42 protein-coding genes and 1 riboswitch (1 of these 43 only partly in view) are annotated in these 57,671 nt (G+C 50.5%); of the genes, 24 read left to right on the top strand and 18 right to left on the bottom strand.

All coding sequences use genetic code 11. The features are described 5' to 3' along the window. Window positions 1-168: 168 nt before the first annotated feature. On the bottom strand, window positions 169-678 hold the full coding sequence (locus SH451x_RS05555) for a pyridoxamine 5'-phosphate oxidase family protein (protein ID WP_479361453.1): 510 nt from the start codon (window positions 676-678) through the stop codon (window positions 169-171). Between the two features lie 335 nt (window positions 679-1,013). On the opposite strand from SH451x_RS05555, the gene SH451x_RS05550 reads away from it, so the two are divergent. Continuing rightward, entirely contained in the window at window positions 1,014-2,015 is a 1,002-nt protein-coding gene (locus SH451x_RS05550) for a calcium/sodium antiporter (RefSeq protein ID WP_479361452.1), read from the top strand. A gap of 165 nt (window positions 2,016-2,180) precedes the next feature. Here the strand turns inward: SH451x_RS05550 and SH451x_RS05545 are convergent, their stop codons facing one another. From SH451x_RS05545 to SH451x_RS05530, 4 genes are all read right to left on the bottom strand, one after another. Beyond that, window positions 2,181-2,345 carry a hypothetical protein gene (locus SH451x_RS05545; RefSeq protein WP_479361451.1) on the bottom strand — a complete coding sequence of 55 codons (165 nt, stop codon included), beginning with the start codon at window positions 2,343-2,345 and terminating at the stop codon, window positions 2,181-2,183. Between the two features lie 239 nt (window positions 2,346-2,584). Then, on the bottom strand, window positions 2,585-3,253 hold the full coding sequence (locus tag SH451x_RS05540; protein ID WP_479361450.1) for a potassium channel family protein: 669 nt from the start codon (window positions 3,251-3,253) through the stop codon (window positions 2,585-2,587). Window positions 3,254-3,258: 5 nt separating this feature from the next. Then, entirely contained in the window at window positions 3,259-4,638 is a 1,380-nt protein-coding gene (locus tag SH451x_RS05535) for a TrkH family potassium uptake protein (RefSeq protein WP_479361449.1), read from the bottom strand. Window positions 4,639-4,934: 296 nt separating this feature from the next. Next, a complete protein-coding gene (locus SH451x_RS05530; protein WP_479361448.1) occupies window positions 4,935-5,315 on the bottom strand; it encodes a DUF2237 family protein in 381 nt (126 codons plus the stop codon). Window positions 5,316-5,599: 284 nt separating this feature from the next. Between SH451x_RS05530 and pepF the strand changes: the two genes are divergently transcribed. From pepF to SH451x_RS05460, 14 genes are all read left to right on the top strand, one after another. Then, window positions 5,600-7,396, top strand: a complete 1,797-nt coding sequence (gene pepF, locus SH451x_RS05525) for an oligoendopeptidase F (protein ID WP_479361447.1) — start codon at window positions 5,600-5,602, stop codon at window positions 7,394-7,396. Between the two features lie 15 nt (window positions 7,397-7,411). Continuing rightward, window positions 7,412-8,263 carry an RDD family protein gene (locus SH451x_RS05520; protein WP_479361446.1) on the top strand — a complete coding sequence of 284 codons (852 nt, stop codon included), beginning with the start codon at window positions 7,412-7,414 and terminating at the stop codon, window positions 8,261-8,263. Window positions 8,264-8,311: 48 nt separating this feature from the next. Further along, window positions 8,312-9,307: a stage II sporulation protein M gene (locus SH451x_RS05515; RefSeq protein ID WP_479361445.1), complete on the top strand. Its 996-nt coding sequence runs from the start codon at window positions 8,312-8,314 to the stop codon at window positions 9,305-9,307. Further along, window positions 9,297-10,220, top strand: a complete 924-nt coding sequence (locus SH451x_RS05510) for a hypothetical protein (RefSeq protein ID WP_479361444.1) — start codon at window positions 9,297-9,299, stop codon at window positions 10,218-10,220. The genes SH451x_RS05515 and SH451x_RS05510 overlap by 11 nt, the downstream gene beginning before the upstream one ends. 154 nt (window positions 10,221-10,374) lie before the next feature. Next, window positions 10,375-12,888, top strand: coding sequence for a DUF4129 domain-containing protein (locus SH451x_RS05505; protein WP_479361443.1), 2,514 nt, complete (start codon window positions 10,375-10,377; stop codon window positions 12,886-12,888). A gap of 6 nt (window positions 12,889-12,894) precedes the next feature. After that, the gene (locus SH451x_RS05500) at window positions 12,895-14,019 is read left to right on the top strand and encodes an AAA family ATPase (protein ID WP_479361442.1); all 1,125 of its coding nucleotides are present in this window, start codon (window positions 12,895-12,897) and stop codon (window positions 14,017-14,019) included. Between the two features lie 36 nt (window positions 14,020-14,055). Continuing rightward, the gene (locus tag SH451x_RS05495; protein ID WP_479361441.1) at window positions 14,056-15,456 is read left to right on the top strand and encodes a DUF58 domain-containing protein; all 1,401 of its coding nucleotides are present in this window, start codon (window positions 14,056-14,058) and stop codon (window positions 15,454-15,456) included. A 585-nt stretch (window positions 15,457-16,041) separates the two neighbouring features. Beyond that, the gene (locus tag SH451x_RS05490) at window positions 16,042-17,055 is read left to right on the top strand and encodes a glutamine synthetase beta-grasp domain-containing protein (RefSeq protein ID WP_479361440.1); all 1,014 of its coding nucleotides are present in this window, start codon (window positions 16,042-16,044) and stop codon (window positions 17,053-17,055) included. A 109-nt stretch (window positions 17,056-17,164) separates the two neighbouring features. Next, a complete protein-coding gene (locus SH451x_RS05485) occupies window positions 17,165-18,205 on the top strand; it encodes an LOG family protein (RefSeq protein ID WP_479361439.1) in 1,041 nt (346 codons plus the stop codon). Between the two features lie 315 nt (window positions 18,206-18,520). After that, window positions 18,521-22,444 (top strand): PQQ-dependent sugar dehydrogenase, encoded by a 3,924-nt coding sequence (locus tag SH451x_RS05480; protein WP_479361438.1) that lies wholly within the window; start codon window positions 18,521-18,523, stop codon window positions 22,442-22,444. Between the two features lie 109 nt (window positions 22,445-22,553). Then, on the top strand, window positions 22,554-24,116 hold the full coding sequence (locus tag SH451x_RS05475; protein WP_479361437.1) for an HD-GYP domain-containing protein: 1,563 nt from the start codon (window positions 22,554-22,556) through the stop codon (window positions 24,114-24,116). Between the two features lie 215 nt (window positions 24,117-24,331). After that, complete coding sequence (gene cysD, locus SH451x_RS05470) at window positions 24,332-25,243, top strand: sulfate adenylyltransferase subunit CysD (RefSeq protein ID WP_479361436.1); 912 nt, start codon at window positions 24,332-24,334, stop codon at window positions 25,241-25,243. Window positions 25,244-25,333: 90 nt separating this feature from the next. Beyond that, window positions 25,334-27,280 carry a sulfate adenylyltransferase subunit CysN gene (gene cysN / locus SH451x_RS05465; protein WP_479361435.1) on the top strand — a complete coding sequence of 649 codons (1,947 nt, stop codon included), beginning with the start codon at window positions 25,334-25,336 and terminating at the stop codon, window positions 27,278-27,280. 79 nt (window positions 27,281-27,359) lie between these two features. After that, window positions 27,360-29,180 carry an ABC transporter ATP-binding protein gene (locus SH451x_RS05460; RefSeq protein WP_479361434.1) on the top strand — a complete coding sequence of 607 codons (1,821 nt, stop codon included), beginning with the start codon at window positions 27,360-27,362 and terminating at the stop codon, window positions 29,178-29,180. 49 nt (window positions 29,181-29,229) lie between these two features. Here the strand turns inward: SH451x_RS05460 and SH451x_RS05455 are convergent, their stop codons facing one another. Continuing rightward, window positions 29,230-30,162 (bottom strand): hypothetical protein, encoded by a 933-nt coding sequence (locus SH451x_RS05455; protein WP_479361433.1) that lies wholly within the window; start codon window positions 30,160-30,162, stop codon window positions 29,230-29,232. Between the two features lie 263 nt (window positions 30,163-30,425). On the opposite strand from SH451x_RS05455, the gene SH451x_RS05450 reads away from it, so the two are divergent. Then, on the top strand, window positions 30,426-31,766 hold the full coding sequence (locus SH451x_RS05450) for a glycosyltransferase family 4 protein (protein ID WP_479361432.1): 1,341 nt from the start codon (window positions 30,426-30,428) through the stop codon (window positions 31,764-31,766). Between the two features lie 25 nt (window positions 31,767-31,791). On the opposite strand, the gene SH451x_RS05445 is transcribed toward SH451x_RS05450, so the two are convergent. Then, entirely contained in the window at window positions 31,792-33,834 is a 2,043-nt protein-coding gene (locus SH451x_RS05445) for an SHD1 domain-containing protein (protein WP_479361431.1), read from the bottom strand. A gap of 279 nt (window positions 33,835-34,113) precedes the next feature. Between SH451x_RS05445 and SH451x_RS05440 the strand changes: the two genes are divergently transcribed. The 4 genes from SH451x_RS05440 (at window position 34,114) to SH451x_RS05425 (ending at window position 39,607) form a co-directional block, all read left to right on the top strand. Further along, entirely contained in the window at window positions 34,114-35,028 is a 915-nt protein-coding gene (locus tag SH451x_RS05440; protein WP_479361430.1) for a hypothetical protein, read from the top strand. A gap of 355 nt (window positions 35,029-35,383) precedes the next feature. Further along, window positions 35,384-36,121 carry a class I SAM-dependent methyltransferase gene (locus SH451x_RS05435; protein ID WP_479361429.1) on the top strand — a complete coding sequence of 246 codons (738 nt, stop codon included), beginning with the start codon at window positions 35,384-35,386 and terminating at the stop codon, window positions 36,119-36,121. 280 nt (window positions 36,122-36,401) lie between these two features. Further along, complete coding sequence (locus SH451x_RS05430; RefSeq protein WP_479361428.1) at window positions 36,402-37,397, top strand: class I SAM-dependent methyltransferase; 996 nt, start codon at window positions 36,402-36,404, stop codon at window positions 37,395-37,397. Then, window positions 37,394-39,607: a glycosyltransferase gene (locus SH451x_RS05425; RefSeq protein WP_479361427.1), complete on the top strand. Its 2,214-nt coding sequence runs from the start codon at window positions 37,394-37,396 to the stop codon at window positions 39,605-39,607. Before SH451x_RS05430 ends, SH451x_RS05425 begins: the two co-directional genes overlap by 4 nt. Before the next feature lie 134 nt (window positions 39,608-39,741). Here the strand turns inward: SH451x_RS05425 and SH451x_RS05420 are convergent, their stop codons facing one another. The 4 genes from SH451x_RS05420 to SH451x_RS05405 all read right to left on the bottom strand — a co-directional run bounded on the left by SH451x_RS05420 (window position 39,742) and on the right by SH451x_RS05405 (window position 43,221). Continuing rightward, a complete protein-coding gene (locus SH451x_RS05420) occupies window positions 39,742-39,966 on the bottom strand; it encodes a DUF1289 domain-containing protein (protein ID WP_479361426.1) in 225 nt (74 codons plus the stop codon). Continuing rightward, window positions 39,966-40,793 carry a DUF4465 domain-containing protein gene (locus SH451x_RS05415; protein WP_479361425.1) on the bottom strand — a complete coding sequence of 276 codons (828 nt, stop codon included), beginning with the start codon at window positions 40,791-40,793 and terminating at the stop codon, window positions 39,966-39,968. Before SH451x_RS05415 ends, SH451x_RS05420 begins: the two co-directional genes overlap by 1 nt. A 168-nt stretch (window positions 40,794-40,961) precedes the next feature. Next, window positions 40,962-41,177, bottom strand: a riboswitch (cobalamin riboswitch). Between the two features lie 86 nt (window positions 41,178-41,263). Further along, complete coding sequence (locus SH451x_RS05410) at window positions 41,264-42,607, bottom strand: vacuolar protein sorting-associated family 26 protein (protein ID WP_479361424.1); 1,344 nt, start codon at window positions 42,605-42,607, stop codon at window positions 41,264-41,266. Beyond that, window positions 42,589-43,221, bottom strand: coding sequence for a hypothetical protein (locus SH451x_RS05405; protein WP_479361423.1), 633 nt, complete (start codon window positions 43,219-43,221; stop codon window positions 42,589-42,591). The genes SH451x_RS05410 and SH451x_RS05405 overlap by 19 nt, the downstream gene beginning before the upstream one ends. Before the next feature lie 311 nt (window positions 43,222-43,532). On the opposite strand from SH451x_RS05405, the gene SH451x_RS05400 reads away from it, so the two are divergent. Both SH451x_RS05400 and pyk read left to right on the top strand, forming a co-directional pair. Continuing rightward, window positions 43,533-44,036, top strand: coding sequence for a hypothetical protein (locus tag SH451x_RS05400; RefSeq protein WP_479361422.1), 504 nt, complete (start codon window positions 43,533-43,535; stop codon window positions 44,034-44,036). Window positions 44,037-44,304: 268 nt separating this feature from the next. Beyond that, on the top strand, window positions 44,305-45,771 hold the full coding sequence (pyk, locus tag SH451x_RS05395) for a pyruvate kinase (protein ID WP_479361421.1): 1,467 nt from the start codon (window positions 44,305-44,307) through the stop codon (window positions 45,769-45,771). Between the two features lie 259 nt (window positions 45,772-46,030). On the opposite strand, the gene SH451x_RS05390 is transcribed toward pyk, so the two are convergent. Beyond that, window positions 46,031-46,936 (bottom strand): methyltransferase domain-containing protein, encoded by a 906-nt coding sequence (locus SH451x_RS05390; RefSeq protein ID WP_479361420.1) that lies wholly within the window; start codon window positions 46,934-46,936, stop codon window positions 46,031-46,033. A 365-nt stretch (window positions 46,937-47,301) separates the two neighbouring features. On the opposite strand from SH451x_RS05390, the gene SH451x_RS05385 reads away from it, so the two are divergent. Together SH451x_RS05385 and SH451x_RS05380 are read left to right on the top strand one after the other, a co-directional pair. Beyond that, entirely contained in the window at window positions 47,302-48,753 is a 1,452-nt protein-coding gene (locus tag SH451x_RS05385; RefSeq protein WP_479361419.1) for a tRNA modification GTPase, read from the top strand. A gap of 297 nt (window positions 48,754-49,050) precedes the next feature. Next, window positions 49,051-50,130 (top strand): BON domain-containing protein, encoded by a 1,080-nt coding sequence (locus tag SH451x_RS05380; RefSeq protein WP_479361418.1) that lies wholly within the window; start codon window positions 49,051-49,053, stop codon window positions 50,128-50,130. A 140-nt stretch (window positions 50,131-50,270) separates the two neighbouring features. On the opposite strand, the gene SH451x_RS05375 is transcribed toward SH451x_RS05380, so the two are convergent. The 6 genes from SH451x_RS05375 to SH451x_RS05350 all read right to left on the bottom strand — a co-directional run. After that, window positions 50,271-52,649, bottom strand: a complete 2,379-nt coding sequence (locus tag SH451x_RS05375) for an HD family phosphohydrolase (protein WP_479361417.1) — start codon at window positions 52,647-52,649, stop codon at window positions 50,271-50,273. Between the two features lie 29 nt (window positions 52,650-52,678). Continuing rightward, window positions 52,679-53,668 carry a PhoH family protein gene (locus tag SH451x_RS05370; protein WP_479361416.1) on the bottom strand — a complete coding sequence of 330 codons (990 nt, stop codon included), beginning with the start codon at window positions 53,666-53,668 and terminating at the stop codon, window positions 52,679-52,681. Between the two features lie 165 nt (window positions 53,669-53,833). After that, window positions 53,834-54,757: a phosphatidate cytidylyltransferase gene (locus SH451x_RS05365; RefSeq protein ID WP_479361415.1), complete on the bottom strand. Its 924-nt coding sequence runs from the start codon at window positions 54,755-54,757 to the stop codon at window positions 53,834-53,836. A 32-nt stretch (window positions 54,758-54,789) separates the two neighbouring features. Further along, window positions 54,790-55,512 (bottom strand): undecaprenyl pyrophosphate synthase, encoded by a 723-nt coding sequence (gene uppS / locus SH451x_RS05360; protein WP_479361414.1) that lies wholly within the window; start codon window positions 55,510-55,512, stop codon window positions 54,790-54,792. Between the two features lie 15 nt (window positions 55,513-55,527). Next, window positions 55,528-56,859 carry an adenylosuccinate synthase gene (locus SH451x_RS05355; protein ID WP_479361413.1) on the bottom strand — a complete coding sequence of 444 codons (1,332 nt, stop codon included), beginning with the start codon at window positions 56,857-56,859 and terminating at the stop codon, window positions 55,528-55,530. Window positions 56,860-57,086: 227 nt separating this feature from the next. Then, window positions 57,087-57,671, bottom strand: partial view of a DUF2135 domain-containing protein gene (locus tag SH451x_RS05350; protein WP_479361412.1) — the 3' end only. The gene runs 3,609 nt beyond the window's last position; 585 of the gene's 4,194 nt are visible here — the last part of the coding sequence; its start codon lies beyond the right edge, outside the window; it ends in the stop codon at window positions 57,087-57,089.

The raw sequence follows: 57,671 nt of genomic DNA, 5'->3' as shown, positions 1-57,671 counted from the left end.
TTGAAGACGCACGCATGAAAATAATTTACCAACCTTTTAGGCCGAATGCACTACCGTCTGCGTTCCGGCATCCCGGCTCGTTGAAGACAACGCCTTCAAACTAGAGCCCGTAATCGAATGAACGAGGACGGTAGGAGTATCTACCGAAGAGTTATCACGGGGCGAAAATTAGTCGAGATCGACCTTTGCATGGCTTGCATCGGAGACGTCGGGGCGTCGACCACTCCAATAAGCTTTCCCGAATTCAATCATCATCCCCAACCCCTTTGTGCCGCTGTTATCCCAAAACTCGCCTTCGGCACTTTCAAAACGCAGCAGTACGATGTCCGGATCGTCTTTGCCTTTCGGAAACCAGACTTTCCAGTTCTCCTGCCACAGTTCGTCGATTAATTTCCGATCTTCGCTTACTCCCATTCGTCCGGTCAGCGAGGCATACTTCGACTTGCTTTGCATAGTCACACAGACCGATGGATGCTCGACCAGTTCATCAATCTTTCCAGACGTCCGGCCTGTGACAAACCACAAATCCGTACCTTCGTTTGAGGCAATCTGCATTGGTCGAGCCCGCAATTGGTCGTCTGGTGTTTGAGTGACCAGCATGGCGGTCGAGAAATCGTCAATAATATCGTTCAGCGTGATCGCGTTCTCACGCTCTTCAGTTTTTGCGTTGTGACTCATATTTCGTACATTCCTAAGTGGTTGTCCGGTTGGGAAACGCCCGCGTAATTCGATCGTTTTGCAATTCAGTGCTACCGTTTGGGCGAGTTTGGCAGTCAGCTTGTGCGGAGCAGGCCAAGCACAAGCATCGCTTTCGGGAGTTATTGAGCAATCAAAGTGCCAAGTTGGACTTATTGCTGACGTTCGATACTTAACAAGTCGAGCAAATGCGTGATCACATAGAAAAGCTGTTATTTGGACCTAGTCTCGTTCAACCGCACTCAATCCACTAACATGGCAATTAAGTTTGCTCGCGCTAGAATCACCTTTTTCTTGGCTTCGTTGAATACGCTCCCATGCAAATTGCGTTTGAAATCCTTTTAGGCCTATTTTTACTGATTTTGGGAGCCGAGTGGTTAGTTCGCGGTTCATCCCAACTAGCGTTTGCACTCGGAGTACCTGCATTAATTGTGGGGCTGACCGTTGTTGCCTTTGGAACAAGCGCACCAGAATTAGCAGTCAGCATAAAAGCGGCATATGCCGGCGAGGCCAGCGTTGGGCTTGGTAACGTATTCGGCAGCAATATTGCCAACTTCCTGCTGGTCCTTGGCTTGTCAGCCACTGTCGCTCCGCTAGCGGTCTCACCTCAATTGTTAAGAATCGATATGCCGATTCTGATCGCTGTCTCAGGACTGTCGTGGTTGCTGGCGTTTGATCGCGCGTACCAACGATATGATGGAATCGTTTTAGTACTGCTATTGGCCGGTTACATCTGCCTTCAATTGTATATCGCTCGCAAGCAAATTCGAAACGGTGAACCCGACACGACGAATCTGTCTGGCGACAACGAACTTCCGACGCTGCAGATCGCTGTTGATGAGCCTCAAAAATCGAACATTCCGTTAGCGATCGTCGGCTGTATCGCTGGTCTAGCGATGCTGGTGTTCGGCTCCGATTGGCTCGTCAGCGGTGCAGTCTCTCTCGCTACGAACCTAGGCGTGTCGCCAGCGATCATCGGACTGACGGTCGTCGCCGTTGGAACTTCCATGCCCGAGATTGTGACGAGCTGTGTAGCGGCATATCGAGGCGAAAGGGAGTTAGCAATCGGTAACGTCGTCGGTAGCAATCTGTTCAATCTGCTAGCCGTACTTGGCATTTCATGTACCGTTGCACCGCAAGTCATCCCTGTCGCCGACCAATTCTTGAAGCTAGATATCCCTTTGATGTTAGTCGTGACAGCCGTTTGCTACCCGATCTTTCTGACGGGCAGACTGGTATCACGTCTCGAGGGCATCGTGATGTTAATCGTCTACGCAATTTACGTCACCTACGGAATTGTCACCAGCAACGTCAACTGACCGCGCTAGTTATCAGTGACATACTCGTTCGTAGTACCGCCTTCAGGCGGACTCAAGCGCAACAACGAACGGTTGATGCCGCCACTACCAGCACTGTTGTGGCACAACTGCGTCTATCTGTGATACGGAGCATGAGCTCAGCGGCTGCCTCAATGAGAAAGTCACTCACTCGGCTTCAACGCTCACGTGTTCTTCCAGCCCATCACTTTGTTCAAGAAGCGGGAGGGGAAACTCCCATTCAACGGCTCGGACTTCCTCTTTACTGAAACGCGGCAACTTCGTTTGCTCTGAGTTATTACACCACGCTTGGCCAGTGTTTATGTTCAGCATGTAATACAACTGCTCACCGTTGAAATATCTGTAGCTTTACATGGACTGCTTTTGACTTCGACTGACTCTCGCGTATTTCTTCGCCTTAATCGCGTTGCATTAGAACAACTGGTCGTCGAATTGCGCGACCAAGTTTTTGTTCGAGTATCTGTAGAGATAGCACTGCAGCAACACTCTCGCAAACTTAAAGACTAATGATGCGAGTGCGGCTCTTTCTGGCCAAGAGAAATATCGTCCCCTTATGCAAGAACTTCGCGGAACTTCTTGAGGTCTTTGTCTTTTCCAACGACCAGCAGCATTTGATCTTCAGCAAAGCGAAATTCACCGTCGGGAAACATGACCAGCTTGCCAGTCATGATGTCCTTCACACCGACGACCCACAAGCCGAATCGGCGGCGGAGATCAGACTCCATCAGCAATTTGCCCATCAAACTCTCGGGCATTGCTATTTCAACGAAGCTGTAGTCAGAATCGATCGGTAAGAAATCGATGATACTCGGCCACGTCAATCTATCCGCAAGCTGTTGAGCGATTTCGATTTCCGGAAAGACCACGCGTTCGACGCCGAGGCTCTTGAGCAACTTACCATGCTCGCGCGACACACCTTTCACGATAATTCGTTTCGCCCCTAGCTCTTTTGCGTGTAAGGTTGCCAGCAGCGAGCGAGTGATGTCTTCGCCCATCGAAATCAGCACCGATTCCGCCCGATCTAGAAACAAGGAAGCCAGCGTGTCGCGATCAGTAGCGTCGCCAATGACCGCTTCAAAAAGAAACTCTTGGCACGCTTCAACCTTAGCCGTTTCAAAATCGATGCCCGTGACGCGCAGACCGTTTTCCTTCAATTTTTTGGCAAGCGCTGCTCCGAAGGTTCCCAATCCGATCACAACAAAACGTCTATTTTCAGCCATAATCTTTAACCTGTAATGGGTTCCTCGGCGGCATACTGAATGCCCGGTTTCGTATTTGAACGGGCTAATGCCGAAAAGAACGAGATAGGTCCTAGCCTACCGACGAACATTAAAATAACGATCACAAACTTACTTGCGCCAGAGAGTTCACTTGTTTGATTGATGCTCAGGCCTACCGTGCACAGCGACGATGCAACCTCGAAAACAATTTGCAAAAACTGAAACCGCTGCGTCTCTTTGGTATGTCCAATTTGCTCCAAAGATAAAAGCGTAACGCTTGCAATCACTCCCAAGCTGATGAAGATCATCGTCGTCGCGGTAGCTCGATCAATGGCCAACTGAGGAATTGTACGCCGAAAGATAGTTACATTCGCGCGGCCACGGAAGCGGCTGTAAGCGTGGATCAGCAACATCATAAACGTTGTCACCTTCATACCGCCGGCCGTAGAACATGGCGCGCCGCCTATCAACATGAGGATCATCATAACAATCAACGTTGCGTTTCCAAGCAACGTTAAATCGACTGAATTAAAACCGGCTGTACGACAAGTAATACTCTGGAAGCCTGCCATCATGAAACGGCTAAACATCGAGTGTTGCTGGAAGGACGGGTTGCCAAGCTCGAGCAAGAATATGGCCGCGGCCCCAAACACGAGCAGTCCAGCGGTCGTGAGCAATACCATTTTCGAATGTAAGTGCAGGTCATCCCATGTGATACGCCCTGAACGACGAAAGCTCGCTCCGACATCAAACAGGACCGGATAACCAATACCACCGATGATGATCAAACAACTTATGGGTACCATAACAAATGGATCGTCGCGAAATGGAATTAGCGATTCATCCTGAAGCGCAAAACCGGCGTTGCAGAAGGACGAGACCGAAAGGAACATCGCGTTCCACAGAGCTTTGCCTATCGGAAATTCGAAAAGAAAACGTATCGCCAGAATCACAAATCCCGTCGCTTCCGAAATGGCGGTTAAGTAAAGGACTCGCTTCAGAACGATCTTCAGATCCGTTTTCGAATTTCCCGCAATGGTCGAAGTAATAACCAAATGATGCCGCAAGCCGCCTCGATTACCACTGGCTAACAGCACGAATGTTGTCAGCGTCATGATGCCCAAGCCGCCGATCTGAATCAGCATGAGCATGATGAGCTGCCCGAGAAAACTGAAGTCATGCGCCAGCGAACGCACCGACAAACCAGTAACACACACGGCACTGGTCGACATAAAGATCGAATCGAGAAGAGTTAGCCGAGCATCTGGCTTGGAGCTCGCCATGGGCGTGCACAGCAATGCCGCGCCGATCACGATCATGAGTGCGAACCCGATGCTCGTTACGCGAGCAGGATATCGATTGAGTGAACCTGCGAGCTTTAACATGGCTACGGCGTTCGCCGTTCCGCAAGATTAAGGACTAGTGCACCGTTCTGGAAGTTCCGAACGTTGACCAAATGGCGATACGTTATAATCTGACGACGCGAACTTAGAAAGCATACCCTCAACGCCAATAGCTCCCCACGCCAACGTAATTTGACTTTGATTTGCGGCAATCATGCCTCACAGAACGACTAACTGCCACATTAGCGCGACAGGATTGGTGTGAGTTTTCTAAAAAAACGGAGTTCGAACCAACTCTCGCTAAAATTAATGAGGGTAACTTTTCCTCTTGCGGATCCTTAGCTCGAAATATCTTCCGAGGCGTGGCTTTTGAGGTCGTCAAGTTCGACAAATTCAAGGGCGGATATATGAGTTGCCCGAAGTTTCACTTTCGGTGCACAGCCCGCCTCAAACGCTTCCTTCCAGCGTAACACACAGAGGCACCAACAATCGCCGTCGTTCAACCCGGGAAACATATACGCCGGTGCTGGAGTGCTAAGGTCGTTTCCGCGAGCCTTCGAGAACTTCAAAAATTCATCGGTCATCACGGCGCAAACCAGATGCATCCCGATATCTTCCGCTCCCGTATTGCAGTAACCGTCACGGTAAAAACCAGTTATGGGGTCGGTGCAGCACGATTCAAGAGGGGTGCCCAGAACGTTACTCGCGCGTCGTGTCATAGTTAACTTGCCTTGGGAAAACTAAAAGAATAAGGAAGGCCGAAAAAGCCTTGCTGCACCGCAATCGAACATATTCCAGTGCATCGCTTGTAACACAGCAGCAGATTTCAAACCGCTCAATCAGCCAAACGTAAGTGACGCAATCGTTTTTCGAGGAGGTTGAGACAAGACCAAAGACTACTTGGAACAGATAAACTGTCTGCTTACGCACATTGAGGTAATTCTCGGTATAACATATACCTACGGACTTTGAAAGTGTTTCGAGCATCGGCAATTAAGGAAGTATGAGCAAGCTATTGGAACGCGCGGACGTTAATCCGCAAGACACTTGGGATTTGGCAAGTCTCTACTCGAGCGATCAGGCTTGGGAGGATGACCTGAATATCTACGCTGGCAAAATTGCTGGATACGAGAATTTCAAATCGACGATCGGCTCGTCAGCTCAATCGATTTTGGACTGCTTCGTATTCGATACCGAAATGGATCGATTAGCGGAAAAGCTTGGCATTTACGCCTTTCTGAAAACGACGGAAGACCAAAGCAACAGTCATTACCAAGGGTTCCAGGCTCGTTTTCAATCTTTGGCAAGCAAATGCTCGCAGGCAGCCAGCTACATTCGCCCCGCACTGTTGGCCATTGACGAAGAGAAAATGCAAGCGTTCGTTCAAGATCCAATTCTTGCGGACTACCGCTTGATTTTGGAACGGATTGCTCGCTACCGAAAGCATACGCTGTCTTCGCGCGAAGAGCAGTTGCTGGCAATGCAAAGCGAGATGGCTCACACGGCGAGCCAGACATTCCGACAACTGAACGACGCAGACCTAAAGTTTGGCAGTGTCAAAAATGAAAAGGGCGAAGAGGTTGAACTGACCAATGCAAGCTTCACTTCGTTCTTGCTCTCGCCATCGCGCGAAGTGCGCCAGAGTGCATTCGTGCAGTACTATCGCGAGTTTGCAGATCACGAAAATACGTTAGCGGCAACTCTTGCCGGTAGCGTGCATACGGACGTTTACTACGCCAAAGCACGCAACTATAACTCGGCTCTCGAAAGCGCACTTTTTCCCGACAACGTACCGACCAGCGTATACGACAATTTGATTGCCGCTGTTCGAAAGCATCTGCCGGCCGTTCACCGGTATTTTGACCTTCGACGTCGCAAGATGAAACTGGATGACATTCATCATTACGACACATACGTTCCAATTCTATCGAATCATCAAGCAACGCACACTTGGGATGAAGCGGTCAGCGTGGTGATTGATTCCTTGCAACCGCTAGGAAGTGAGTATACAAACACCTTGAAATCGGGTTTAAACGGTCGCTGGTGTGATCGCTATCCCAACAAAGGTAAACAAAGCGGCGCTTTCAGTTGCGGTAGCTTTGAAGGCGATCCCTACATTTTGATGAACTACAAACCGACTGTCTTGAACGACGTATTTACGTTGACTCATGAAGCGGGACATTCAATGCACAGTCACTATTCGGCAGCAAACCAGCCGTACCAGTACTATAACTACACGATCTTCGTCGCTGAAGTTGCAAGTACTTTCAACGAGCAACTGCTTGCCGTCGAATTGATGAAGCGAGCCAAGAGCGACGAAGAACTTGCGTCGCTGATCAATCACGAAGTCGACAGCATTCGGGCGACGATCATTCGCCAGACGATGTTTGCAGAATTCGAGAAGAAGATTCACGCGATGGCCGAAGCTGGCGAACCACTTACGGTCGCGACTTTCAAAGCAACTTACCGTGAATTGCTCGACGCCTATTTTGGCCCCGATTTCGTGGTCGATTCCCAGTTGGAGTTAGAGTGTTTCCGCATTCCGCATTTCTATAGGGCGTTTTATGTCTATAAATATGCGACGGGATTATCAGCTGCCATCGCGTTATCGCGGCGCGTGCTTGAAGGTGGCAAATCAGAACTGGACGAATATCTTCGCTTCCTCAAATCGGGTTGCTCCAAAGATCCGCTCGACTTGCTGCGAGCTGCTGGCGTCGACATGACGACTCCTGAGCCAGTCGATGTTGCGCTAAAACACTTCGATTCGTTAGTCCAAAAGCTTGATGAACTGATAGCATAAGCTCTTTTTCGTACTATGGCTCAGAATCGCAAAGCGAACGAACTCGATTTAACGACGACGGTTACGACGCCCGAACATGTACAATTTGAGTACAAGCTGGCTGGTTTCACTCGTCGTTTTCCGGCGTTTCTGATTGACGTAGTTCTGCGAGTTGTGTTCTTTGTGGCGATGATTGTCGCGTTTGCCTGTTCGGGCATCAGCGCGTATCTGCCGTTCAGCGAGGTGATGTTCACCGTGCTGGCGATACTGAGCATGTTTGCGCTCTCATGGTTGTACGGTATTTTCTTTGAAATTATGTGGAACGGCCGTACTCCAGGTAAGCGGCTGGTTGGCATCCGCGCTGTGATGGCTGATGGACGACCTCTGACAACTGTCGCGGTGATTGTTCGCAACTTCCTCAGGATAGCGGATGTGTTACCAATTATGATGTTGCCCGTCAGCGACAGTGATATTGAAGCGATTCCCATCCCGTTGTTTCTTTTCTCTGCGATATGCATGACTCTAAACTCTCGCTTCCAACGTCTGGGCGACATAGCAGCCAACACGATCGTCATCGTCGAAGAACCCGAGTATGCTCATCGCCATCAAGAGATACGCGATCAACGCATTGAGTCGATTGCGTTGCAACTTCCACCAGATTTTGTACTCAAAGCGTCCTTGGTACAGTCGATCTCATTGTATATTGAACGCCGCGGTTTCTTGACTCCCAGCCATCGTGAAGAATTATGCTCGATCATTACTTCCCCGTTGCGTGAACGATACGAACTTCCGAAAGATGTTAACAACGATTCGATAGTTTGTGCATTGCATTACCGAGAGTTCTACTTGAGAGACGACCAGCATTTCGACTTGGAAACCGTCGCATAACTTGAGCAACTCTGACTATCAAGAATTTAGCAAAGCGAAAAAGAACTAATGAGAATCGGCGATTACCTCAAGAAGCGACGTGAGAATTGGCTTCGCCTGGAAACTCTTCTTGAAAAATCCAAGTCCAAGTCCAGCAACAATCGGCTTACGGCGCCCGAAGCGGCTCAGTTTTCGCAAGATTATCGCAGTGCCTGCAGTGACCTGGCGATGGTAGACGAACACAGGCTTCCTTCGACCACGGCCCGCTATCTGCACAATCTGGTGGGCCGATGTCACAACCAGTTCTATGGTACGGGTAAATTCACAACCAATCGCTTTTTCCACAACATCTTCACCTATGCGCCGCAGCGAATTTTGAATGACGTCTGCGTACAAATTTCAAGCTTCCTGTTTTTCGGCCTGTTCATCATTTCGGCATTAGCGGCATCCTCGGAAGAGATGTTCCCAAAATTTGCAAACTCCGTCTTGGGTGAAGATCAAATTCAACAGCTCGAAATAAGCTTCAGCGATGAACTCAAGGGCAATCAAGGAACTTACTTGATGATGTCGGCGTTCTACATACAACACAACACGTCGATTGGCCTGCGCTGCTTTGGTGAAGGGATCCTGATCCTACCGTGCTTGGTCGACTTGGTTTACAATGCGGTCGTACTTGGAGCATCCTTTGGTTACATGGCCCGCGAAGATTCTCTGGGAGGTGAAAACTTTTTTGAATTCACGTTGGCCCACGGTCCTTTTGAATTGACCGCCATCGTTCTGTCGGCCGCAGCGGGACTTCGGATCGGCGTAGGATTTTTCGTAACAAACGGCTTAAAACGTTTCCATTCGATCCAGAAAGCGGCCCACATGGCGGTCCCAATCATCTTGTCGGCTGTCGTGCTGTTCATGCTCGCCGCGTTCACCGAGGGCTGCATCTCTCCCACGTCGCTGCCGTACACCTTCAAAGCATTCTGGGCCGTAATGAGTTCTACGTTGATGATGGTCTATTTTGTTGTACTAGGAACTCTCAATCCGTTGATGGAAGAGGTTCCCGATGCAGCTTGATAATACGCTGGTAGTAGTACGCTCGCGTGGCCTGTTGGAACTTGTCGATCTGGCAATCGTGGTCCTGCGGAATGATTTTATACGGCTGATTTATTGGTCGTTGATCGGTTGGTTGCCGTGGATCGTCCTCGACCTGGCGGTGCTATTTCCGATGGCCTCCATGACGGTGGCCGACAGCAATTCATTTTTCCTCGCTGATGAATCAAGCCTACACACTCGTTTTATCTTCCATCTGTCGGCGCTTGTGGTGTTACAGGCTCCCGCAGCCTCAATGCCGCTTTGCTACTACATTGGGCAACGAATGTTTCGGACCGAACCGTCCGTTCGGGAAGTGCTGCAGAGCTGCCTGCGAGGCCTACCCACGAAGATTTGGGTATTAGGTTTTACAAGAATGGCTTTGGTAGCTCCTGTCATTACATTTCTAGTCGGCATCCAGTACGACTATTATCCATTTTGGGAAGTATTCGTTTTGGGCTTTTCTGTGTTAGGTTTCGCTTTGTTCCTCCGAGCGATTCGACCGTTCGCCACCGAGGTGCTCGCGCTGGAACGTTCTGCACTCCAAGGTTCCGGCGCAGAGAAAACGCTGGGGAATCTACTAAAACATCGAATGCGGGTTCTGCATCGTCCGCTGACAGCCGAAAATATTGGGCGTTTCTGCGCAATCGCAATTATTGCCTTTCTCGGTTTCGCCGTTCTCACGTTGTCGGAAATCTGGGTTTTTCAGCTAGTGATGCTCGGAAGGGCTTGGAACTGGTATTTTAGCTTTATTGCGGTCCCGTTCAATTTGTTTATCGTCAGCACCTATGTGGCTGTATTTCGCTTTCTCAGCTACATCGATTCGCGCATCCTGCTCGAAGGCTGGGAAGTTCGATTGCGTTTTATGAGCGAAGCGGTACGACTTCACGACACTTGATCAACGATACAATAAACCATAAGAGTTCCGCTCTCTGACTGCTCGTGCGCATGGCCCGTAGCACTGTGAGCGGGAGGCGTGTCGCTGGACACTAACTGCAAAGAATATTCAACCTGGCTTCTTATTATTAGACCTAGCAAAAGTTTCACGTAGCTTGTTTCAACCAATTGCTTACCTTCGAAAACTCAAGAGTACCGCATATAGTGTGGCCGGTAAGGGCGAAGCTATTAAGCTGGCGAAGCAATCTTGCTATCTGGCAATGTGCATTTTCTTGATGCTGACATTTTGTATAAGTGCATCCGCGGCTGACGCACCGACATTGTCAGGCGGTACTTCGTCGGAATGGTGGGATGCGAACGCGCAAGAACTGAATTTTCCGCCGGCAAATCGACTGCCAAACAACGAGCAGTTTCTAGATGATCGTCATCGACTCCCCAACGATCCACCACCCCCGCCGGTGCCTAGCAACTGGAGTTTCTGGGATCAGGTTGGTCGTTTTCTTTTCAGCGCACAATTTTGGATTTCAATGCTATTCATCGGAATGATCATTGCGATCCTCGCCATCGTGATCTACCAAGCAAAGAAAGTTTATCGCGTCCGCTCTCATCAATCAGACGACCAAACCCACCGTTTGAAAATCGAATCAGCAAAGATCTTAGACTTACCGTTCGAGGTCGAATCGACAAAAACCGGATTGCTGGAGACAGCAAAGCAGTTGGCTGCCAAGGGTGACTTCCGTGCTGCAATTATCTATCTTTTCAGCCACACGTTAGTCGAGTTGGATCAAAGAAAACTATTGTTGATTCGACGTGGCAAAACGAATCGCATGTACTTGCGAGAATTACGTAAGCACACGCAAATCGCTTCAAGGTATAGTCGTGTAATGGAAGCGTTTGAGCGTGCTTTCTTCGGTAAACACCAGGTTACCCGCGAGGAGTTTGCAGACGCGCTGCAGGCCAGTGACGAAGCGACTCAGCTCGCTTCCCAAGTTCAAATATCGAACTTGCCAGCTGGCGATGATCAACCGGGAACTAGTACGCCTGCGATTCGTGCCACTTTAAGCGTGCTGATCGTTTGTGTGCTGCAGTGCTTTAGCGGTTGCGGATCCAATCTTCCGAAGGAAATTTATGGCCCCAGCAACCGGTCGTCCGCTGACAGCATTGCGTCATTTTCCGCCTTCCGATCAATGATTAACAGTTCCGATCGACGAACGACAGAAACTCGCGTCCTTTCGCAACGTTTAGATAAAGTAGAAGGGATCGTCTGGACGCCAACGGATATGGTAGTTCCTAACGCAGAGTCGTGCTCGTGGATACAAAACTGGCTTGAACAGGGCTCCGACCGCGTATTTGTTTTCGTCGGTCGTGATTATTCGCCCAGCCCCGAGTACTGGCAAGACGCCGCTGACGCAGCCGATGACATCGATCGGCTAGCTTTCAAAAACATGGCCGCCGTCAAACAAGTTGATCACGACCAGCTATTTATGACTTCGTCATCGTTGGACGACCGGTTTGCAAGATGGTTTGTCGAACGGGCAAGAATTGCTCCTTTCGAATCGGTCTTGCTGAAAAGTGGCAGCGAGAGCTTTCCCATTCCAGCCGCTCCGCTTCGCATGTCGGTACGCACGGAATTGGTTCCAATCACGGACTTCTCACATCCTGAGCTGCGAGCAAAGTTTGATGCCGAAATACAAGAACATATTGATGCAGATGTCAACCTGATCGTCGATGTAGAAGGGCCGGAAGAGGAATACTACTATGACTACGATGAAGATTACTATGATGATCCCGCTATCGAATATGAGTCAACTTATATCGAGGAGATGGATGCCGCGGAAGTCGATGAAGATTCGTTTCATTCTTTAGATGATTTGGTCGAAGCCGAGCGAGACCGACGCGAATACGAGGACGATTCTTTCTCCTCCGCGAAGGACTCATCAACGCAGAAAGCTTCGGAGGCGGCGGCAGAGGATAAATCAGTTATTGATTCAAAAGTGCAGCTGGGTATTGACGCTATCGCACAACTGAAGACGACGCCGCTGTTGGTAGATGATCGTGGGCGCGCGATTGTATTTGAAGTCACCAATCCTGATGCGTGGACGAATGGTCGGGTGGTTGTTGTCACAAATGCATCTTTGTTTTGTAACTATGCATTGGCTGATCCCGCCCGGCGCGCAGCGACGCAGGCCATAATCGAAAAGTTTCCACCTAAAGCGCGCGTTGCTTTTATGCTCACTCCGATTCCTCTCGTGCGTAACACACCGGCTCCCTCAGACTTGCCTTTCGGTCTGAAACTCTTTGTAACCTACCCGCTTAATCTTATTCTGATGCATCTGATTTTTGCTGGTCTAGTCACACTGATTGCGATGTGGCCGATCTTTGGGCGAGTCCAGTCGTTGCAGAAAGCAAATGATCGCGATTTCGGAAAACATGTCGAAGCACTCGGGTTTCTGCTACGGCAAACGCGCGACTTTGGCTACGCTCGACATCTGATTCGTCGATACTTTGTTGAACAGCGAAAAGAGCTACAATCGGAATGGGCAAAAGCCGCCGAAGTTCGCCCCCCTGCGCCCCCATCTCCGCAACCAAATCGTGACACGCCGACTGTGATTGCGGAAACGGGACAACGACAACCAAATAATACGAATAATCCTCCTGAAAATAAGTAGAACCGCATGGATCAAGACGACCTCGAAAACACAGTCGACAAAGCGAACCAACCTACTCCCACTCAACCTGTGTCTGGAGGAATCCCACCGACGGTTTCGGCGATTCCGCCGGCAATGGGAATCTCTGCTGGAGAATCTTTGTCGCAATCTGTGGATACGGCAACAACGAACGAACCCAATATCGCTTGCCGCAATTTGTTTGATACGATCAAGAAAGAGCTGCATCGGTTGTACGTCGGACAAGACGAACTTATTTTGACGACGCTAGTGGCATTGTTTTCTGGCGGACACGTGCTGCTTGAGAGCGTCCCTGGGTTAGGCAAAACGTTGTTCGTCCGAACGTTGGGCAAGATACTCGGTTGCCAATTCGGCCGCATTCAGTTTACAGCTGACTTGATGCCCTCCGATATCACTGGCGCGCCGATTCTGGATATGAAGACCCAAGAGTTTCGCTTCCGACCTGGCCCGGTCTTCACACAGTTCTTGCTGGCCGATGAAATCAACCGATCGCCGGCCAAAACGCATGCGGCATTACTTGAGATTATGCAGGAGTTCCGCGTTACGATTGACGGCACGAGCCACAAAGTTCCGCGACCATTCCTAGTTATGGCCACGCAAAACCCTATTGAGAGTGACGGTACCTACAATCTTCCGGAAGCGCAACTGGATCGCTTCATGTTCAAAACGATTGTCGACTACCCGACTGAAGAGGAAGAAGCGAAAATCCTAGACCTCCACAGTCGGCAAATTGATATTACGCGTGTATTGAACGAAGCGATCAAGCAAGTCACCAATCCCGAGCAGATATTGCAGGTGATGAAGCAGAACTCGAAAGTCCGAATTGAACCGTCGCTTCTGAAGTATATCAACGAGATCGTCCGCTTGACGCGCACTTGGCCCACGTTCCACATCGGTGCGTCTCCTCGAGCAGGTATCGCGTTGATGCAAGGAGCCAGAACTTTGGCTGCATTTCACGGTCGCGACTACGCAGTACCGGATGACGTCATTGAGATTGCACTGCCAGCTCTGCGTCATCGTGTTGTACTGACGGCAGAAGCCGAAGTTGAAGGGCAACGTGTTGACGCTGAACTTCAGAAGCTTGTTCGTTCTGTTGTGGTGCCGCGTCTATAAAAGGATCGTGCAAGCGCGCAGTCGCTTGCGAATGTTATGAACAACTCGATCCTCTGGAACTGGCTCCCTTGGCTACTAATGCTTGGGGTCGTCGCTTACCTCCTGACGATGGCAGCGATGCGCAAGGTCTATCCCAGCTATCAGGTACTGTGGCTGGTCGGCATCTCCGTTGCGGCGTCTTGCTTTGGAGCGTTTTCCCGAACGCTGTTGCCGTTCATGATTGCGATCGATGTCTGTCTTTTGCTCATCTTACTCGTCGATCAACTTTCGCTTCTTCGGCGTGTCACGTTGAAAGCGCATCGCACCATGCAACAGACGGCGTCGCTGGGCAAACCTCACTCGCTGAAATTGACAATCGACAATTTTTCAAACCATGCTTGGTTCGTCGATATCCGCGATGACGTCGTCAATGAACTGAGAGCAGTTCCGGATCTTCACAAGATGGTTTTGCCGGCCGGTCGCGCCGTGGAGGTCGAATTTCTGCTGCGTCCACTTCGCAGGGGAGTCTATCTTTTTTCGTCCATCTATGTACGACGTTACTCTTTTGCACGTTTTTGGACTGTCTACCATACCATCGCTGCTCCAGGGCAGTTAAATGTTTACCCAGACATGCAGCAGCTTGCTGAGTACGCCATATTGGCTAGAACGAATCGCTTGAGTTTAATCGGCGTTCGACGAACACGACGGGTCGGACAAGATAATAACTTCGAACGACTAAGGGACTACAACGAAGACGACAATTACAAGCATATTGACTGGAGAAGCACGGCTCGGCGAAACAAGCTGACAGTCAAACAGTTTCAATCGGATCAGAGCCAGCGAGTCATGTTTTTGCTCGACTGCGGCCGCATGATGACCAATGAACATGGTCAACTCAGTTTCGTCGACCACGCTCTCAACGCTATTCTTATGTTAAGCTACGTGGCATTGATGCAAGGCGACAGCGTTGGCATGATGGCATTTTCAGACCGCGTGCACAGTTTTGTGCCTCTGCGCGGGGGCAAGTCCCAGATGAACCGCATGTTACACGCCGGCTTCGATCGCTTTGCCGAGATCGTGCCGAGCCGTTTCGACCAAGCGTTTTTGCACTTTAATGCTAATTGTCGTCGTCGTTCGATGGTTTTTCTGATTACCAATGTCATCGACGACGTTTCGGCAAGCGAAGTTACAAATTACCTATCGAGTCTGGCTCATCGACATTTGCCCGTACTAGCTTTGCTGCGGGATAACCGAATATTTGATGCAGCTGACAACCCAGCCGAAGACGAAAACGTGTTGTTCCGAAGTGCTGCCGCCTCCCAGATCGTACTTTGGCGAGCTGACTTGATTCGGCGAATGCAGCACAAAGGCGTATTGGCGATTGATGCGTTCCCTTCCGACTTGACCAGTCCTATGGTTAATCAGTATTTGGAAGCCAAGGCGAAACATCTACTCTAGGAAAAACGACGGATCATTCTTGTTCGCGGCGAAAAATTCTTTGACCGCTTTGTCGCAACTTTTTGTACTTCGGTTTATATCGCGCGCGGCTTTGATCATGGCGTTTGCATTGATCGAAGCCTTGACTGTCCCTTGGTATCAAAATTTTTAATAGTGCGAAAGGTCGGGGACAATCGCTTAGTGGCGTATCTTGCGCCCACAAGTATCGTCTTAAGAACTTTCGTCAAACCGTCGGCGAGGCTCGTAGTTTGCCGTCTCAAGCGGACCGTGACGCGACTGTGAGTTTGGTAGGATAAAGGGATTGGCGAAGATCTGTGGAGCTTAACCAATAACAGGGAAAACAATGGTTTGTGCGTTACAGAAAAGTCGGCTGACCGCTTGTATTAAAGAGGGGGCGTAGCTATTTTAGCACCAGCAAGCTAGCTTTCTGGGCGCGGGAGTTGGGTAGGCTGTCGACGACCAGAGTTTGTGGTGAAAGGTGTTCTCTTATCACAGGTCAATTGCGAGTCTTGCATTATTAGCTGTGCTGATACTGTATTCACAGTGTCTCATCTTCGTTTCCAGTTTTATAGTCGAGATTACTGCATGTCCTCTGACAAGAAATACAAGCTTGAGTACATCTGGTTGGATGGTTATCTACCCGTTCCAAACCTTCGTGGGAAGACGAAAATCGTCGATAAGGCACCAAAGTCTGTCGAGGATTGCGACCTTTGGGGTTTCGACGGTTCTTCTACACAACAAGCGGAAGGCCACAGTTCCGACTGTGTGTTAAAGCCAGTTGGGCTTTATCCTGATTCAGGTCGCAAAAACGCCTTCATCGTGATGTGTGAAGTCATGTTGCCTGATGGAACGCCGCATCCAAGCAATCATCGTGCAAGCTTTGAAGACATGGACGACATGTGGGTTGGGCTTGAACAAGAGTACTTCTTCTACGAAGACGGACGACCTTTGGGCTTCCCCGAGAATGGCTATCCAGCGCCACAAGGTCCATACTACTGCTCCGTTGGTTACAAGACGAATGGTGAGATCGCTCGTCAAATTACCGAAGAGCACCTTGAACTGTGCTTGGACGCCGGAATTAACCACGAAGGAATCAACGGCGAAGTTGCCAAAGGCCAATGGGAATTCCAAGTTTTCGCTAAAGGTGCCAAGAAGGTCTGCGACGACATGTGGGTCGCACGTTACCTATTGTTGCGTTTGACAGAAAAGTATGGCATCGATGTCGAATTCCATTGCAAGCCCATTCGCGGTGACTGGAATGGTTCCGGAATGCATTGTAATTTCTCCTACGCCAAGCTTCGTGACGAAGGCGGCAAGGAGTACTTCGAGAAGCTCATGGCTGCATTCGACAAGTACAAGGACGAGCACATTGCCGTATACGGACCAGACAACCACTTGCGTCTGACCGGTCTGCACGAGACCCAATCGATCGACAAGTTCAACTATGGCGTTGCCAACCGCGGTGCGTCGATCCGTGTGCCTCACGCGTTCGTTAATAACGGTTATAAGGGTTACTTGGAAGATCGCCGTCCGAACTCCCAAGGTAATCCGTACCAAATCGTTGGTCGAGTTGTACAAACCGTCAAGACCGTCGGCTAAACTGGCTATGGCCATTGAACGGTAATATTGCGAAACGCTTTGGCTGTAACGGTCAAGGCGTTTTTCGTTTACCCCCAGGAACACGGATCCGGAATCGAAAGGACATGGAGTGATTAAGCGCGAGGCTCTCGGCGAAGACGAAAAACATCGTCCCCAACCCATTTTCGAACAATCCAGCACGTTGGATGCCGACTATTGGCTTAACTCCATGCGACGTACAGTCGACCGCCTGGAAGCCGATAAGGCAAGTCGCGGCGACCTCAAACTTTTGTCGCGCACATTGCGTGAGCTTCGTTATGCGCTGAAGGTTTTTCAACCATACCGACGTCGCCGTAAGCTGACAATTTTCGGCTCAGCTCGCACCAAGCCAGATCATCCGACTTATAAGATGGCCGAGCATCTTGGTGCCGCCATCGCCAAACACGATTGGATGGTGATTACCGGAGCTGGCCCAGGCATCATGGCCGCGGGAGTCAAAGGTGCCGGAAGAGAAGCGTCGATGGGGCTTAACATTATGTTGCCCTTTGAGCAGTCGGCGAACGAATTCATCGATGGCGACCCCAAGCTGGTCACGATGAAATACTTCTTCACTCGCAAGCTGATGTTTGTTAAAGAGTGCGCCGCAGTCGTCTGCCTGCCGGGTGGCTTTGGAACGCTGGACGAAGCGCTCGAAACTCTCACCCTGATCCAAACGGGCAAGCAAGCCATTTTGCCCGTGATCTTCCTTGACGAACCTGGTGGAACATACTGGAGCAGCTTACATGCGTTTATCGAAAACGGGCTGTTAAACGCGGGGCTGATCAGTCCCGACGATCTCCATCTGTACACCATTCATACCGAGGTGGACACCGTCGTCGACGAACTCCTGCAGTTCTACAAGAACTATCACAGCATGCGATACGTCAATGACCAACTGGTGATTCGACTGCATCGTCCGCTTTCGGCAGAGGCTGTGGAATCGATCCGCGATGAATTTTCGAATATCCTGGTCAAGGGCGACATTTGCCAGTGCGGCGCGTTAGAGCAAGAGTCCAATGAACCAGAAATTATGGAACTCCCGCGAATATGCTTGCACTTTAATCGCCGTAACTTCGGACGACTTCGCCAGCTGATCGACTGCATCAATTCTTTCGATACCAGCACAACATAGCTAGCAATCCTCATTGCTTCTCTCCATCATAATAGTTTGCGGGTCAAGTCGTCTTGTCCTGCCGCTGGAATGACGTTGACTCAAACGTCCTCTCTTTGCTAATCACGCCGAATGACTCCGTTCGGACCAGCTCTGCTCAATTCCCCAAACTGTTTGGTGATTCGCGTGATTAGCTTAACGTCGCACTCAATTTTCGATCGTTGCTACTGCCGTGCATCGACACGTGTGTTGTCGATTTCAACAGCGATATTGTTGATTTTCAGTAGTTTCTTGCCAGCGCAAGCGCAGCGATACGATCGCACAAAAGCGACGTCAGTGAACTATCAGACGCCGGGAGCTGCCCCGCGAGCACCGCAAGGCAAATCGCTGCCGCCAGCTCAATGGATTTGGCTTGCAGGTACTCAGCAAGGAAAAATTCCGGTTGGCGACGTATATTTTCGAAAAACCATTCAGCTACCTAAAGTACCAATCGCTCGCATTCAAATTGCCGCAGACGACGCTTACGAAGTGTACATTAACGGCCGACGCGTCGGCACCGGCAGCGGCACGAGCCAACTGACGACTCACGAGTGTGCGCCTCTTATTTTGGCCGGCGACAACTTGATTGCAATCCGAGCATCGAACCGAACGGGTAACACAGGAGCCCTGTTCGCGCGTTTCTTCGTCCAGCTTTCCGACGGACAGTGGCGCGGTATGGGAACGTCCAACACGTGGAAGGCCAACATTCAACTGCAGCCGGGTTGGCAACAGAACGCGTTCAATGATTCAAACTGGCAGAACGCGGTCCTTGCGTCCTCTCAAACCGAATCGGTCGAAGCGGAAGCAGCGGTCAACGGCGGTCTCGCACAAATACCAAAGAACACCGAAGTAGCCACCAAGTCCACGACTACGCCAAGCAGCACTCCTGCGCAACTATCTGCGAACTCGCGAAATGTCCAGCCCAGCAATACGGACAGCACTAGCGGAACTGAGAAATCGGGGAGTGAACTGGGAAGTCGATTCAAGACATTGCCTGGTTTTCAAGTCGAACAAGTTGTAGACGAAATCGATTGCGGTTCTGTAGTCGCGATGGCGTTCAATGAGTTCGGGCATATCATTGCTTCGCAGGAAGGTGGACCGCTGCTCCTGATTTACGAAACAGGCAAGCAGAAGAAGACGCAGCGGGTGCGAACCTACTGTGACTTGGTAAAGAATATTCAAGGCATCTTGCCACTTAACGGCGACGTGTATGTTACTGGTGATGGTCCAGAAGGAAGTGGTCTTTATAGGCTGATTGATGCGGATCGCGATGGGCAGCTAGAAGCTGCTGAGAAAGTCTTTGGCGTCAAAGGAACTCCTGGCGAGCACGGAATACACCAGATTGCGCTGGGGCCAGACGGAATGCTTTACGTTGTAATGGGAAATCACGTACAATTGGATTCTCCTATATCAGCATCGAGCCCTTATCGATTTACTTATGAAGGGGATTTGGTGCGTCCACGTCGCGAAGATCCCAGCGGCCATGCGGCAGGCATGAAGGCTCCAGGCGGCACAGTGGTGCGTGTTGATCTGAGGAGCAAGTCGTTAGACATCGTCGCAGGTGGCCTACGCAACGCCTATGATCTCGCATTCCATCCGACGCAGGGACTCTACTTGCAAGACAGTGATATGGAAGCCGATATCGGCACGACATGGCACCGTTCGACGAATATTTTCAAAGTCACTGAAGGTGGCGAGTATGGATGGCGAAGTGGTTGGGCCGCTTGGCCAGAGTACTTCATTGATCGTTTACCAGCGATTGCCGACACCGGCCGAGGTTCGCCAACGGGTGCCGTTTTCTACGATCATTATCAATTCCCAGCGATTTACCATGAGCATTTGTTTGTTGCCGATTGGTCCCAGGGGCGAATCGTCAACATTGATGTTGAACCCAATAGCGACGGCACGTTGAAGCCTGCCAAAGAGTTCGTCTCGGGCACTCCAATGAACGTAACCGATTTAGATGTTGGCCCTGACGGCAGTCTTTATTTTTGTACCGGAGGTCGAGGCACTGGCGGTGGAATCTACCGGGTCCGATGGACCGGTGAACCCATGCTAGCCGAATCACAATTAGGAACCGGCATCGCTCGGGCGATCCGTCAACCCCAACTCAGTTCTGCATGGGGACGCCAAGAGATCGCAATGCAGAAACGTGATCTGAAAGATCAATGGGATGACCTGATCGCAGGTGTTGCTTTCTCGCCAGACAACCCAGCTCGATATCGTATGCGAGCACTTGATTTGATGCAATTGGTTGGCCCCGTGCCAAGCGTTAATCTACTCATTGATCTTTCACGAACCCCCAACGAAATGCTCCGCGCGAAAGTGGCTGCGCAACTGTCTTTGCACGGTGAAGAGCCACGTGCTATCGCTCGGCTCACGGCGATGTTAGGTGACGCAAGTGATGTGGTGCGCAAGTCGGCTTGTGAAGCACTCATTAGGACCGATTCTAACTGCGAAGTCGAAGCGCTGCTGCCGTTGCTCAAGAGCAGTGATCGTGAAATTCAATTCCTAGCCCGGCGCCTGCTATTACGCGCTCCACTGGAGGATTGGAATGATGCACTTCTGGATTCAGACGAATCCCAAGTTGTCATCAACGGAGCGTTAGCCTCTGTCATCAGTGATCCAAGTCCTGAAAACACAGCCCGAGTACTGGACAGGCTGCACGCAATGTTGGACGAATACATGAGTGATGAAGCGTTTGTTAACCTATTACGCGTTTATCAAGTAGCTTTGCATCTTGGACCGAGCACAACAGAGCAAGTTGAGCAAGTACGAGAGTTAGTTGATCGAGAATTCCCTGCAGGCCAACCGGTGATTAATCGTGAACTGATTCGACTGGCTGCATTCTCAAATGCGTCCAACATTGTGGACCGGATCGTGCCTTACCTCCAAAGCGATCTGCCAGTCAGTGACCGTGTTCACGTCGCAATGTACGCGTGTAGCTTTTGTAAGGAATGGACAGACGAGCAGCGAACGACCATTTTAGAATTCCTCGAAGATGCACAGCGCTCCGAAGGTGGTTCGAGCTATTCGTTGTACATTATGCATGTATCTCAAGAGCTCGGGGAACATTTAACTGAGCAAGAGGCGATCGCGTTTCTCAAGAAAGGGGAGGATTATCCAAACGCAGCGCTAGCTGGGTTGGCTAAGCTTCCGAATGAGTTATCTGTTGAACTGTATGAAGACGTCGTAAGCTTGGACGTGAAGATTGATAAACGCGGTTTTGAGTCCGACGTCTACAAAAGACTTAAGACTGGCCTAACCGCTATTTTAGCTCGCAGTGGCGACGAGCGTTCGATGCGTTACTTGCGACAGGTCTGGCGACGCAGCCCGGACCGTCGACCAAGCGTGGCGCTCGCCCTGGCGCAGCGGCCTGATGGCGAAAATTGGGACTACATTGTACGCTCGCTTAGCATTATCGAGCCTTACGCAAGTGCTGAAGTCTTGAACCAACTAGCATCTGTACCAATCGCGACCGACGACGCGTCTGCCATTCGTCAAACGATTTTACACGCACTCAAATTTCAAGCCGACGGGGCATCCGCGAAGCCTGCCTTAGACCTGCTCACCTATTGGGTTGGAGAGGATATGGCGGCAGGTGAAGCAACGACCACCGATAAGATTACTGCGTGGCAAAACTGGTTCGCAATGAAGTACCCTGACAAGCCCGACCCCATACTGCCAAATCGCGAAGAATCGAAATGGACCGTGGACGATATTGAACAATACTTGCAAAGCGAACAAGGTTTGGCGGGTAACGCTGAGGCAGGGAAACTGGTTTTCGCAAAAGCGCAGTGCGCGACGTGCCATCGTTCCGGCGATATCGGCACGAGTTTGGGACCTGATTTGAGTTCAATCGCGTCTCGATTTACGCGACGTGAAGCAATCGAATCGATCCTGTACCCATCCCAAATCATCAGCGATCAGTATGCAACCAGCAAAGTGCTCACGCGAGACGGTTCTATCGTTACTGGCATGAAATCATCGGACGGCCAAGGCAATACAATCTTGACGACCAGCACTGGCGAGCAAACCAAGATCGATTCAGCCGACATTGAAGAAATTCTAATTTCCAAAACGTCAATCATGCCCTCGGGTTTACTCGACCATCTAACTCAGCCTGAAATCCGTGACTTGATGACATACATGCGTTTGTTACCAGAGAGCGAAACAGAAGAATTACAAGTGGCCACTAAGCCCGCACCAATTAGTCGGTAATAGTTTTTGCGTCGCACACTTGCTCCTCCATTCGAGTTCTCGAAAGCAAACTTTCGCTCACACAGATGGACTGGTTAATGTATCTCGATTACTTGATTCACTTTTACGCATGACCATTCCGGCTCACATCAATCGACAATGCGAAGATCTCACTTCGCTCATTGGCGAGACCTGTTTGCCCTGTGTAGTCGACGAAAAGAACGACGCTCTCAATCGACAGATGGCGACGATCTACAAGGCGGCCTTCCAAGATGATGCTGATACAACGATGCAAGTGATGCAGCGTTCGGCTGAAACAGGAAAGATCCAATGCGCAAGCCTTGGTGCGGAAAAGGCAGCTTTCTCATTGCCGTTGCAACATCAAGGCTCCCAGAAATGGTTTGCGATTGGTCGTGCCTGGAATGGTGATGCGAAAGCCACGCTCCAAGTGCTGCGAATTGCCAACGAAGCTTGCAAGCGACAATACCAACTGGATCAACAGAAGAGCACGATAGAAGTCGTTGAACATAGCATGCGGCAGACGCTGCAGGAACGTAATTGGATTCGAGAGCTTTCGAGCTATACACAAGATCGCACCCGTACGTCGGCAAGTGCGCTGACGCACCGCGTGCTCGGTCAACTCCAATTGATGATTCAAGCGGATGCGGTGGCGATCGTGCCTGCGATTGAAGACAACCAACGCGAAGTAATGTTTCGTCCCACAGTTTGCGGTAGCCCCATTTGGAAAGCGACTGATTTCCAGCAACTGCTAAAGGTGATCGGCGTTCCACCACCGGGCGAGTACATCGTGCAAAATAGTCGCCAATATCAGCTTACCAATGGTCTTTGTACGGCTTGCATGGCTGTCCAAATTGGAATGAGCTTGGCGCAAGGCTATCTCGTAGCAATCAATCGACGCATGGATCGCAAGACGCCGCTCCGCCGCGTGACTGATATCAATTTCACCGGTGTCGAAGCTTCGATGCTGCAAGAGGCGGCGACGTTCTTTGAATCGGAAGGCATCCAGCGGCAGATCATGGGAGAATCGGAACGGCTGATCATCGGCACGTTGCGTTCCATGAGCAGTGCTATTGAAGCCCGTGATCCTTACACACGTGGACACAGCGAACGAGTAGCGAGGCTGAGCTATAAACTGGCCAAGCGTTTTGGTTTGCCACATGAACAATGCCGCGAAATTTACATCTCTGGAGTGCTGCATGACATCGGTAAGATCGGCATTCCCGACCATGTACTGATGAAGCCGGGAAAGCTTGAGCCGGAAGAGATCGCGATCATTCAAAAACATCCAACGATTGGCCATCACATCTTGAGCGACCTAAAGAAGCTTGAATTTGTATTGCCGGGCGTTTTATATCACCATGAACGCTGGGACGGGAAAGGATACCCCCACCAACTGGAAGGCGACTCAAGTCCATTGATGGCAAGGGTCCTGAGCGTTGCTGATTCTTTTGACGCAATGACCAGTTCGCGGCCTTACCGGTCAGCCATGGCGATCGAGAAAGCTCGTATGATTCTAAACGAAGGAGCAGGGACGCAGTGGGACCCTGAAATCTGCCAGACATTTCTCACATGGCTCGACGAGCAAGAGCCGAAGGGTGATAGCGAAGATCCGCTTGGCATTTTGCGTGAAGAGCTCGATTTTACGCATAACAATGCGGTTCAATTCGTCTAAGCTGTTTCCGTTCGCCAGTTGCTTGACCGATCGAGTCGACAAAACGTCGCTGCCTTACACTGCAGTTCAAAAAATCCGGTACTCAGTAGGAATAAAACGATTTTGTCCCGCTCACAGCCAAGTAAGGCCTCGACGTTCCGCAGTCCCAGAATAAACTCGTAGTTAACTAATTTTGGCAGAAAAGCTGCCTCCGAAAGTATTCAGAATAAGTAGCAATGGAATCCTATTCACTAACGCATTTGAAGCAGTTGGAAGCCGAGAGCATCCACATTATCCGAGAAGTCGCTGCTGAATTTAAGAAGCCGGTCATGCTCTATTCGATCGGCAAGGACTCGGCGGTAATGACGCACTTGACGCTCAAGGCGTTTTATCCGGCCAAGCCTCCGTTTCCCTTTCTGCACGTGGATACAACTTGGAAGTTCCGCGAGATGATCGAGTTTCGCGAGTCGTACGTGCGCAAAGAATTGGGCATCGAACTGCTCGTGCATATCAATGAAGAAGGTCGCAAGCAGAATCTGAACCCGTCAGACAACAGCGAAAAGCATACGGAGTTGATGAAGACCGAATCGCTGAAGCAAGCGCTGAACAAGTATCAGTTCGACGCTGCGTTCGGTGGTGCTCGTCGCGATGAAGAGAAGTCGCGTGCCAAGGAACGTGTCTTTTCGTTCCGCGACAAGTTTCACCGTTGGGATCCCAAGAACCAGCGCCCTGAACTTTGGAACCTGTATAACGCCAAAGTGAACCCGGGTGAAAGCATTCGCGTCTTCCCTCTGTCGAATTGGACTGAGTTGGATGTGTGGCAGTATATATATCTCGAGAATATACCACTTCCCGATCTCTATTTTGCGAAAGAGCGCCCCGTCATCGCTCGCAATGGTACCCTTATCCATTTGAACGACGATCGATTGGCAGTGCGGCCCGGAGAGAAGGTCGAGAACAAAATGGTCCGCTTCAGGACGCTTGGGTGCTACCCGTTGACCGGTGCAGTGGAATCAGATGCAACGACCCTCCCAATGATTATCCAAGAGATGTTGCTGACCAAAACATCGGAACGTCAAGGTCGCGTAATCGATCAAGATTCCGGCGGTGCAGGAATGGAAGAAAAGAAAAAGCAAGGCTACTTCTAGCTATCGCACGCATGAGCGATGCCACTCTGCGTCCAATATCCTTCATCACTCCCGTAATCGAATACAATTTAAACTCTACAACGTACTGAAATGTCACATCAAAGCGACCTGATTGCAACCGACATCCTGGCTTACCTGGAACAGCACGAACGCAAGGAACTCTTGCGATTTATCACGTGCGGAAGTGTCGATGACGGCAAAAGCACACTTATCGGCCGACTGCTATACGATTCCAAGATGATCTACGAAGATCAGCTCGCTCAACTGGAAAGCGAGAGCAAAACACACGGTACAACCGGAGGAAAATTCGACCCGGCTCTTGTCACCGACGGACTCAAGGCAGAACGCGAACAAGGCATTACCATCGACGTAGCGTATCGCTACTTTTCTACAGCCAAACGCAAGTTCATCATTGCCGACACTCCGGGGCACGAACAATACACCCGGAACATGGCCACTGGTGCTTCCACAGCGGACCTAGCCATTATCCTGATCGATGCTCGCCACGGTGTTCAAGTCCAAACGAAACGCCACAGCTTTATCGTTTCTCTCTTAGGCATTCGTCACATCGTCGTCACCGTAAACAAGATGGACTTGATCGGTTTCGACCAAGCGAGGTTTGAACAAATATGCGACGACTACCGCACGTTTGCTTCCCGACTCGATCTCCCGGACCTCCACTTTATTCCGCTGTCAGCGCTCAACGGTGACAACGTCGTCGACCGGAGCGAGCACATGCCGTGGTATCAAGGAAGTTCGCTAATGAATTTCCTCGAAACCGTTTATATCGGGTCAGACCGCAATCTTAAAGACTTCCGGATGCCGATTCAGATTGTATCGCGTCCGAACTTGGACTTCCGCGGTTTCGCAGGAACTATCGCTTCGGGAATTATTCGCAAGGGCGATGAAGTGATGGTATTGCCCTCCCGTCAAAAATCCAACGTCAAGCGTATCGTGACCATGGATGGCGACTTGGAGGAAGCCCACACGCCTCAGTCAGTTACATTGGTCCTTGATAGCGAAGTCGATTGCTCTCGCGGTGACATGCTCGTTCGCCCAGGCAACGTGCCGCGCACCGATCATCAGTTCGACGCAACCGTCGTCTGGATGGGAAGCGAACCGATGCTGCCTGGCAAAACTTATCTCTTCAAGCAGACAACTCAAACGACGCAGGGGCAAATCGAATCGCTGAAGTACCGTGTTGATGTTAATACCTTACATCGTGCACCCGCGCCAGAATTGAACCTGAATGAGATTGGCCGTTGTGCGATCTCTGTGAATCAACCGCTATTCCATGATGCGTATCAACGCAATCGCGGTACAGGTTCCTTCATCATTATCGATCGCATGTCGAACATTACGGTCGGCGCGGGCATGATTTCCGAACACCAATCGGTACGCGATCGCAAACTCGCTGCCTGGGAATCGGTTGAACACGATTCGCAAGGCAAGGAAACTCAAGATATAACCGCTGTTACTACCGATGACCGCGCGTCTCGCTACGGGCAACAACCAGCCACCGTTTTAATCACCGGCCTGACTGGGACGGGCAAGCTGAAGGTGGCGATGGCGGTAGAGCGTCGCTTGTTTGATCGAGGCCGCGCTGTCATCTTGATCGACGGCGAACGAATGCGCCAAGGTATCAACCAAGATCTCGGGTACTCGGTTGAAGACCGTAGCGAAAATCTAAGACGATCCGCATTTACTGCTCGGCTGATCAACGACAACGGTCTACTCTGTATCGCTTCATTCGTCGCACCTAGCGAAGCGATTCGTCAGCGCGTGAAGGATACGATCGGCGACAAACGTTGCCTTGTGGTTTACCTATCCGCAGATGAAAAAGTTCGCAGGTCGAATGATACGCATGGTCAATACGCTGCCGCAGACCAAGGTAAACTGCTGAATTTCCCTGGTGTTACCGCGAACTATGAAGTTCCGGAGTCTCCAGACTTGGTATTAGACACAGGCGACCTGGACGTCAATGAATGCGTCGATAAGATCATGGATCTTTTGATGCAACGCGGCTTTATCAAGTAGCCTCGTCTAACTCAGCGGCCAAATCTCACAACCAGCTCGCGACGACCGGATCGCCTGCTGATTGGCTTCTATAGCATTCATGATGCAAAACCTGGATGACAACGACGCCGCCTATCGTCCGCTACAGTGGAACATAATCGTCCGCATCTTTGGACTAATGGCACCGTTTCGCATCAAACGAAACTGGCTTTTGTTCTGCGTTCTTCTCCGCTCAATCCAGTTGCCTGCGTTCGCCTGGGCAGTGGGAGCAATAATCGATGGCCCAATTTCGCAACAAGGTAGCTTAGATTCCATCATCGTCGCAGTTACAGGCCTTTTCGTGTTCAGCATCGTAACGCAAGGAACTTTGCACTTCCGTCAGCGACTGACATTGGAGATTGGCGAAGCTGTCGTCAACAATCTGCGACGTGACATCTTTAATCACTTGCAGCGTATGCCCATGTCGTACTTCCACAGAACGAAGGTGGGCCGAATATTGTCGCGAATCAGTGGCGATTGCAACGCGGTACGCATCGGCGTTCAAGATGTGCTCTTCGTTTCACTAGTTGGATCGGGGCAGATGATCTTTGCCGGAGCGTTGATGGCCTATTACAGCGTACCCTTGTTTGCCATCGTCGTCCTGATGTCTCCGGTGTTTTGGTTGGTAAACAAGGTATTCCAAGGGCGGCTTGGCCAAGCGTATCGGGAAATCCAGGAAAGCTTTTCTCGAGTGACCTCCTTAATCGCTGAAAATATAGCCGGAATGAAAGTTACTCAAGCTTTTGTAAGGGGGCCTCATAATGCAGACAACTTTAGGGACATGATTCGAGTTCACGCTGGTCAAAACATGCGAGCAACACGCATTTCTGGCATTTTCCTGCCACTGATCGAGCTGAACTCTCAACTCTTCATGGCTGCCCTCATTGCCGTCGGAGGCTATCTCGTACTGCATCCAAACCATCCGACGTCCATCGGCGACCTCATTCAGTTTTTCTTTCTTGCGAACATTTTCTTTGCTCCCATCCAAGTCCTTGCATCCCAATACAATCAAGCACTTACAGCCATGGCGGGTGCAGAACGCGTCTTTGACTTGCTACAATTGACGATCGACCCGGTCGATAGTCGTGCGAAAGTTGAGGTCGAACGGCTAACAGGGCTCGTCGAATTCCAGGACGTGACATTCGGCTACGATGTCGACAAACCAGTTTTGCGCAACGTAAGCTTTACCGCCAAACCAGGACAAACAATTGCGCTCGTGGGTTCTAGCGGTAGCGGGAAAACGAGCATTACGAATTTGATTGCCCGCTTCTATTCGCCAACTTCAGGCTCCATTTTTCTTGATGGTCACGATGCTGCAACGCTCTCTAGAGCAACGCTGACTCGAAACATTTCACTTGTCCCGCAGCAGAACTACCTGTTCTCGGGCACCATTGCAGATAATCTAAGGTTCGCTTGGCCAGAAGCAACCGACGACGATCTTTGGGATGCGTTGTGCGCACTGGATTGCTACGATGTTATTGAGAAACTTCCGGATGGACTGAACAGCGAAGTTGGCTCACGTGGAGCGACGTTGAGCGCAGGACAGCGGCAATTTATCTGCCTCGCCCGAGCTCTGCTCGCGCAACCGAACATTTTGATTCTGGACGAAGCGACCAGCTCCATCGATACAATGACAGAAGTCAAATTGCAGCAATCGATAGCTCGACTTCAAAAAGGTCGGACAACTTTTGTAGTTGCTCATCGGCTTTCGACTATCAAAGCGGCTGACCAAATCATCGTCCTATCCGATGGTCGCGTAGTACAAATTGGTACACACGAGGAATTGAAGGCACTGCCCGGAGCCTATGCTGAACTGTTGGCTCGATATACGACGCGGGTCTCGAGTCGTGCAGGTAAGTCCAAGCATTTATCGCCGCCGTGAATAAAGCAATCTTGCTAACAAACAGCAACAGATCTCAGTTCTGCGATCACTATCGAAATGAATCGTGGCAAGTGTTACAGCTTTTGTCGATCTTGCTAAGCGACTCTCGGGCTAGAGCCATTTCTTGCTTGTCGGCCGCAATGGCTACGGATTCGCTTGCCGCGATCATCTCCTTCATCCATTGAACGTATTCGTCACTTTCAATATCTGACATTCCTTCTTGTAGAAGTATTTCGCCAATCGTAGCCGCAAGCTGGCCGTTCTGGCGCAAAGTATTTTGATTCTCCTTAAACGCAGCTTCATTCGCTACAGCCGGGTTCATGACGTCTCGATACGCCCATTCAAGCAGTTGCATCAGAGCAACGCGATCCATTGAAGCACTCCAGTCGGACGGTTCTTCCTTCGATGCATCGAGACGCTCGCCACGCAACAGGTCACCAAAGATCTGCGTCTTTGCTTTTGCTTCGTTGTATGCAGGAATGGAACCAACTTTGGCATTTGCGGCGATCCGCGCGAAATCGTTTTTCGCACGGGCAGCCGAATGCTTCCAGCGAATATCACCCGGATATTGCTCGATAACAGCAAAGAGTGCCGCCAATAGCGTGAACTCTCTTCGAGCGATTAGGTAACCTCCGCCGGCAAATTTTGCAGGTGAACTTACGGCGGGATCTAGCCGGACTTTGGCCGACTTCACCAAATCTTCAATCGTGCTCGCGTCAATCCGGCTCTTCCAAACGCTTGACTCCTCATTAATGCTGTCATTCTCTTGAGCATTAGCGGCCACTTGCGAACCGGTTGCAGATTTGTTCAGTGACGGTAAAGAACCAACCAGTTGTGATGGAACATCGTCGTAGAAAACGCCCTCAAAAGTTTTGCTGTCGAAAGCGGGCGGAACTGCGCGCCGATGCTTCTTGGGTGGCTGAGCAAATGCTAGCGACGTACATATTGCAAAAGTAACGGAGAGTGCTAGGACTTTTTTCATGTACATTGCAAGCATACGAGGAACGGAATTGCCTTGCCTCAGTTTACAGCCAATTGGCTTGCTATCAAACAACTATTGACCCTCAATTCGCAGTTAGCCTATAGTCCCAAAGCTTGATAATATGTAGGTCGGCAAATTTAAGTTTAGTTTGCAGGTCGATTCACGCTGCCATAGGAAGTGATCGACATTCAGTTTGTTGTGGAAGATGCCAATCTGCACGCTGGAGCTTGCAGTATAGTTCGTGGACGAGAAGACGCGTTAGTATGGAGAATGCCAATCAGGATACCGTAAACTTAAAGCATGGTCGTCTTCGTCCGCGCATCCTGATCGAAGTGACCGACACGATCTCCTGTGGATTTCTGACTGGCATTCAACGCGTTGTCCACCGCGTTTTGGCAGAAGCCGACAATCTGCAAGACGAAATCGGCGCGGACTGTGTACCGATCAAGATTAACCATGGCAGGTTCTACGAAATCGATGGCAACGACACTCCGACAGTAATCTACGGCCTAAGACGGTTGCTGCGGGCGTTCGAGAAAGGTGCGAACAAGCGGCTATCACCGCGTACGCTCAAGAATCGATTATTGCGGATCGTCTATTGCAACACCCCTATGCCGTGGCTTGTCAGAAAGCTTGACACGTACGTAGAGCGCCTGATCGAATTTCGAGAATCAGACATCATCTTGCTGCTGGACTCGTCATGGCAGGTCCAGATCTGGCCTGCGATTGAGCGTGCCAAGACGCAGGGGTGCAAGATCGGTTGCGTATCTTATGACTTAATTCCACTGTTGATGCCAAGCGTCGTAGTCGAAGAGCTGCAGGTCGATTTTCGTAATTGGTTCGATAGCCTTGCCAGGCATGTCGATTTCTTTATTGCGATTTCTGAAACAGTCCGTGCTCAGTTGCAATCTTATGTTCTGGAGCATTATCCTGACCTGAACTTTGACGAGCAACGCTTTCAGTCATTCCGTTTAGGTTCCGATTTTACGAGCACAACTACTGGCACTGTTCGTGCAGAGATCACGGAGATCTTTGCCGATCCATCGACACCGCCATTCTTGGCTGTTGGCACGATATGTCCACATAAAAACTACAATTTTCTGCTCGACGCATTTGATGAAGTTCGCAAACATCATCCGCATGAGCGACTAGTTATCATCGGTAAAGTCGGCTGGATGTGCGACGACACAATGGACAGAATTCGTCGACACCCGGCTTTAAATCGCCAGCTTTTCATGTTGCACGATGTGAACGATACAGAGCTTGAACTCTGCTATACGCGTTCTAAGGCGTTGATTGCTCCTTCGCTGATTGAAGGGTTCGGCTTACCTATTGTCGAAGCCTTACAACACAATTTACCCGTGTTGGCAAGCGATACGCCGATCCATCGTGAAGTGGGCCAAGAGAGCTGCCATTTCTTTGATCTCAATGAGGTTCAGACTCTCGTAGAACTCATGATCGCACTGGATCAAGATATGCCGTTACCAAAGCGAGCTTTTCAAATGTACGCATGGCGTGATAGCACTCGAGAGTTGCTTGAAAAAACAATGCGCCTAGCCGATAATTGTGCGAGCGACGTAGCGGCTTATCGCGACGCTGCTTGATTTCGTAAGTTCCAACACACTTCTATTATCGCAATCCAGATGCTTCGATGGTAGAGCTACCAAAGCCGCCGCGAAATTCTGCTTTCCAAAGGTATGGCGGGAGATTCAGCGATTCAAAGTAGCCAATTTGCGGCTGCACTAGCCGAGTGACAGATGCCTGTGTCGACTCGCCCTCTTTTGACTGGAAGGACTGAGGTGCCCCGACGTAGCGTACGTTGGTAAAAATCACCTCGTCACCACGTGTAATTTCGACCTTATGAGTCCAAGGTGTAAATGTCACTTGTTCCACCGGGCCCGAAGCATTTCGAAAGAAGCTGGGGGGTGGTAAGCCGAAGCGACCTTCGCTTGTAACGTAGTCCTCTTTTGACTGCTCGCCTTGCTCTAAAGAGGCCGTAACCAATATGTCTGCATCGTCAGAAATCTTCCATCCTGCTTTTGCTATGTTAACCCGAATCGCATCGTCGATTTGTTTCTGAATGCTCGTATTACCTTTCACAACCACAGTGACTCGTACTGGCGTTCCAGGTTTAATCGCATAGATGTCTTGTGTGCTAAAGTTGGCTGATGCATCAAGTGCCCGCCTGTGGGGCAAAATCGATGCGGTAAGCGTTGTGGATTTGTCATCAGGAAAACTATTAAGGACTAAATTCGATAGTGTCGCAGCTTTAGATGCATTCACGTACGTCCAAACGGGAACGCCCTGTTCCGCGTCCAACAACAAGTCATCGACTAACACGAACTTGCCCATACAATGCAGGTTTGCTGCATTTGGGTTGGCAATTGGTATGCTCTTTGTAAGTGCGCCATCAGTTGTCGAATACACGCCCAGTTCGTACGACATTTGAACGATGATTTTCGACCCATCATCTGCAAAACAAGTTGCCAGAATTGGTTTGTCACAGACGATACAGCCCGATTGTTTCAGTTCAGCGGTATCGATGATCGCCAACGATTCCTTGCTGGCGATAGCAAGCTTATCAGTACCTACGCTCGTAACGACCGGCAGCTTGGCTCCAAGATTTCCTTGTGAATAGAGTACAATGCCTTTTGGATTTGCGAGCTCCCAAATGGAGACGGTGTTCTTCTCAGATATGGTAGCCAAGCGATTGTTAGGCAAAAACGAAGCCCAACTGACTTCGTCCCATGATCCGCCACCTGCGCGGAATTCGTATTCGGCTTGTACGCCGCTTCCGTCGATTTTAAGTAGAACAAGGTCGCTCCCTTTATCAAATCCAACGACGCGCACAGCGACCGCTCGCTTGCCGTCGGGGCTGATCGCTAAAACTCGCAGAGGGTCGTCAAATCTTGTTTCAGGCGTCGTTTCTCCGTTGGCTAAAGTGACGGCTGTGTATGTGCTATAGTTTGCATCGCGTCCCTGTTGATAAACATTGATCAATGCGATTGGTGATTTGCCGGCAACTTTGACTTGATAAGCTGCAAAGAAGGTTTTGGCGACATCGGTTGTTATGGTCAGATCAGGAATTTCAGAAAGCTTGAGTGCCAGTGGCGGCGTGCTTTTCCAGAATGCTGTGTCAAACGACAGTGGTATTGGTCTCGATGCACGCTTGAGCACTTGCTTGACGGGAATTTTACCAGCAGCGTTAGAGCCGCCAGCCGCCGCCCCTTCGCTGCTCTTTCCACTGTTCGTAGTTCGAAACGGAGAATCAGGATCAGCGTTACTAGCTGCGTCTGGCGCACTGGCGCCGGTGCCTTCGACCATCTGGAAGGGATTTTGTTCGTTATCCGCCGCTGCCCCTCCCAAAGCTGTTTCTGCTTGCAAGAACGTTTTCGCGAAAGTGTTGTCCGCTTCGCTCAGTTTCTCAAGCGGAATCCGCAATAATTTCCCGGTGTTCGCTCGCAAATGCACTTCCTTCTCATCTGCGTACTCGAGCTTTCCGACCACCCGAAACTTACCCGTCGTATCGCTCCAAGTACGCTCGACGGCAAAGTTGCTGAGAGTACCTTGAGGTTTTCCTGCAAGAACAACGTGGACTTGCATGAAGATCAGGCACAAGGCAAGGTGTACTGAACTGCCGAAGTGCAACCGAGAGGATGATTGGACATTCATTACGTAAATTTTTCGTTAGGCAGAATGACAGCAAAGCGAACATTTCGACTGTGGGAATATAAACGTGCCGGCAACAAATCTGACACGATTTACAAAGTTTAATCGGATCGAAAAAGCTTGGCTACGTTCTTGCCAAAAGCGGCTTGGGGCTTTTGTAACGATTTCAACTTCCGCTGAAAAAGTCGACAATCGATCTACCCGGCGTTCTCTGAATCTCGTTCTAATCAACGCTTCTCCAAACTGATTGAAGCAACAAGACTAGATGCAAGGGATTCGAAATTGCAAAGACTGCTGATCACAACCTTTAGTGACCTGCTTGAGGTGACACTCGATTCGAATCAAGTCGTCCGTGACGTCAAGGTGATCCACAATGGAAATGGAATCTATTTTGGCATGGCACAACGGAGTCGCAGGCTCTATGTCGCTGAGCGAAATCTAGATATTCAACGTCAGACTGTAACCGCCGGCGAACCTCACAATGCAATTCGTGAATACGGTCAAAGCTTTTTCGGAAAGCGAATCAAGCGGCAAAAAAACTATCATCAGCATGATGCATTCGACGACTTGCATCAGATCGCTGCCGACAATGAGGGCGGTCTCTACGTGACGACCGGAAAGCCACCATTCTTGGTACGGTATGATGTGCGCACGAGGCAGGCGCATCCGATCGACGTAGAAAGCCTTCTCCCCGTGGAGTTGCGACGATTGACTTGGGAGACTTGCGACCTTTATCATTTTAATTCTGTAACAGTCGATGCTGACAAAATCCACGTCTTGGCGCACAACTGGGATCAACCAAGCTTTGCGATTACTATTGATCGAAAGTCAACTTTATCAGGTAAACTTGTGCGGTTAGCGCTATTCACTGGGCTTGGATCTTGTTGTCACGATGTTGTCCCTGCCAGTGGGGCATTGTGGACACTCGACAGTCTGGGAAGTGCTCTCGTACGTATTAGTCCAGACGGAAATCACGTCCGTTATGCTATAAAGAGTTCAATAGGAGCGGCGTTTCCGCGGGGCCTTGCGACGTTCGATTCCTATCTCGCGGTAACGTACGGCTTCTGGTCCAAGGTGCGAGAAGATCGGGCAAGTTCAGACTCGTTCTTGGCGATATTTTCTTTGGAACGGGAAGAGTTCATCAGCGACCAGGAGCTTGGACCGCACGGCAATACCTGCGCGGTTCTCAAATTGTAATTGTGCTCAAGAGACTTGCCGGTCGACCTCCCATGTGACGGGCCCGCCGCCGTCAAGGAAAATTGCCGACTTAAAAACTAGACTCCGAAAAGCCTTGGTTCTCATTTGGTTCGAACTGCACGTCCGCTTACAGGAAAGCCTGGGTTTTCAAACAGCTTATTGAGATTCCGCTGCTTCAAATCTAGCTATTTTTTAAAGACACAGTTTTTAAATTTGTGCCGATTCAATCTGTCCTTCTGCAGCTCAAAATTGTTAGAATCCCGCTGAGGCTAGCGGGATAGCATATACAGTTGGGTTCTCCAATTTACCTGATCGAGTGGCGCAAGTATTAAACTAACATCTTAGAGGCTTGAGATTGAACGCTGAAGAAGTACTACTGATGTATCAAGTCGAAGACCCTGTGTATAAGGGCCTCATTCGTTGGCGTATGTCGATGCTGGAGTTCTGGCGTCAGAAATTTCTTCCCAGCGGCGTCGACCGGATTCTAGAGATTGGAACCGGAAATTTTCCTTTCTCAACAGTATTTGGCGAAAAGAACAGTCGCACGCATTTTGTAGGCATTGAGCGAGATCAAAGACAATCGGAACGTGCCAAAGTGCATCTCGATGGCATATTCGCCAGCAGTCAGATGGAGCATACACTTTGGGACGCGCAGACGGCTGAACGAATGGGTTATAACTCGTTTGATCTTGTGACATCGTTCGAGGTTTATGAGCATGTTCCGGCGGACGCTCGCTTTATCGAGAATGCTTATAAAGTTTTGAAGCCCGGTGGCTTGTTAATCGTCGAGACTCCGAATGCTGAAGTAACGCCACTTTTTGAGAAAGTTTTCGGTCATTCTCCAGATGGTGCTGGTGAATACGAAGGAAACGCTCACGTGAATGAACTCAGCTTTCGCAAGCTGTTTCAAGATTTTCGAGATAACGGATTCGAGGTTGTCGATTTCGATAACTATTACCTTCCCGTGAGTCTATGGCAAGACGCGGCGCTCGAGCCTTGGGTGCAAACGGAACTATACAAGCGTGTTCATGCCGCAGCTTCGATGTTCCCGTTCTTGTCATATGTTCAAGCAATTGTTGGGCGTAAGAAGTAGCTTGGAACGTAAACCTTCTTCCAGTTTCGTGTTACGTCTAAGCTGATCGAAAGATCAAGCAACGCGGCGATCAATCCGCAATAGCAGTCGGACTGAATCCGTTTCTTCAAATATGTATGATCGCAGGACAAAAAACCGGCGATCGCTGTTGATTTTACGCGGTCTTTTTGATAGTTACCGCTGAAGACGAAGTGCGTTACGTTCGACGATTCTTAGACTTGTTGTTGTTAAAAATGGAGTAGGCAAGAAGATGGTAAAAATTAGAAAACTTAGACGAGAAGTGAGACGGATACTCCATAAGTCGCCAATCGTCGGAAAATACATCCCGTTTCCAAAGCCCAATTCACGCCCTTTCATTGAAAACAAAGTCAGCAGTGCTAATGAGCGGCTTGACTCGATTTCTCAGATTGTCGAATCGCAACTCTTTGCACTTTCTGGTTTAAAGAGTTGCACAGCTCAACAGCAGACTTCGATAGTTCAATATCGACAGAAACTAAACTCGCTGGACGGTCAGGTTAGCGTTCAGGAATCTTGCATTCAATCGCATGATGCGATTATACGTAGACTCGAAAGCGAACTCGCAACGCTCACAACGCTGACCGGCAAGCTAACGCAGGTCGAAGCAGAGCAGCATCAAATCCGTGATAGGATGGAGTTTTCGCGGCAGGAAAGTATGCTAGAAATTCAGCGTCTTCGCAAAGTACTTGCTGTCGGCGAAGCCACCACCACAGTCGTAACTGAGACTGCTATAAAGAATGTGGATCTTGTTACCAGCCAACTAGCTTCTGGCTGCCTGAAATTGAATCTCGGATGCGGGCACAAACCGTTAGATGGCTACGTAAATGTTGACTCTCGCGATCTACCAGGTATTGATGTCGTAAGCAGAATTGACGCAATGCCTTTTGAAAAAGGGCAGGTTGCTGAGATTCATTCATCGCATTTGCTTGAGCACTTCATGCAAGTCAACCTTGTTAACGATCTACTGCCGTATTGGTTTGAGTTGCTACAGCCAGGCGGCAAGTTCATCGCTGTTGTTCCAGACGGCTCCGCAATGATGCGCAGCTATGCGGCTGGCGGAATGACGTTTGAAGATATTCGCTTGGTTACCTATGGTGGTCAAGAGTATGAAGGAAACTTCCACTACACTATGTTCAATTCCTCATCACTCGCGAGCCTTCTTGATCAAGCTGGGTTTACAGATATCGTAGTAGTCGATGAAGGCCGTCGCAATGGCTTGTGTCTAGAGCTTGAAATCAGCGCAAGGAAGCCAGCATGAAAAAATTTTCAATCGTCATCAATACTTACAATCGTGAACGGACTCTAGGAAACACGTTAGAGTCTTTACGATTCCAACGGCATGACAATTTTGAAGTCGTCGTTGTTAACGGACCGTCAACCGATTCAACCGGAGAAATTCTCAAGCGATATGCACCTTATGTGCGAATCGGCAACTGCAGCGAGACGAACATTTCGAAGTCTCGCAATATTGGAATCGAGATGGCGCAAGGTGAATTTATTGCGTTTCTGGATGACGACGCAGTTCCCGAGGTAGATTGGTTGCAGCAACTGGAACGACATTACCTTACAGACGATCGGCTCGGAGCTGTTGGTGGTTTCGTCCGCGATCCCTCTGGAGTGACCTACCAGTGCAAATATATTGTTTGTAATCGAAACGGCGACGCAAAATTCTTCGACAATTGCGAAGCCGCTAAAATTGATCAACGACCTGGTGCGCCTGAGTACTATTCCTTAATTGGCGTCAATTCATCTTTCAGAAAAAAAGCATTGCTCGAAATCGGTGGCTTTGATGAAGAATACGCATACTTTCTAGACGAAACCGATGTTTGCGTTCGATTGGCCGACGCAGGTTGGTTGATACGCCATGTCCCGCATGCAGAAGTCTATCATAACTTTTGCGCGAGCCATCTCCGCGACGAGCGAAAAGTACCGAAGTCGTTATATTATATAGCACGCAGCAAGACGTACTTCGCTTTCCGACACGCGCTTCCAGGTACTCCTACTGAAAAGCTCTTCGCACAAGCTGTCGATGTCCGTCGTCAAATTCATAGTCAAGCCGACCATTTCTTCAGAAAGGGTATGATCACTGACGATCATCGCCAATCTTTGGTTGATGACGGCAACCGAGGCTTCTCCGAAGGAATCTCGGATAGCTATGCACACCCCAGCGGTAGAACGCTGACAAATAAGGAGGTTGCTGACGAGGGCTTTGGCGGCGAATCGTTTTATCGCATGCAACCCCGTAAAGAAGCAGGCGATCGCGAACGCTTAATCCTGATTTCTCAAGACTATCCTCCTCGAAACTGCGGTGGCGTGGGAGTGTTCATGCATAACTTGGCCGTCGGACTTGCGAACGAGGGCCATGAAGTTTCAGTCATTACAAGAAGCGAAAACGAGCACACCGTAACCTTTGAAGAAGGCGTCTGGGTTCATCGCATTCCTGAAACAATTCACTCAAATCGTCAGCATCCGCCGTTGCCTGACTTGCCTGAGCAGATAAAGAATTACGCTTATACGGTATTCGATGAAGCGATTCGCATCCAAGCACTTCGCGGGGCATCCAAAACTATCGCCTCGATCTGGGACTTGGAAAGCGCTGCGTGCGTTGCAAGTCCTGCATTCGAGAATATTGTCTATTTAGTCACGACCTATCAACTGAGCGTGCCATGTAAGCCAGAATGGCAAAAGAATGCAAATTACCTCGAACATCATGTCAACAAAATGATCCGGGGCGAGAAATGGATTCTCGAAAACTGCCAACAAGTCATCTCAAGTACGCCAGGTATTCTTCGAGACGTTGAACAAGGTTACGGCGTGAGTTTGTCTGGCCGCACTCCTGTGATTCCCTTCGGAATTCCCAGTGTTCCTGTACAAAACGCGAAAGAGTCACAGAGTCCGAGAGTTAAAGTGCTGTTCGTAGGGCGACTTGAGCAACGCAAAGGTGCTCACCTCTTGCTCGCGTGTATTCCAGAACTCGTCCAACAATTTCCAAATGTTGATTTCCAAATTGTCGGGAACGATGCCATCCTTGTCGATGGAAGAACGTTAAAGGCAAAGTTTCACGAAGAGCAACCTCACCTCGTCGAATCGGCTCAGGTTCGTTTTTACGGGCAAGTCAGCAACGACACTTTGAACGAATTCTATGAGGAGTGCGATCTATTCGTGGCTCCCAGCGTCTACGAGTCTTTCGGGCTGATTTACTTGGAAGCAATGCGTTACGGAAAGCCTTGCATCGGAACGAATGCTGGCGGGATTCCAGATGTACTGCACGATGACTACTCCGTAATGGTCCCGCCGAATGATACCGGCTCACTGAGGAACGCGATTGCTATGCTTATCGAAGATGCCGATAAGCGAATAGCAATGGGCCAGAAAGGGAAAGAGGCATTTGAGCAACGCTTCTCGTTAGAACAGTTCGTTCGCACGTTCGAAAAGCACCTTACACAAGATCGCGCGATCGCGGCTTAGGCTGTCTGCAATCTTGGCGCTAATGCAAATCGTAGCGGTGATCGCCGCGGAATGACGGCCCTTAAACACAATGCAGCTAACTTGATTGAGTAAGCTGCAACCTGATTTGGTTGAGATTGTGCAGTTCTAGTGGCCTACACGCGACCTTGAAGTCTTCCCTGGCTTCGTCCGATCACAACAAGTTTCTCAGCGTTGCTCAATGAACTCCAATAGGCGATTTCCATGCGCAAACGACCGCAGCCTAGACACTCGTCGCGGGCGTTAAGCTCACAGCGTGATACACATGGCGACGCTACACTGGCCGAATTTTCAATTGCCGATGGGCATAGCGTCGATGTCGTTAAACCACTGAGTTCCATTAAACTACGATCCTTTGAGCAGCTTCAGTGGCTCGTTTACGTCGGAGTCGATACAAGCCCGCAGCGGCTACGGTTGATAAAGCGAGCAATGATGACGGTTCCGGCACGGCGGTAACTGTTAAGTTGTCCATCGCAAAGTAGCTTGGCGTGTTGTTGCCAAAGTCGCTACGATCGGTCGAGTACAAATCGAAACCGAGGGCCCAGACGTCAGAACCGAGCGACGTCAAGTCTACCCATGTCCAGTCTTGCGTTATAAGGCTTCCGCCATCGCGGAAGTCTGCCAGATAAAAATTGGTCGTCCCTGCGACATCACCATTTTGATCGTAGCCAGTGACGTCCAAGCGGAAAAAATCACCAGGCCCGAAGGGGCCGCTGAGAAATGGCGGATTGTTTCCATCATCGCCATTCGCAATGGCTTGATAGGCATATGTTGTGTTCGTCACAAAGAAGCCATCGACGATCGATTGCTGGCCCAAATTAATACGGGCCTCGCTTCCATTGAATGCATCAATCGCTGCGATCCCAAAATTTCCCGTTCCTCCAACTCCGCCACCGCCTGTTGAAGTGTAAGCCGAGTAGCTATTCAAGTAGCCAGGTGTAGTCACGTCCGTTTGGTTGCTCACGGCCCAATCATAGTCAGTCCCGTATATCGGGTCCGTCTGTCGACTGAATACGATGCCATTGGATGTGTAATCGGGTGCCCCAGCTTCGAAAGAATTGGGAGCAAGCCCCGCATCTTCGAAATCGACGATAACAGAAGCTTGCAGTTGAGCTGTTTGAAAAAGCGCAGCCGTGGTGCAAAGAAACATGGATAGACATTTAGCCATGGCAAGAAAACTCCCTACCTGACGGGTTCGTTCTTGAACGCATCGATGCTGAAACACCAACCAGCGCTCTCCAAGGTCAAGCGACACTTTGGGCGCAGACACTTACGAAGCTTGCACAGCATTTGCATTTCAACATCAACTCACGACCATCCGCCCTGGAGGATGTACCAGTCGTGCGTCACTGAGGTAGGTCTTCTGACTTCTAAACTCCTCTGCACTTAATCGCCTTCTCGTTACACCGAATACTCGGTAGCAACAATGGCTGCATTCAGAAAGTGCGATTCATCGTCTAGTTACAGCGGCCGGGCCGTCTTGGATTCTCACCAAATTCCCTGTTATTTGAACACGTTCACCACGTGTCATCACCTCAGGACGTTGTGCAGAATTTAGTCGAGCACCTGTCGCCTGTCAAACGTTCGGGCGAATAAACCCCGGTGAACTGCTCTCGGAAAACCGTCATTGCGCTGCGTTCAGTCCAGCTCAGACAACAACGCGATCACCATGTCATGTTCAGAATTGTAGCCCAAAATACTGATTTTTCCCCGCCAAGGCTGGTCTTCAGGCGGCGGTAGTCGCCCCAAAGGCACAAACAATTGCACGTTGATATCGCGGCGTTCGCTGTAGCCCTCAAACCACTTCCCTACTTGATGCGACTTCATCAGCACCGCCTCCTCGTCCAACTCGTAGATGCCATCCAAACTAACCGTGAACTCGTCCGACTGAATAGCTTCGACGACTAAATCTAACTTTTCTGGGTCGTCACCAACCGCTTGTAACTGCTGGAGCACGTCGTTAAACCACTGGTCTTCGGCCAATATCTCCGGCGGAGTCTGTGTGAGATGTCCACCGACGGCTGGTGGATCAACCGACGGCACCACAACCAGCGGAATAGACTTGACCCAGTCTGGCCATTTTGGAATGTCGATTCGAAATTGGCCATTCCACTCGAGATTGTTGTCTGACAATTTCATTGATGGTGCAGCGTTCGCCGGCAAAGGAAACTCGAACTCAAACGCTTGTTCTTTTCCCGCGAGCAGTTCTTGTGGGCCGGCGATAAGGGAAAATCGTTCCTCCAACACCGTGTGGCGATGTGTTCGGCGGTTACTCCCGCTACCCGACGAACAGACTTCCTTGCACGAAACGATGCAGAAGACTTGGTTAACGGTCAATCGTCGACGCGGTGCAAAAACCAACTTACCACGGAAAGAGCCGCCTGCACTGGCACGCACTGGCTCGAATGTCGCAACGACGTTTCCCAACAGTTGCTTGGGCAAAAAATGCCTGAAGAACCACCAAATCGCTGCGATCAACGCCACGAAAATGCCGAAAAAGAACAACCATATCAGCATAGCTACGAGAAATACACCAACCAACAGGCCAATAAAAATTTTGGCGAAGGCCGAAGTCGGCTTCACTTCAGGCTTTAAACTCTCAGGCGCATCCGAGCAATGCACAACAACTTCTTCTTGAACCTTCGGATCAAACTTCCATCGCAATTTCGCCTGGGCACGTACGGTATGACTGACGTTTAAGATCGTACCGTAGTACGTTGGAGGCCAAACGGCCATCTTCAGTTGGAATGGGTATGTATATGCTTGACCTGCCATCCATGTCCCCGCGGGAACGATCACGCTGTCGCTTACCCCACTGGTAACGTTGCCGCGCCCATGCGTTGACCACATTGCCGTGATCGAAAGTTCCTTGCAATTGGTATCGCTATCGCATGTCACAACAACATTCCCTGAAACCGTGTCGCCACCGCGATAGACATTCTCGCGATCGTTGATCTCGATTCTCAAATTGCAGGCGGCCATACAAGACCTTTCATAACAGACATGTGAAACTGAGTGTACAAATGTGACTCAATCGCTCGCACATTGGAACCGAATTGCGACAATAGGTGCGAGGCGAACGCGTCGTTAATTCGAACGCGACTTTCTCGCGACGACAATTGGCTTGCTCGAATCCGACGATTTAAAATTTCCGCTAGTTGCGCAGGAGTCTTTTCTTGGCAAACATCGATAGTGGTTACTTTGAAACCTGCGAAGGAAAGCAATCTCGTAAAATCGACGTGCGTTCCCAGGACAATCGGTGACGAGGACCTAATCATACGAAAAAATCGCCAGAATCCCATCCGTTGTGCCTCATCAATCAACAACAGATCCGATCGGGGAAGCGACGGCCTGGGACCATCCTCAGGAAAGTAGACGTAACTCGCTGTGGGGATTTCTCGCAACAAAGCAAGCAAGTGCGACGTCTTTCCAAACCCACAATCGCCCACAAACTGTAAGGCCGCTTTGGGGCTTTGCACGATTGCAACGTACCGATCAAGCTGCTCTACAACCGCAAGTTCAGCACGTTCCTGGCGCGTGAGCTCGCCGAACGGATTGCGTCGTAGATTCCAGCGATAATAGGGAGACTTAATCATAAATCTAGATTGATCTGGAACACTTGCCGGACTGAAGCGCTTCTTCAAAAGCTAACGCGACTGGTATCGTTTTCTATTTTCATCACGCTACGTCAATGATGTGATGTGACGAGCCGGCACACTAATGTATCGAAGTGGTGTGCAATTGTGTGCATCGAACCTAATTCTTCAATGAAAGTTTCAAAACTATTGTAATTCGCAAACTAACAGCGACAAAGTGACGATAACTCCTACAGTCGGTATCACTGAGACTTTCAACGTTCGTACTGATTCAGTCTCTACAACGTTGCCATTTGCATTGTAGGCCAAAAATGCGACACATCCTTTCTGTCACTCTTGCACTGAGCTGTGTTCTAACGGTGGTTGGCTTTCTCGCTTCCGCCCAAGAACCGCCGATGCTGAACCCGCATGCGAGTAATGAAGTCTCGGTCCTCATGCGTGCCAAATTATCGAGCTCCCAAAAGATCGTGGAAGGACTGATGGCCGGTGACTTTTCTATGATACGCAAAGGCGCCGATGATCTTAAGAAGATCTGCGATTCAGCACAGTGGAAGCCGTACGAAGATCAAGTCGCTACCCATTACCGCGACGAACTTCGACGCATCGCCATCCGCCTAGAAATGCAAGCCGAGAACCAGAACCTAGATGGCGCGGCATATATGTACATGCTGGCAACTACGAACTGCATCAGCTGCCACCAATATACGCGCGATGTTTTGCGGATTGCAGACCGTCGCGTGCCGCGTGGCGTCGTACCAATTCCCGTGTCGGTCGAAGAGAGTGAATCCTACCAAGTTCAGCCGCTGTATCGCTGAACTCTTCCATATTCCGGCACCGTATGCTGCTCGCTCGGTTGGCGTCGACACGCAAGCGAGCAGATCTGACTGCCTGCAGTCAATTGGCCCAGCGGGCACTCTCTCTTCAGGGCTCGCGTGTCAACCTAAAACCGCTGTTAACGCCTGTTAGCACTCCAATAGCAGCTGACACTTTAGTTGCCATTTGCCGCAAGCACGAGCGCGACTATATTTCAGTCCGCAATTGCTCCATCCGACGAACAATTTCGGGAGCGAGCAAGCGCGCGTTATGAATTGGTTCGACTTTGCAGCTCTTGATAGGATTGGCCGACGCGTGACTCATACTTATCGCCACACAAAGATTATCGCGACTTTAGGGCCCACGACAGAGTCGAAAACGACGCTTGCCCAGTTGATTGAAGCAGGCGTTGACGTCATGCGACTGAATATGGCTCATGCGTCCCATGATTGGGTCGCAGAAGTCATCTGGCACATTCGGGAAGTTTCCAATCAGATCGGCAGAGAAGTCGCGATCATGATGGATGTTAAAGGCCCTGAGATTCGGACAGGCAAACTTGAAACGCCGATCATCCTTAACCGCGGCGACAAAATTGAGTTTCGAACCGAAGCAGCACTTTCGCCCAGCACAAGTGTACCAAGCGTCCTCGTTAATTACCTTGGACTGCCTGGTGATGTCATCGTTGGAAACGACATCTTAGTTGACAGTGGCATGATTCGCCTGAAGGTTCTCTCGAAAGACGAAACGACCATTCAACTGGAAGTTGTAACGCCTGGAACGTTAGGTTCGCGTCGGCACATTAACCTGCCTGGAGTGCATGTCAAACTTCCAGCACTTACTCAAAAAGATGAAGAAGATCTGCGAGCCGGCGCTGCTGCGGGAATCGACTTTGTAGCTTTGTCGTTTGTTCGGGAAGCTGAAGATGTCCATACGCTCCGGAGATTCTTGGTGCATGTCGGATCACAGGCAAAGATCATCGCCAAGATCGAAGACCAAGCTGGCGTGCGCAACAGCCGTGAAATTATCGCAGCGGCCGACGCCGTCATGGTCGCTCGTGGTGACCTTGGTATCGAGATCGAATACCATCGCCTGCCCCTGGTGCAAACGGAGCTAGTGCGTGAATGCCAAGCTCAGGGGAAACCTGTTATCATCGCAACGCAGCTTTTGGAATCGATGATAACTTCTCCGATGCCGACACGGGCCGAGATTTCCGATGTTTCCAACGCGATTCGCGAACAAGCGGATGCAGTAATGCTATCAGGCGAGACAGCGACTGGCGCCTATCCGTTAGAGGCTGTTAACGTCTTGAACAAGATTATCGATTCGATCGAGCCTTCAGTGGAAGGGGAGCTAAACACACACTTACACCTTCCAGACCCCAAGTCGAAAATGTTGCGATCCGCGGCGGTTCTTGCTCAAGAACTAGGTGATTCTGGCATCGTCGTCTTTACGCGTTCGGGATATTTGGCCTACACGCTCGGCGCCCTAAGAGCCCGAGGCGTACCAGTTTTTGCATTCACCGACATAGATGCGACATTTCACCAGATGATGTTGCCGTGGGGAGTCGAGCCATTTCAGATGGAGTTTTCCGATGATCCCGAGACGACGATAGTGAACGCGCTTGAATATTTAAAGCAGCGAAATTGGTGTTCGCCCGGAACGTGGCTCGTCGTCATAACCAACGCTCTTGCGAGTGCTAAAGTCATCGACACCTTGCAGCTGCGTCAGATAACTTAGTGTCAAAGCTGAAATAGCCCACCACCATTTCTCTCTTGTTTCGTAAGAGACGGCTTCCATCACTGCTTTCAGAATATACCGACTCAGGATTTTTGAGTCTGTATTCTGGTATGCAACTGCATGACGATGATTCATCAATCCTGCTTCTTAGCTCGCCAAGGTGACTTTTCGATCTTCTTCAAATATTCGCGCAATTCAGTACGCTAAGTTGCCGTTCTACACGCATTGAAAACACTCCGGCGCTCGCCAGTATGCTGACCTAGCTGTCAGTCCGGCGGTAGATTCCCCAGAACAAGTCTTCGGCAGGGTAGGGGATTGTCAGGCCGGCAGGAATGAATCGTACAAGGTTACTGCACATTCTAGCGGGAAAAATGTTCTTTAGCTTGTACTCTAAGAGACTGCGAGCGTGCTCACCCAGTATCCTCTTTGAGGGGCGCCCACGCTTAATTTCTCGAAAACCAAAGTCGGAAAGAAGCCTAGCGAGTGACTCGGGAGAAAACCATTGCAAAACAGTCGGCGGACTGTACTCGTGCCAGTTCTTACCAAAAAATTTCGCCGTCCAACTGCGGTAATTCCACGTCTCGATTAACAGTATTCCTCCTGGGCATACAAGCTGTGAGAATTTTTCAGCGGCGCGTCGGACGTCTGTAAAGTGCGCCATCACCTGGACCGCTGTAACAAGTGGATAAGCACGTGTCGGCTCGAAGTTTTCCAAGTAGCCTTGAACAACGTCCAGCTTCAACTGATTTGTGGCATGTGCGACCATCGATGCATTCGGTTCGAGCCCAGCCGTCTTCCAGCCTCCATCGCGAAATCCCGCCAACTCAAATCCCGCCGCCGCTCCAATAGAGAAGACATCTTTTTCAAACTGTCCGGCTCGTCCATCAATGCGGTTCAGTTGCGACAATACTTTTTCAGCCACACGAGCATACCTGCGCCCCTGCGCACGGACCAAAGGTTCGTTGGCTAAATAATTGCTGTAACCGGCTCCGCCCGCAAAAAAATAGTCGTCATCATAATTCGCCTCAACATGATTCGCCGCCAACTCCAATGCAGAGTGCCGATGCCAGCAGTGCGTACATTCGTAAACGCCAGTGGTACCAATGTCAAAGCAGTGCTGCGAAGATCGGCCGCAGGCGGGACATAAATTTTTAACAACTGGCATCGATCGCATTGGATTCAATTAGCTGCACGTGAGCTCTGAGACACCTTAAAAGTGCGCATGGAAACGAACGAGTATAACTCGTTTAGTATTGGCGCCTAATGTAGCTGTCCAAGAGGATGTACTTTTTTCTGGCAATCGAGTTACAGCAGTAAACTGCTGGACTGTAGTCTCATCTGCTTTTCCGTTGAGGAGGCGGAGCCCCCAAGGCAGGCAAAATCTGGCAACCAGGAAAAGCGAGGTGGAGAATAGGATCGAGAATTTCGACGCTTCTGTTCGGAAAGACTTGTCCTATAATGCGGGCGAACAAGCCACGATTGGTTTGCACGGAACGAAGATTCGACCACGCCTTTTTAGACTTACAACTGATGCCTCAGTGGGATGTTAGAGATACGATTTGCGCCATCGCCAGTGGATCGTCGCCAGCATTGCGCGGGATCATCCGGGTCAGCGGACCAGATGCAGTCGCCTGCTGCGCCAAACTCCTCGCAGATGAACTACGATCGGCCATCTTCGAACTGAAACAGGCGACTCGTGTAGAAGCACTAGTTAAGCTCGAACGATTAGATCAAAGCGTACCCTGCAGCCTCCTGGTTTGGCCTGATAGCCGCAGCTATACAGGCCAGCCTTCCGTTGAAATCAACGTTGTCGGTAGCCAGATAATCTTGCAACTGCTCGTTGAGAAGCTATGTGCGTTGGGAACTCGACCCGCACAACCCGGGGAGTTCACCTATCGCGCGTTTCTCAACGGTCGTCTTGATCTAACTCAATGTGAAGCAGTATTAGCTGTCATCCATGCGACGGGTGAAGCTTCGTTGCGGACATCGCTGCGGCAGCTTTCCGGCGGACTATCAGAGCCGCTAGCTGCCGTCCGGAAGTCCTTGGTCAACATGTTAGCGGACCTCGAAGCGGGTTTAGATTTCGTCGATGAAGATATCGAATTCGTATCGCGCCATGAAGTTGAAGCCAATTTGTCGAGCGTACTGGCGATTCTCGAAGAAGTCCATCAAAAGCTGGGTTCGCGGCGGCATGTGGCGAACAAACCCAAGATTGTGCTTGTCGGCTTACCAAACGCTGGCAAAAGTTCGCTGGCCAATGCGCTGCTTGGGTCTAACCATGCGATCGTAAGTGATGTTGCTGGTACAACACGCGATTTCCTTCGCTGCCCATTGCAGTTGCGATCTGGTGAAGTCGACCTGATCGATACGGCAGGTTTTGAAGCGATTCTCGAAGACCTGACGAATTCCTCTTCAGCCGGCCAAAATCAAATCAGTCTCGCGGCGCAACAAATGATGCGAGAACGCTGGAACGAGTCCGATCTGGTCCTCTTCTGTTGCGAAAACTCGGACGATACGGACGCGTTCAACAAAGCTGTGCATGCGTTTCAAGTTATCCAAGAAACGCTGGACGATCATTCGTCGTCGCGCGAATGCTGGCTGATTCGGACGAAGTCCGATCGCGGCCCGCTTGTTGACTTAATACCGAACGCGACAGAATTCAGCTCGGTCCACAGTACCAGCGCAAGCACTCGAGCGGGCATTGACGACCTAGTGCTTGCAATCGACGCTTGGTATTTAAGTCGTAGCGGAGCTGCGAGCGATGTCGTTCCGATGACTTTGGTTCGCTGTGCAGCTGCGATTGAATCAGCTTGCAGTTCTTTACAAGCAGCGTTGGACGTCTGTCGTTACGACGCAGGTGGTGACGAATTGATCGCCGCTGAACTTCGAAATTCACTCCATGAATTAGGTACCGTAGTTGGAGAGGTTTATACGGACGACATCCTCGATGCTCTCTTCTCGCGTTTCTGCATTGGCAAATGAGGCAAGCTAGGAAAAATAAGCGTAGCCCAAAAATCGGAACAGTTGCAAAGCGTGTCAAAATCAGAAGATTCGCTTTCTTTAGTATTACCGGTTTGCCGAAGAATACTGGCGAAGATGCAGACCAACGTTTGGCGAGCTAGGGGGGCAATTTCCTAGTCTTGACCGGCGTCCAACTTACAGCCTTGGTGGTTTGCACAACAATACCACCAATGTTTCGTTGACCATTTATCGATTCTTGGCGAATTGATCGGTAGGCAGCGATAGGGACTATTTGAGCTTAAGCGTAGGAGGAGTTCCATGCGACGTTTCTTTATGGGCTTGGCGATCGCATCGCTAACCGTAGCGAGCCCCATCGCGGCCCAAGCCGGTGATCGCGAGATTGCCGACACGATCGTTCAGACTTTAAAGGACCGTCAAACCAACGGTTCCTTGAAAGACTTTGACATCGACCTAGCGGTCGAAAATGGCGTAGTTACCTTGACTGGCAAGGTCGCTAACGCACAACAAGCAACCGCCGTAGTTGAAGCTTCTCGAGCTACAGCCGGTGTTGTGGAAATTATCAACGAGATTGAAGTTCGCGAGAGCGTCAATCCAGCCGTTGTAGCGAGCGAAGAATCGTTCGTTATCCCGGCTTCGGGCGAAGCTGAAATGGCTGAGCCACCTGCGATGCAAGAGCTTGCACGCAGCGTTGCTCCAGATGATGCGAAGATCACCGATTCGATTTTAGCCCAACTGGCGTCGATCAAGAACGAAGGTGCCTTGCGCAACTTCGAACTAGACGTGTCGACAGTTCGCGGCGAAGTTTGGACTCGTGGTTACGTATCGACGCCAGAACAAAAGCAACTTGTTTTGTCGACGATCCAGCACGTCACGGGTGTAACTAAGATTGTTGACGACATCAATCTTTTGAGCACACCTGGCCAACCAACCAGCCCTGTTCAACAAGTATCGGACAGCCGAGTTGTTGGAACCAGTATGCCAGTTGTCGGTCAACCAGGCGTTCCGCAAGCGTTTGCTCAGAGCCAACTGACGAGCTTCCAAGGCGACATGGGTTACGACCCAAGCTGCGTAGCTCCGATGGGTGCTCCAATGGGCGGCATGGGCGGCGGTCCAGTTCCGATATCGGGCGGACCATCTTATGGCCCAGGCGTACCACGCTACGACAATCCTCAAGCACCAAACTATGCTTGGCCAAGCTATGCAGCGTATCCAAACTACTCTGCCGTAACTTATCCAAAGCAATACAGTGCGTCGGCGTGGCCTTACATCGGTCCGTTCTATCCATACCCTCAAGTTCCACTAGGATGGCGCAAAGTATCCTTGGAATGGGATGACGGACTTTGGTACCTCGACTTCTCGCACAAGAGCGGCCGATAACACACATCGTCGCTTGAGATCAACGTTGCGTTGTTAAAGACAACGCAGCTACAAACTGTGGCACGGCCTCGCTAACAATTGCTCAAGCAATTACTCGCGAGGCCGTTTGCCATTGAGCATTGCATAAGTCGTCAATAGTCTTACGCCGACTGTTGGTCGTATTTGACGCGGTGGTGATAAATTGCAGTCAATGACTTTAAGATGGCCATCTTGATCGTGTTCAACTGCGTCAGAGTCAATCCGCATTCGTCGAATTGGCCATCGGTCAGCTTCTTCATCGCGATCGCTTCGATCAAGTTCTGCAGCCGTGTCGGTGTTGGTTCAACTAACGTACGTGAAGCACTTTCAACCGCATCCGATATCATCAGCACGGCGGCTTCAAGCGTTTGCGGCTTTGGGCCTGGATAACGAAAGGTCGCTTCCGAGACTTGCGTATCGCCGTTGGCTTCTTCATTTTTCTTGGTCGCTTGCTTAAAAAAGTACTCGACCAACGTCGTTCCGTGGTGCTGTTCGATAAAGTCGATCATCGACTTAGGAAGATGATGTTGCCTTGCAAGGTCAGCGCCGTCTTTGACGTGGGCGATAATCACCAGCGTGCTCATCGCCGGCTGCAGCGCGTCGTGACAGTTGACGCCTTGAGCCTGATTCTCGATGAAATAGTTCGGCTTGAACATTTTGCCGATGTCGTGAAAGTACGCGCCGACGCGCGTAAGCAGCCCGTTAGCACCAATGCTATCGGCGGCTGCCTCGGCAATGGCTGCGACCGTAATGCTATGGTTATAGGTTCCGGGTGCTCGCTGCGCAAGCTGCCGCAGCAAGGGGTGACTTGCATCGCCCAGTTGCAACAGACTTAAGTCGGTTTGCACGTCGAAGATGCGTTCGATGAATGGCAACAGGCCGTTCATGATCAAGCCCGCTAGCACCGTAAACATAGCATGCCAGCTTGCTTCCTTGACGATTTGCAACATCAACGGCGATGTTCTTGGCAAGGTGCTAGTAATGGGATCAGTGGCCACGGCAGTGACAATGGATAGTGATTCTGGATCTTGAGATATCCCGCTCACCTGCCCAACCATGGCGCCCACTCCAATCGTCGTAGCAAAGACGACGATCGCAGCGCCACAAGAGACATACAGCAATCGATTTCTGTCACGTACACGCCCGAGCAATAACGTACTCGCGGCCGATACAGAAAGCAGAATCACAAATTCAGCGATGTCCATCCCTAGCGCGAGAGTAATCGCGAGCGAAAGCGTCGTCAACAGGATTAACGTAATCGATCGTCCGTATGCGATCGTGGCCGTCATCGCGACGATCACCAGCGGCAGAATTCGCTTGGATCGCCACGGATCCTGCGCCGCAAAAGAGCACAATAAAATGCATAGGACACAAAGGCATAACAGGCGAATGAGCTTGCGATTATCGGTTAGCAGCGAACGATCAAGCTGGAAATAGATAAACAGTCCGCAAAGTAGACTGATGGCTGCCAGCATCCCGATAAAGGCCACAAAGCGGATGATACACTCCGTCCAACTTTGTTGTACTAGCCACGCGTCATATTCAGCGCGAAGAATCTGAATATCGCTGCTACCGAGCGGCTTTCCGCCTGGAACTAAATTCGTGACCGATGGATAGTAAGGCGTCATCACAGGCGGAACTTCCTTGATCCGCGCCACGCGCGCCTCCTGCGTAAGATCGATGTTCCATTTCAGTGTTTCAGGAAGCAACGGTTGAATAAAGTGAAAGATTAGCTCTGCTACCGTGGCTGCTTCCAAGCTGCCGTAGGCGGATTTCATTTCCCGTTTCAAACTCTCGTGGATCACCGGAGCGACTTCGACAATTCGAACACGTTTAACGTCGACTTCGATCGATTCTTTCTCACGGCCGGGTGCATAAACACGAATCGCCCGTTGGTTGCCTTGTTCGAGACTATGATCCAAGGCCTTGATCAAGCCGGTCTCTTCGATTGGGTCGAAGACATTCTTAAGTACCGCGTCTAACTTTCCAATCTTGGTATCATCGGCCAGTACTGCGCGTATGGCTTGAAGCGATAGATCGGGCGTAAACGATTCGGTACCATTGGGCGGTGGTATTAACTTGTTGAGCGCTGTCCGTTGGTCTTCCTTAAGCGACGAATAGTCTTCGCCTGAGGTGAGCTTGAGCAAAATTTCACGAATACCACTCTTGAGCTGAATCAGTGGCTGCACATTGTTCTCGTAATAGCACAACACAGTGCTGCTGACTTGCGCTTTGCGTTGTTCCGTTTTCTGTTCGTCCAGCACTTCAAACGGTACGCGTGCGACGATAGCTCGAGCCGGCACGTAGCCTTGGCGATAAGGGAACGGAGGATTCCAGCCTTGCAGCCCGACCGTAACAATCGCAATCGCTGCTGCGGCCATCAAAAAGCGTAGCAGGGATGAGGGCTGCGTTAAGCGATTCCAAAGTGCTACCCATGAAAACGAGTCCACCTGGAGTGTTGCGACCCGTTCAGAACGAGTTCTAATGGTTGCGTTTGACATGTTTCAATCGCGTTAAAGCCGCACGCGAATCATCCTGCTGGTTCGTGATCGTCGCCATCAAAGACGACGCTGGGTGGAACTGCGTTCGATTCGTCGTATGCTGTTACAATCCTCTGCACTAGGGCGTGGCGTACGATGTCGGTCGTATCAAGCTTAACAAATGCTATCCCTTTAATACCGCGAAGCCGTTGAACTGCGTCGCGAAGCCCGCTGGTTGAGCCACCAGGCAAATCGATCTGGGTAACGTCCCCCGATACGACAACCTTCGAACCTTCACCCATGCGAGTCAAAAACATTTTCATCTGGCTTACCGTCGCGTTCTGCGCCTCGTCCAAGATGATAAATGCGTTATTAAGTGTTCGGCCGCGCATATACGCCAAAGGTATAACTTCGATCGTCTCTTGTTCCATCAAGAACTTGATCTGGTCGAAATCGACCATTTCGTGAATCGCGTCCAAAAGCGGCCTAAGATAAGGATTCAGTTTCGCCTGCAAGTCCCCCGGAAGAAAGCCCAAACTCTCGCCAGCTTCCACCGCCGGTCGAACTAAGACGATCTTACGGATCTGCCGGGACCGAAGAGCCTCCACGGCGGTCGCGACTGCTAAATAGGTTTTTCCGCACCCAGCAGGCCCAATACAGAACGTCATGTCGTGCTTGCGGATCGAGTCGACATATTTCGCTTGGCCGTCGGTGCGTGGACGGATCCGCTTGCCAGCCGAACCGATGGCTACCTCGCCCTTCGGATACTCGCGTTTCTGCGGACTGGTGGAGTTTCCGAGCACTTCTGCAACTTCCTCCGGCCCGATCTGCGAATTTCGCAGGACTCGGTCCTTGAGTCGCTCCAGAATGTCAGTGGCCATCCGCACGGCTTCTGCTTCGCCGGAAACACGGATTTGACCGCCGCGGTGCGTGATTGCGACGCCAAGCTGGTTACGAACAGCTCGAAGATTCGCGTCTTGCGGTCCAAACAACTGCAGAGCAATGCTTGGATCCGACAAACTCAATATCGCTTCAGACATTCAATATCGCTGCCGATCAGCAACGCTTCTCAGGATATTTGGCTCATACAACTGGAAAGGCTAGCCTGAATTAGGATTGCGGGAAAGCAACGCTTTCAGAAAAGCATCCGAAAATCCGACCAATCGCTCTCGCAGTTCCGGAAACTCCGGTCGTCGCGAACCAATTTAGACGATCCAGCCAGCAAGAACAGCAAGATATGCAAAAGGAACCGCGAAAAAAAGCGAATCTGTAACGTCCCAAACTCCCCCTAAACCCGGCAGCAGCCGACTGCTATCCTTCGCCTGGACCGACCTTTTGAAGACCGATTCGAGCAAGTCGCCCACCAGCCCAAAAACCGCAATACCAGCTCCGGTAACAATAGGCCCCCACAGAGGGACTTTAACGGCCGCTGCGGCCGGGCTGCCAAAGATCCCAACCGACGCATGAGGGAAGTAAATGAACGCCACCACGGCAGCCACGACCACGCCTCCAATTGCACCTTCCCAAGTTTTCTTAGGACTAATTATTGCGTGAAGTGGTCTCTTTCCGATCGCACGCCCCGTAAAATAGGCCCCTGCGTCGGACATCTTGGTCACGATCACTACGCCAACCATCAAAATCAACCCAGAATAGTCAGCCGGCGACAGCCTGATCACGATCAGGAAATGAGACAACCCGATGCAGTAAGCCACAATCATGGCGGCTACCGCAAAACGCACGACGACGCTGCGCTGGTACGTCCCATAAAATTTAAGACTCTCGAGCGCGAGTACTACGATCGCACTACAGATGGCAATCGCAGACCAACCTACCATTCCAATAGGACAGTCTTTCGGATAAGGCTTGCCAGAGACCAAGGGATATAAAATTGGCATCGACGCTAGGCAACACGCCATCAGGCAGGCAGCCACGATCCACTTTACCGATACCTCATGCTGCGACGAAACCAACCGAGCGAATTCATACGCAGTCCCACATACTAAAAAGAAGTACACCGGCAAGAGGAAAGTGCCAGGCGATGCACCTAACCACGAGTACGCGTCAGCAAAGACGAAGACGAGAACACTTGAAATCAAAATCGCTGCTGAGAGGAGTCGGCTGGCTAACAACGTCGTTCAATACTTGAGGAAAGAGGAAGCGGTTAAGTTGCTGGCTGACTAAGACCACCAAATCGCCGTTGTCGCCCACCATACTCTTGCACGGCGGCGATGAAATCAGTCTTGGTGAACTCTGGCCAGTGAGTATCAAGTATACAAAATTCCGCGTAGCTCAATTGCCATAACAAATAATTGCTTAGTCGAAATTCGCCGCTTGTTCGAATCAACAGATCAGGATCGGGGATATCGCGTGTATAAAGATGATCGCTAATAGTCGCTTCGTCGATCTGATCGCTGGCCAGCTCGCCAGTGGCAACTTTCGCAGCCATACTGCGGAATGCATCGACTAGCTCCTGGCGTGCGCCGTAGTTAATCGCCAACGTCAAAACCAATCGTTCGCCTCCAACCGTAGTGGCCATCGCGTGCTGCAATTGTTTTTGGATCTGTGGCGATAGTTCATTCAGCCTTCCGATTGTATTTAACCGAATTGACTGTTTGACGAGTTCTTTGCTTTCGTTCTGCAGATAGGTTTGCAGCAATCGCATCAAAAAGTCGAGTTCGACCTTTGGCCGCTTCCAATTTTCTGTCGAGAAGCAATAAAGCGTTAGGTATTTGACCCCGGATTCGATCGCTCCTTCAATCGCAGCTCGGACCGCGTCAGCACCGCGACGGTGACCTTCCACGCGCGGCAATCCTTGACGCTCTGCCCAGCGGCCGTTTCCATCCATGATGATGGCAACGTGATTTGGAATCGATGAACTGGACATGAGGCAATGGCTACTTTACTTCTTTGCGACAATCTTTTTGGCTTTGATCCGCTGCGATTCTTCAAGAAAAATCGTTTGCTTGCGATCCGGGCCAATCGATACGATCCCAATGTCGATGCCCACCAGATCAGCGACGCGCTGCATATAGCTGATAGCGGCCGGTGGCATATCGTCTAACGATCGTGCACCACTAACATCGCTGTTCCAGCCAGGTAACGTTTCAAACACGGGCTTGGCATTTCGCAACTGTTCGATTTTGGATGGGAAGCGGTTAATGATTTGACCTTCGATCTCGTAACCGGTGCAAATCTTGATTTCATCAAGATAACCGAGCACATCCATCATCATCAACGATAACGTGTTGATACCGCTAAGCCGCGAAGTGTAGCGAACGGCGACGGCGTCGAACCAGCCACATCGGCGAGGTCGTCCGGTAGTCGTACCGAACTCTTTGCCGATTTCACGAATCTTCTTCCCAATATCATCATGCAGTTCTGTTGGGAATGGACCGCCGCCGACACGTGTGCTGTACGCTTTGGCAACTCCGATGACTTCTTTGAACCATTTGCCTGGAACACCGGAGCCAGCACTGATGCCGACGCCGGACGCATTGCTGCTGGTAACGAATGGAAAAGTTCCATGGTCAATATCCAGCAGGGCACCTTGTGCGCCTTCCATCAATAAACTCTTACCCGCATCAAGTTCGTCCAACAAGTAGTTGGTCGTATCCATGGCAAGCGGAGCAAGTGCTTCGGCCCATCGCTTCACATCGCTTAATATCTTGCTCGCATCCAAACTTTGGAGTTCATCATTTTCGGCAAGAGCCGACAGCCATTTTTGCTTGAACTCGAGTACCGAATGAATCTTTTCTTCGATGTCACTCGAAAGAATGTCGCCAAGGCGAATCGCGTGTGTTCGGCCAACTTTGTCGCGATAGCAAGGGCCAATACCCCGCAATGTCGAACCAATGCTCTCGCCGGAGACCATCTGCCTGTTCGAAATGCGATCTTCAACGATATGCCACGGCATCACCAAATGCGTGCGTTCGCTGATCCGCAAATTCTTTGTCGGATCGATTCCACGGCTCTGAAGGCCTTCCAATTCCCCCATAAAAGTCGTTGGATCCATTACCACGCCTGGTGCAATAATATTCATGACACGTTCGTGCAGAATACCGCTTGGCACGTGGTGCAATTTATAGACTTGAGATCCCGATACGACGGTATGACCAGCGTTCGCACCGCCTTGATAGCGGACGACGATATCGTTTTTAGGTGCGAGTAGATCGACAAGCTTTCCCTTAGCTTCGTCGCCCCATTGCAGACCAATAACACAGGTTGCAGGCACTACTTTTGAACTTTCACCGTTGAGAGGCAGATGCTGCGGCGTCCTTTTACATTGACGACGCCGCCATTGAAGAGCGAAAGTCTATTGAAGAACCGTACGTCTGGTCAAGCCACTGTCGGTTTTTGCGGCGTTTCACGCTTGCCAGACGGCTCAAGCAACGAAAAAAGGGCCGTCCAGCACTCTTCGCTCGACGACCCTTTAAAAATGGCAACTTTTAACGATGCAAATTATTGCCCTGTTCCACCGGTGCCACCACCAGTACCACCACCGGTGCCACCACCTGTATTACCAGTGACGAAGTTGAACGTATCAACCTGCTGAATCGCGGAAAAGAACGGTGTCGGGGTAACGCGAACGTAGCGGCGATCGCCAGAAATTACTGCGTTTGACGAGAGCATCGAACCGGCTTGGATCTGCTGAATAATCGGCCGCGTTCCAACCACACCCCGGAAAGGGTTGATAGCTGGTCCAAAGAACCCACCAGGGAAGAACGGATTGAAACCACCGACACTCCCGTTGTTCTGGGAATCCCCCGACGAAGACTGCTGAGCCAACACAGCGCGAGCCGTAGCGAGCTTGTCTGCTTGCGTCTTGCCGATCTGGATATTGGCGACCGTGTCTTTGCGATGGCCTTTCTTGACGTCTACCTTAACCAGTGCGTTCTTCTCCGAAACAGGAATTTGCTGACGGATATGACGCTCATGTTCGGTGCCAAAGTCGGTAAGGATATCGACAACAACAGTCCCACCACTGACTTCGCCCCAGACCTTCTGGACGAAAATATCGTATTGCCCTGCGAATCCTGACGCACA

Source organism: Njordella aestuarii (assembly GCF_056494165.1).
This window is presented reverse-complemented; position numbering and strand designations above follow the sequence as displayed.

Coding starts and splice junctions, on each gene's coding strand:
- SH451x_RS05420 (WP_479361426.1), bottom strand. CDS start 39,966: ATGGAACTCAGTGGTTTAACGACATCGACGCTATGCCCATCGGCAATT.
- SH451x_RS05515 (WP_479361445.1), top strand. CDS start 8,312: ATGAGAATCGGCGATTACCTCAAGAAGCGACGTGAGAATTGGCTTCGC.
- SH451x_RS05445 (WP_479361431.1), bottom strand. CDS start 33,834: ATGAATGTCCAATCATCCTCTCGGTTGCACTTCGGCAGTTCAGTACAC.
- SH451x_RS05540 (WP_479361450.1), bottom strand. CDS start 3,253: ATGGCTGAAAATAGACGTTTTGTTGTGATCGGATTGGGAACCTTCGGA.
- SH451x_RS05370 (WP_479361416.1), bottom strand. CDS start 53,668: ATGTCTGAAGCGATATTGAGTTTGTCGGATCCAAGCATTGCTCTGCAG.
- SH451x_RS05545 (WP_479361451.1), bottom strand. CDS start 2,345: ATGCTGAACATAAACACTGGCCAAGCGTGGTGTAATAACTCAGAGCAA.
- SH451x_RS05390 (WP_479361420.1), bottom strand. CDS start 46,936: ATGCCAGTTGTTAAAAATTTATGTCCCGCCTGCGGCCGATCTTCGCAG.
- SH451x_RS05415 (WP_479361425.1), bottom strand. CDS start 40,793: ATGGCTAAATGTCTATCCATGTTTCTTTGCACCACGGCTGCGCTTTTT.
- SH451x_RS05530 (WP_479361448.1), bottom strand. CDS start 5,315: ATGACACGACGCGCGAGTAACGTTCTGGGCACCCCTCTTGAATCGTGC.
- SH451x_RS05380 (WP_479361418.1), top strand. CDS start 49,051: ATGCGACGTTTCTTTATGGGCTTGGCGATCGCATCGCTAACCGTAGCG.
- SH451x_RS05490 (WP_479361440.1), top strand. CDS start 16,042: ATGTCCTCTGACAAGAAATACAAGCTTGAGTACATCTGGTTGGATGGT.
- SH451x_RS05385 (WP_479361419.1), top strand. CDS start 47,302: ATGCCTCAGTGGGATGTTAGAGATACGATTTGCGCCATCGCCAGTGGA.
- SH451x_RS05460 (WP_479361434.1), top strand. CDS start 27,360: ATGATGCAAAACCTGGATGACAACGACGCCGCCTATCGTCCGCTACAG.
- SH451x_RS05375 (WP_479361417.1), bottom strand. CDS start 52,649: ATGTCAAACGCAACCATTAGAACTCGTTCTGAACGGGTCGCAACACTC.
- uppS (WP_479361414.1), bottom strand. CDS start 55,512: ATGTCCAGTTCATCGATTCCAAATCACGTTGCCATCATCATGGATGGA.
- pyk (WP_479361421.1), top strand. CDS start 44,305: ATGAATTGGTTCGACTTTGCAGCTCTTGATAGGATTGGCCGACGCGTG.
- SH451x_RS05475 (WP_479361437.1), top strand. CDS start 22,554: ATGACCATTCCGGCTCACATCAATCGACAATGCGAAGATCTCACTTCG.
- cysN (WP_479361435.1), top strand. CDS start 25,334: ATGTCACATCAAAGCGACCTGATTGCAACCGACATCCTGGCTTACCTG.
- SH451x_RS05495 (WP_479361441.1), top strand. CDS start 14,056: ATGAACAACTCGATCCTCTGGAACTGGCTCCCTTGGCTACTAATGCTT.
- SH451x_RS05400 (WP_479361422.1), top strand. CDS start 43,533: ATGCGACACATCCTTTCTGTCACTCTTGCACTGAGCTGTGTTCTAACG.
- SH451x_RS05555 (WP_479361453.1), bottom strand. CDS start 678: ATGAGTCACAACGCAAAAACTGAAGAGCGTGAGAACGCGATCACGCTG.
- pepF (WP_479361447.1), top strand. CDS start 5,600: ATGAGCAAGCTATTGGAACGCGCGGACGTTAATCCGCAAGACACTTGG.
- SH451x_RS05425 (WP_479361427.1), top strand. CDS start 37,394: ATGAAAAAATTTTCAATCGTCATCAATACTTACAATCGTGAACGGACT.
- SH451x_RS05535 (WP_479361449.1), bottom strand. CDS start 4,638: ATGTTAAAGCTCGCAGGTTCACTCAATCGATATCCTGCTCGCGTAACG.
- SH451x_RS05405 (WP_479361423.1), bottom strand. CDS start 43,221: ATGATTAAGTCTCCCTATTATCGCTGGAATCTACGACGCAATCCGTTC.
- SH451x_RS05550 (WP_479361452.1), top strand. CDS start 1,014: ATGCAAATTGCGTTTGAAATCCTTTTAGGCCTATTTTTACTGATTTTG.
- SH451x_RS05500 (WP_479361442.1), top strand. CDS start 12,895: ATGGATCAAGACGACCTCGAAAACACAGTCGACAAAGCGAACCAACCT.
- SH451x_RS05510 (WP_479361444.1), top strand. CDS start 9,297: ATGCAGCTTGATAATACGCTGGTAGTAGTACGCTCGCGTGGCCTGTTG.
- cysD (WP_479361436.1), top strand. CDS start 24,332: ATGGAATCCTATTCACTAACGCATTTGAAGCAGTTGGAAGCCGAGAGC.
- SH451x_RS05520 (WP_479361446.1), top strand. CDS start 7,412: ATGGCTCAGAATCGCAAAGCGAACGAACTCGATTTAACGACGACGGTT.
- SH451x_RS05410 (WP_479361424.1), bottom strand. CDS start 42,607: ATGGCCGCCTGCAATTTGAGAATCGAGATCAACGATCGCGAGAATGTC.
- SH451x_RS05455 (WP_479361433.1), bottom strand. CDS start 30,162: ATGAAAAAAGTCCTAGCACTCTCCGTTACTTTTGCAATATGTACGTCG.
- SH451x_RS05450 (WP_479361432.1), top strand. CDS start 30,426: ATGGAGAATGCCAATCAGGATACCGTAAACTTAAAGCATGGTCGTCTT.